Genomic DNA, 43,355 nt, shown 5'->3' with positions numbered 1-43,355 from the left:
AAGTTAAATAACATATGGGCGGGGGGGATATAGCCTTAGCTATGTTTGTTTTTCACTGAGATATAAAAAACATAGTTCAGGCTATATTTGTAAGTTATTGGTTTGAAATGAGAAGTTTATATATCTTCTCCAGGTCGTCTATATTTCGTACGCGGATAAGCAATCGTCTCTGCTCTAATTGCATCACCAGTACACCATCTTCTGATAAATTCATCTCTTTAATCCGGTTATATTCAATCCAGACATTGGCGAAGAAAAAACCTTTTTGTTTGAAAATAATTTTGGGCGTACGGATCCAGAACAGATACAACCCCATTAACACCAGTGCACATAATAACCATGTGGTGAATTGTGCTCCGTGGCTGGTGATGTTGTTGTAGATCAGAATAACAATCAAGCCTATGAAGATAACGCTGTCGACTCGACTGCGTGGAAGCAGGGCAACAGTAAGTAGAGTGGGGCCATTACGGCGGGGCATGATGAACTGATCGTAAATGGCATACGCCAGCAGCGATAAGATAAAAAGAACCAGCACCAGGTCCGTGATAGTCATGAATCCTCAGCCCTCTAAATAGAAAAACCGGGGGCAAGCCCCCGGTGATTTACAACAGTCTTACAGGCCGAGCAGGCCGACAGCGTAGCCCGCAATACCGATGATGAAGAAACCAACGATGATCCACAGCGGGTTTACTTTCTTACGCAGAAGCCACATACAGGCGAAGGTCAGCAGCAGAGGAACCAGGCCCGGCATCAGCTGGTCAAGGATTGTCTGCACGGTGGTCACACGCGTCTGGCCATCCTGACCGGTGATAGTGGAAACCACCAGTGGGATATTCACATGTGTCCACTTGTTAACCAAGGCCCCCATAACAAACAGACCGAGGATTGACGCCCCCTCAGTCAATTTCTGCAGGAAGCCGCCGCCCATATCTTTAACGATATCGACACCTTTACGGTAGCCATATGCTACACCGTAATAACGGGTTGCCAGACGTACCAGGTTAAACAGGATGAAGAACAGCAAAGGCCCAAGCAGACTACCGCTCATTGCGATGCCCGCGCCGAGCGCGGCGAATACCGGGCGCACTGTACCCCAGAAAATCGGGTCACCTACGCCTGCCAGTGGCCCCATCAGACCAACTTTGATACCGTTGATAGCACCATCATCAATCTCTGCGCCATTCGCACGCTGTTCTTCCATTGCCAGTGTAACGCCCAAAACCGGTGCCGCTACATAAGGATGGGTGTTAAAGAATTCCAGGTGACGCTTAATAGCCTGCTTACGTGCGTCGTTGTTTTCCGGGTACAAGCGGCGGATAGCCGGTACCATGGAGAAACAGAAGCCCAGCGCCTGCATACGTTCGAAGTTCCATGAACCCTGAAACAGGTTAGAACGAATGAACACGCCACGAATGTCACTCGGAGTGAGTTTTTTCTCGGTGGTAGTTTTAGTCATATCAACCATTTCGCTCACCTGCTAGTCCAGTTCGTTATCAAGATCGTTGTTACCCGCCGCCTGTACTGGCGCACCGGCTACGCGGTTATATTTCGGGCTCAGCTGAATGTAGAGGATGGCCATTACGGCACCAATCACACCCAGAGCAACCAGGTTGAAGTTAGTAAATGCCGCGGTGACGAAGCCAAGGTAGAAGAACGGCATCAGGTAGCCTGCGCGCATCATATTGATGACCATCGCATAACCGACCACGACGATCATGCCACCCGCAATATTCAGGCCGCCGGTAACGACTTCCGGAATCGCGTTCAGCATGCTCTGAACTTCACTGGTACCGACAGAAATCGCTACGATTACCGCCGGGATAGCGATACGCATAGCCTGCAGGAACAGGGAGGAAACGTGCAGCCAGGAGAGCGCCGTCAGGTTGCCGTTTTCGGCCGCCTTATCCGCCGCGTGCTGGAAGGCTACGGTGATGGTACGAACGATAATGGTCAGAACCTGGCCTGCTGCTGCCAGCGGGATAGCCAGCGCGATACCAGCACCGATACTTTGGTGACCGGCAATAACCAGAACGGTAGAGATAATGGAAGCCAGCGCGGCATCAGGCGCAACCGCAGCACCGATGTTCATCCAGCCCAGAGCGATCATTTCCAGGGTACCACCGATGATAATACCGGTTTTCATATCCCCGAGAACGGCACCAATCAGCGTACAGGCCACCAATGGACGGTGGAACTGAAATTCATCGAGTACCGACTCCATACCCGCGATACATGCGACGATGAACACCAGCACAATCTGAAGAGTGGTAATCTCCATTGTACTTCTCCTATTGCTATACAGACTTAAGTGTGAAAACTAAGTAAATGCCAGGTGGTTATTTCGCCTTGGCAATCAAATCCATCATTTTCAGTTTCTGATCGGTAGAAACCTTACGGGCTTCGAGCTCAATACCGCGTTCGTTGAGTTTCTTGAAGGCTTCGATGTCTTTTTCATCCACCGAAATCGCGTTGTTTACCTGCGTTTTACCCTGGCGGAATGCCATGCCGCCAATGTTAACAGAGGTAATTTTTACGCCACCTTCGACGATGCGTTCTACATCGGTAGGGTTGGTGAATAGCAGCATTACACGCTCACCAGCGTATTTCGGGTTGTTATAGACGCGGATCATTTTCGCGACATCAACCACGTGTGCTGTAACACCTGGCGGTGCGACCTGAGTCAGCAACGTCTTACGCACGGTATCAGCAGCGACTTCATCGCTGACGACAATAATGCGCGTTACGTTTGTTTCTTTGGTCCAGCGGGTTGCCACCTGACCGTGGATTAAACGGTCATCAATACGCGCGAGGCCGATCTGCATATAGTCGTTCGGGCCCATCGGTTTCGCGGGTGCCGCTGCTTTAGGTGCTGCGACGGGGGCAGGTGCGGCTTTTTCAACAGGTTTTGCTTTCAGCGCTTTTACGCCTTCGCTACCCGTTTCAACCGCCAGTGCGACTAATTCGTCGAAGCTGGGGTTGTCGTCACGCGCCATGAAGGTTTCTACCAGCATGGGAATGTTCACGCCTGCGATAACTTCGTAATGCTCTTTATCGACGACAATGCGGCTTGCAGCGTTAAACGGGCTGCCTCCCCATGTGTCAACGAGAAACAGCACGCCTTTACTGGTATCCAGTTTTGCTAACTGAGCGTTATACTTTTCAATCAGCGTTTCGGCATTTTCGCCTGGAACGAAATCGATCCAGCCGACGTTTTCCTGCTCGCCTAACAACATCTCTGCTGTTTTAAGTAACTGCTCTGCAGCCCAACCATGTGTGCCTATTACAATAGCAATGGTCACTTGCTACCTCCTTTATTATCGTTAACACATCAACGTGAAGATGCATTTTGAATCGCTCGTCCGCAATCGAATCGATTCAGATAAGGGTTACAAAGAAAAACCTATGATTTTCGTGAATTATTTTAGATATCGAAAAAAATATTTTATGTGATGAAGATCCGTAATTTAACTTCCGATCATAAGAAATTTCGAAGGGTGAAATATCTCCGAAACAACTTATTGCAAAGGAAGGTAAATCTTTGCTAAAAACCAGTTGTCTCTGTTATGTTTAGCATCTGTTTAATTACTCAGGAGTATAGGGCAGTAGCCCACCATATGGATCGTCACCGACGTCATTTCACCTTTAGGCTGTATCAAGCCTGTCAGTTTGGCACTTTTTGCCACAAACTTTATCTGCATATTGCTTTAACGCCTGAGATGTTCAGGGCGCAGTTTGATCATTCCTTAAGCAGGAGCTTGTCATGGAACTCTTAATGGACCCGCAGATTTGGGTGGGTTTGCTCACGCTTGTTGTTCTCGAAATTGTTCTGGGTATCGATAACCTGGTCTTCATTGCAATTCTTGCCGATAAGCTGCCACCGAAACAGCGAGATAAAGCGCGTCTCATTGGTTTGTCACTGGCGCTGATTATGCGTCTGGGCCTGCTGTCTGTTATTTCGTGGATGGTGACGCTGACAAAACCGCTGTTTACGGTAATGGACTATGCGTTCTCAGGGCGCGATCTGATTATGCTGCTGGGGGGTATCTTCCTCTTGTTCAAGGCTACGACAGAGCTGCATGAGCGGCTGGAAAACCGTGAACACGATACCGGGCAGTCAAAAGGCTATGCGAGTTTCTGGGTCGTGGTGACGCAGATTGTTATCCTGGATGCGGTGTTCTCACTGGATGCGGTCATTACTGCTGTCGGTATGGTCAACCATCTGCCGGTGATGATGGCGGCGGTGGTTATTGCGATGGCGGTGATGCTGCTGGCGTCGAAGCCGCTGACGCGATTTGTAAACCAACATCCGACGGTTGTGGTGCTGTGTCTGAGCTTCCTGCTGATGATCGGTTTGAGCCTGGTTGCCGAAGGGTTTGGCTTCCATATTCCGAAAGGTTATCTGTACGCGGCGATTGGCTTCTCAATTATTATCGAACTGTTTAACCAGATTGCCCGTCGTAACTTTATTCGCCACCAGTCGACACTGCCGCTTCGTGCGCGTACTGCGGATGCAATCTTGCGTCTGATGGGGGGTAAACGTCAGGCCAGCGTGCAGATGGAATCCGACAATCCGGTGCCCGTTCCGGTCCCGGAAGGCGCGTTTGTGGAAGAAGAACGCTATATGATCAACGGTGTTCTCTCACTGGCATCCCGTTCATTACGCGGCATCATGACACCTCGTGGTGAAATTAGTTGGGTCGACGCCGATCTGAGCGTAGCGGAAATTCGCGAACAGTTGCTTTCTTCTCCACACAGCCTGTTCCCGGTGTGTCGTGGCGAGCTTGATGAAATTATCGGTATCGTGCGTGCTAAAGAGCTGCTGGTGGCGCTGGAAGATGGTGTGGATGTTGCAGCGATTGCGTCTGCCTCGCCGGCAATTGTCGTCCCGGAAACGCTGGACCCGATTAATCTGCTAGGCGTGCTGCGTCGTGCCCGCGGTAGCTTTGTCATCGTTACTAACGAATTTGGTGTGGTGCAGGGGCTGGTAACACCGCTGGACGTATTAGAAGCGATCGCTGGTGAGTTCCCGGATGCTGATGAAACCCCTGAAATCATTGCTGACGCCGGTGGCTGGTTGGTGAAAGGGGGAACCGATCTGCACGCGCTACAACAGGCGCTGGATGTGGATACGCTGGTGGATGAGGACGAAGACATCGCCACCGTAGCTGGGCTGGTGATTGCGGCTAACGGTCACATCCCGCGTGTAGGCGATGTTATTGAGGTCGCACCGCTGAGCATTACGATTGTCGAAGCCAATGACTATCGTGTGGATTTAGTTCGCATTGTTAAAGAACAACCCGCTCACGACGAAGACGAGTAAGCGGGGTTAGCGAAACGGCATAATGGGCATGATATGGCGCCCGTTATGTCTGGCGGGTGGTGGTGTACTGCCCGCCAGCCATTTGGGAAAATCACGAAGCGGCATCGGTTTCGCATACAAAAAACCCTGCAAGATATGTACGCCATGACGGCGTAAATGCTGCGCCTGTGCCTGCGTTTCTACGCCTTCAGCCACCAGTTCGATATTCAGCCTTTTTCCCAGCGCGATAATGATGTCTGTGACGGTTGAATTCACGGCGTCGGTTCCGATCGCCGAAGTAAATGATTTATCAATTTTCAGCACATCCGGGCGCAATTTTTCCAGCCAGGAGAGCGAACTGTTTCCGGTACCAAAATCGTCAATCGCCAGCTTAACGCCGAGGCGATTCAACTCGCGCACGATCCGATAATCCACATCCAGTAAGGCATCGCGTTCGGTCAATTCAATAACCAGTTGCTGGATGGGATGCTGGCTGAACCAGTACTGATTGAGGTCTTTTAACAGCGTACCGTGGCGGAAATGGCTGGCGGCAACATTGATACCGATATGAAACTGACTACTCATCGGAAAAACGTGTCGTTGCTGAATGGTTTCTGCGATGACATGACGGGTAAGGGGGACGATCAGGTTGTGCTCTTCGGCGATAGGAATAAACACTTCCGGCGAAATCCAGCCTTGGCGCGGGTTGTTCCAGCGTAACAGAATTTCTACACCCATACATTGCTGGGTCTGTGCGTTCAGCAGTGGCTGACAAAACAACTCGAACTCGTGCGCCGCGAGAGCCAGATTAATCTCCCAGGAAAAACTCATCCTGCTGGCGGTTGCCAGCCAGGCAAGATATCCCACCAACAGGCTCAGGATCACTGCCAGCGGTAGTTGTGTCGGCAGATGTTTGATCGCCAATTCACTGGCACCTGGGCCGGTGACGCTGATCGTGAAGGGGAAATGTTGCGATGAAAGCTGATAACGTTTTTCATCGTTCAGTGCAGGCAAGGTCTCGACAACACCTTGTCCGTAGAGCAGGTGGCGGTTACCGACGGTTAAACTGGCGTTGGTGATTTGCGGTGGTTGGGGTTCCAGCAGCATGGTCGACAATAAATCAATATTGACGATTTCCACCACCCCATTTTCGCCATCCGCGGAGGCCGGATACCACTGCGTCAGAATAGGACTACCTTTAATCAGCGAATGGTCGGTGGACAACAGAAGTTGTGCCTCCCGGCTAGGTAATTCAGGTTGAATTTGGCGGATAGGCACATTGCGATAGCCAAAGATACTGGAGCAATAAAGAATCCCCCCCTGAATCAGACTGATGGAGCGCACTGTTTGTAGTCTGGCAGCATGCTTGCTCAAGGGTAAACGCGCCACAGAACAGGGAAGACCAATCAACGGGAGCAGCATATCGCGCCCGGCCTGCAGTGGGAGCAGCACATCATCCAGTGCTTCAACGGCATGATTAGCAAAAGTGACGGTGTAACGGTGATTTATATTACGCTCCGAAATAAATCGGACCGTTAATGTGAGAATGAGCGTCAGTAGTGCACATATTGTGCAGACGATTAAGCGATTACGGCGATAGTTTTGAATGATCCGTTGTGCTGTTTGCATGCGGGCCGCCCGATAAGCCGTTGGTCCCAGAAGCCAACAGCAACAGAGCAAGTGTAGTGGGGAAAATTACAGTAGACGAGCGAGAAGGGGTAAATTCGCCCATCCGTCGCAGATGGGCGAAAATTAAGTATTAGTCACACTGGACTTTGATTGCCAGGCCACCGCGTGATGTTTCGCGGTATTTGGCATTCATATCTTTGCCTGTTTCGTACATTGTTTCGATGACTTTATCCAGCGAGACGCGCGGTGCGCTGGTACGACGCATTGCCATACGTGCGGCGTTAATCGCCTTCACGGACGCAATAGCGTTACGTTCAATGCACGGAACCTGCACCTGTCCGGCAACCGGATCGCAGGTTAAGCCCAGGTTGTGCTCCATACCAATCTCGGCAGCCACACAAACTTGTTCCGGACTCGCGCCCAGTAGCTCAGCCAGACCAGCAGCAGCCATGGAACATGCCACACCGACTTCACCCTGACAGCCTACTTCGGCGCCAGAGATAGAGGCGTTCATCTTGTACAACGCACCAATTGCCCCCGCCGCCAGGAAATAACGGGTGTAGATATCCGGGCTGACAGATTCAATAAAGTGATCGTAGTAAGCCAGAACGGCAGGCACGATCCCGCAGGCACCGTTAGTGGGTGCTGTTACTACGCGGCCACCCGCAGCGTTTTCTTCGTTAACGGCCAGCGCAAACATGTTCACCCAGTCGATCACGTTCATCGGATCGTTGGAGAGCTTGTCGCTGGAGACCAACATACGACGCAGGGCGGATGCACGACGAGGAACGCGCAGCGGTCCAGGCAGAACGCCTTCGGTGTTCATCCCTCGATCGATACAGGCCTGCATGGTTTGCCAGACGTTGCCGAAGTAATCTTCAATCTCTTTCTTGCTGTGCAGTGCGAGTTCGTTCTGCATCACCATGCCAGAGAGAGACAGACCGGTGCTGTTGCAGTATTCCAGCATTTTGGTCGCGGATTTGAACGGATAAGGTACGCTGACCTCATTCGGTGCATCCTGGCCAAAATGTTCTTCATCAACGATGAACCCACCGCCAATGGAATAGTACGTTTTGCTGTAAATGACGGTTTCGCCGTTGTACGCATGGATCTGCATTCCGTTTTCATGCAACGGCAAATTGCCGTTGTGAAAACGCATGCCGTCATTCTGTGGGAAATCCACTTCGTGTTGACCCTGTGCAAGCAGCAGGCGTCCACGCGCTTCTACATCGCGGATAAATCCGGGGATGCTGTCAATGTCAACGGTAGCAGGCTCATTGCCCGCCAGACCCATAATAATGGCGATATCGGTGTGGTGACCTTTACCCGTGAGCGACAGTGAACCATACACGTCGACGGCAACACGGGTAACGCTGTCCAGTAATCCTTTTTCGACCAGGTCATCGACGAACTGTTTACCCGCCTTCATAGGCCCTACGGTATGGGAAGATGAGGGACCAATCCCCACCTTAAACATGTCGAATAGACTAATCACGATAATACTCCTACAGGGCGACTGGGCTTTCCAGTAACGATGTTATAACTGCGCATAGTGTAAGAGGGAACGCGGCGATCGGCTTAACTATTCACATGAATTAAACTAATAGATAACCGCGGTTTTACTAATGTTGTGACTTGAGTTTCAAGTTGTCTATGGTGTGCGTAAAGATAAGTATAGTCAGGGCTTCACGCCAATTTGCAGCGCCAGCTCACGAATTATTCCGGCGGTCATTCCCCAGACGAAATAGTGTTCATACCAGGAAAGCCACACACGATGTGAATCGCCACGACGGTAGATATCGAGGGGATGGTAACGACCTAAATGCAGGGCTTGCGCCAACGGCATTTCAAACACCGCTGAAACCTCATCTTCACTGGCTCGATACGGTAAATTGGGCGGGATGATACCCACCACCGGTGTGACCTGGAACCCGGTCACACTATCAACCGGCGGCAGTACGCCAATGACCTCAACGGATGAAGGCGGAATTGCGACTTCTTCCTCGGCCTCACGCAGTGCGGCGGCAACCAGCGAAGCATCGCTGCTGTCCACCGCGCCCCCGGGAAAAGCGACCTGCCCGGCATGTTTTCGCAAATGAACGGAGCGCTGAGTTAATAGCAACCCTGGCTGCGGGCGACGGACGATAGGGATCAGTACGGCGGCCTGGCGTTGGTTTAGCGCATCATGATTTACCTGCGGGCGCAGGAGTTGAAAACGCGATAAAAAATCATCAAGCGTCAGGCTGCTGTTTTCCACGTGTCAGTTCTCCAGTTGATGCAAAATACGATTCACTTTATCAAATGTTTCCTGATATTCCGCGTCTTCCTGACTGTCCGCTACAATGCCGCCGCCAGCTGAACAGTACAACTGCCCGCCGGTCGCTGTCAGGGTGCGAATGGTGATACTGGTATCCATATTGCCGCAAAAGCTCAGATAACCGATGCTGCCGCACCAGGCGTTACGACGTTGTGGCTCCAGCTCATCAATAATTTCCATTGCCCGCACTTTTGGTGCGCCCGTAATGGAGCCACCAGGGAAGGCTGCACGTAATAGATCGGTCGCGTGCAGCGTCTGTGGCAAACGTGCGGTGATGGTACTGACCAGATGATGTACGGCCGGGAAGGGTTCAACCACAAACAGTTCCGGAACCTTAACCGAGCCTGGAACGGCGACGCGTCCGATATCGTTACGCATCAAATCGACGATCATCAGGTTTTCCGCCCGATCCTTTGGTGAATTTGCCAGCTTGTCGGCTTGCTGGCGATCGGCATCAGGATCGTCCAGTCTGGGTAGCGTGCCTTTGATGGGGCGCGTCTGGATATGCTGATTTTCCAGTTGGATAAAGCGCTCCGGCGACAGGCTGAGGATCGCCCCGTCTTCCAGGCGTATAAACGCACTGAATGGTGCGCGGTTGGCGCGATTGAGCTGCACAAACGCTTGCCATTCATCGCCCTGATACTGTGCCTGAAAACGTTGGGCCAGGTTGACCTGATAGCAGTCGCCGCTGTGCAGATAGTGCTGCACCTGACGAAACTTTTCGCCGTATTGCGCACGGCTCATATTCGAGCGCCATACCGACGTTAATGTAAAGGGCTCGCGTACAGGCGGCAGTTGATCTTCGAGCCACGCCAGACGGGCATGCACATCGCTATGGCTAAGCAGTGATACAGTTTGTAGCTGGTGATCGACAATCAACGCCCAGTCATAGATACCGACGGCCATATCCGGCAGGGCGATATCGCATTCGGCGATATTCGGCAGCGATTCAAAGCGGCGGCCCAGATCGTAGCCAAACAGACCCAGTGCGCCGCCCTGGAACGGCAAGTCGGGATGATATTCAGGCTGAATAGCCAGGGCGGTTAGCGTTGAATGTAATACTGTCATCGGGTCATCAGGCGTGCGCAAAATGCCTTGCCTGTCCTTGACCACAGTCTCCTGAGCACGCGTGACCAGCGTCGCTAAGGGGTCGGCGACCAGAATATCAAAACGGTTATGCGGATGATCGGCATGACCTGAATGTAACAGCATCGCCCACGGATGCTGGCTTAAGGTCGAAAAATAGCGTTCAGCGGCGTCCTGACACCAGGGTAATGTGATTACTGCGGGAGATAACGTCTTCATCAGTCCTGACTCGTTGCTACTCTACTGGCTAACTGCCCGGTAGCATGAAATAATTAGCGCAGACAATTTAGCAGGAGTTAACAATGTTTGCAGGTTTACCTTCACTCAGTCATGAGCAGCAGCAAAAAGCAGTAGAGCGTATTCAGGAACTGATGTCGCAGGGGATGAGCAGCGGACAGGCGATTGCTCTGGTTGCTGAAGAGCTACGCGCCAGCCATACCGGTGAACGGATCGTGGCGCGTTTTGAAGATGAAGACGAGTAACGCTGCTTAAACCGCAGCGATAATCTTGATCTCGACTTTGTATTTCGGGTTCATCAACCCGGCCTGTACCGTACAACGTACCGGCGCGTGACCGGCAACGACCCACGCATCCCAGGCTTTATTCATTGCGGCAAAATCACTTTTGTCTGCCAGAAAAAGGGTGGCATCAAGGATTCGTGACTTGTTGCTACCCTGTTTTTCCAGCACTGCATCAATTTGTGCCAGCGTATTTGCAGTTTGTTCAAAGGCATCTGCATCCAGGTTCTCCGGTACGCCGGTGTAGTACAACGTGTTGTTATGGATAACCACGTCAGACCAACGTGCTTCGGCATCAATGCGCACAATCGTCATAAATCATTCCTTATTTACATTTTTCTTCATGGGCTTCAGATTGCGCCAAGACTGCCATAATGTTGCGCCCGCGTCACCTCTTCAACTGGCGAAAGACCCGCCGGCCTGACATAATCCCTGTTCAAATGAACAGGGGGCAGTGTGACGGACGATTTTGCAGCAGACGGTCAATTGGCTAAAGCGATACCGGGTTTTAAACCGCGTGAACCACAGCGACAGATGGCAATTGCTGTCAGCCATGCCATTGAAAAATCACAACCGCTTGTTGTAGAAGCCGGCACTGGCACAGGTAAAACATACGCTTATCTCGCCCCGGCGCTTCGCGCTGGAAAGAAAGTGATCGTGTCGACGGGATCGAAAGCGTTGCAGGATCAGCTCTACAGTCGCGATCTTCCCACCGTTGCCAAAGCACTGAAATTCACCGGTAAGCTGGCGTTGCTAAAAGGGCGCTCCAACTACCTGTGTCTGGAACGCCTCGAACAGCAGGCGCTGGCGGGGGGCGATCTGCCGGTACAAACGTTAAGCGATGTCATACTGCTGCGCTCATGGTCAAATCAAACGCTTGATGGGGATATCAGCACCTGTGTCAGCGTGGCGGAAGATTCACAGGCCTGGCCACTGGTGACCAGCACTAACGATAACTGCCTGGGTAGCGACTGCCCGCTGTATAAAGAGTGCTTCGTCGTCAAAGCCCGTAAAAAAGCAATGGATGCAGATGTGGTGGTGGTCAACCACCATCTGTTTCTCGCCGATATGGTGGTGAAAGAGAGTGGATTTGGTGAATTAATCCCCGAGGCAGATGTGATGATCTTCGATGAAGCCCATCAGCTACCGGATATCGCCAGCCAGTACTTTGGTCAATCACTTTCCAGCCGACAACTACTCGACCTGGCGAAAGACATTACGATTGCGTATCGCACAGAATTGAAAGACACACAACAGCTACAAAAATGCGCTGATCGTCTGGCACAAAGCGCGCAGGACTTTCGCTTACAGCTCGGCGAGCCCGGCTATCGCGGAAACCTCCGAGAGCTGTTGGCTGACCAACGTGTGCAACGGGCGTTTCTACTTCTTGATGACACCCTTGAGCTGTGCTACGACGTGGCGAAATTGTCCCTCGGGCGCTCTGCGCTGCTGGATGCCGCGTTTGAGCGCGCCACGCTGTACCGTGCCCGATTAAAACGCCTGAAAGAGATCAATCAGCCAGGATTCAGTTACTGGTATGAATGTACGTCCCGGCATTTTACGCTCGCATTGACGCCGCTTACTGTGGCCGACAAATTCAAAGAAGTGATGGAACAAAAGCCGGGGTGCTGGATATTCACCTCCGCGACATTGTCGGTAAACGACGATCTTCACCATTTTACGGCGCGGTTAGGCATTGATGAAGCAGAGTCGATGCTGCTGCCGAGCCCCTTTGATTACACGCGTCAGGCACTGCTGTGCGTACCACGCAATCTGCCGCAAACCAACCAGCCTGGCGCGGCGCGTCAACTGGCTGCTATGTTGCGCCCTATTATTGAAGCGAACAACGGGCGCTGCTTTATGCTGTGTACCTCGCATGCAATGATGCGCGATCTGGCAGAGCAATTCCGTGCCACCATGACGCTTCCCGTACTTTTACAGGGCGAAACCAGTAAAGGGCAACTGCTGCAACAGTTTGTCAGTGCAGGGAATGCCTTGCTGGTTGCCACCAGTAGTTTCTGGGAAGGGGTAGACGTGCGTGGTGATACGCTGTCGCTGGTGATTATCGATAAATTGCCATTTACTTCCCCGGACGATCCGCTGTTAAAAGCGCGGATGGAAGACTGCCGCCTGCGCGGTGGCGATCCTTTCGAAGAGGTTCAGCTCCCGGATGCGGTTATCACGCTGAAACAGGGGGTAGGGCGACTGATCCGTGATGCTGACGATCGCGGTGTGCTGGTGATTTGTGATAACCGCCTGGTGATGCGACCTTATGGCGCGACCTTCCTGGCAAGCCTTCCGCCTGCGCCACGCACGCGTGATATTGCGCGTGCAGTTCGCTTTCTTGCGATACCATCGGCTGAGTAATTTGTTACGGAGTGTGGTAAGATGCGCGCCAAATTTATTGATCTGATCACAAATACCCATGCGAATTCTGGCTATCGATACCGCCACAGAGGCGTGCTCTGTTGCCCTGTGGAATGACGGTACTATCAAGGCTCACTTCGAGCTTTGCCCACGAGAACATACCCAACGAATTTTGCCGATGGTCCAGGAGATCCTGGCTGCAGGCGATTTAACGCTCACCGATATTGATGCCCTGGCATTTGGTCGCGGCCCCGGCAGTTTCACTGGTGTACGCATCGGTATTGGTATCGCTCAGGGGCTGGCGCTAGGGGCGAATTTACCGATGATCGGGGTTTCTACTCTGATGACAATGGCACAGGGTGCCTGGCGTAAATCCGGTGCGACACGCGTGCTGGCAGCGATTGATGCTCGTATGGGTGAAGTTTACTGGGCTGAATACCAGCGTGATGATGATGGCATCTGGCACGGCGAAGAGACAGAAGCGGTGCTAACGCCGGAGCAGGTACACGATCGCCTGCTGCAGCTTTCTGGCGACTGGCTAACCGTTGGCACGGGCTGGCCAGCCTGGCCTGAACTCGGCAAAGACAGTGGTCTGACGCTGAACGATGGCGACGTATTGCTTCCAGCGGCAGAAGATATGCTGCCTGTCGCGACGCAAATGCTGGCATGTGGCAAGACCGTGGCTGTTGAACATGCTGAACCGGTTTATTTACGTAACACCGTGGCGTGGAAGAAACTTCCTGGTAAAGAATGAATCTTAGTAGTAAATCCCCCGGTTAATACGAACAGCCGCCGATGTGCTGTTGTCTGAACGTGCCGGGGCAGGCGCTAAGAAAAGGGAGTCGCAACATGGTGGTCCAAAAGCAGTTAATGAAAGGTGTACTGGCAGGCGTATTGGCGTTATCGCTAAGCGGCTGTGTCACCATCCCGGATGCGATTAAAGGTTCGAGCCCGACACCGCAGCAGGATCTGGTGCGGGTGATGAATGCGCCGCAGTTGTACGTCGGACAAGAAGCACGTTTTGGCGGTAAGGTGGTGGATATTCAAAACCAGCAGGGGAAATCCCGACTGGAGATCGCCACTATGCCGCTCGATAGCGGGGCACGACCGATTCTGGGCGAAGCGTCACGCGGGCGGATTTATGCCGATGTTAACGGCTTCCTCGACCCGGTAGATTTTCGTGGTCAACTGGTCACTGTAGTCGGACCCATTAGCGGAACAGTGGACGGAAAAATTGGTAGTACACCGTATAAGTTCATGCTGATGCAGGTAACTGGTTATAAACGCTGGCATATTACCCAGCAGATTGTGATGCCTCCGCAGCCGATTGACCCCTGGTTCTACGGTGCGCGTGGCTGGCCTTACGGTGGCTACGGCGGATGGGGATGGTACAATCCCGGCCCCGCACAGGTTCAGACGATAGTAACAGAGTAACTCTTTGTTTTAATGGTAAAAGAAACAGCGGCTCGTCCGCTGTTTCTGCATTAACGTGGATATAAGAAAAATAAATAGTGACGTGCTTCGCAACCTTGTCGTTGTGTAATAAACAAACTGGTACGCTGAGTTAATATTATGTTAACAGTTTGTTTATTGTCTGGGGTTGTGATGACGACGAATACGCATTTTAGAGGTGATGTATTGAAAAAGGTTTGGCTTAACCGTTATCCCGCAGGTGTTCCCGCGGAGATCAATCCTGACCGTTATCAATCCCTGGTGGAACTCTTCGAACACTCAGTAAGGCGCTATGCCGATCAGCCTGCGTTTATGAACATGGGGGAGGTGATGACCTTCCGCAAGCTCGAAGAGCGCAGTCGGGCATTTGCGGCTTATTTGCAACAAGGACTTGGACTGAAAAAGGGCGATCGCGTGGCACTGATGATGCCCAACCTGTTGCAATATCCTGTTGCACTGTTTGGGATTTTACGTGCCGGCATGATTGTGGTGAACGTTAACCCGCTGTACACGCCACGCGAGCTGGAGCATCAGCTCAACGATAGCGGTGCGTCGGCGATCGTCATCGTCTCTAACTTTGCTCACACGCTGGAGAAAGTGGTCGATAAGACCTCGGTTCAACACGTGATTCTGACGCGTATGGGCGATCAGTTGTCGACCGCGAAAGGGACGCTGGTTAACTTCGTCGTGAAGTATATCAAGCGTCTGGTGCCAAAATATCACCTGCCGGATGCCATCTCATTTCGCAGTGCGCTGCAAAACGGCTACCGCATGCAGTATGTAAAGCCGGAAGTCGTGTCTGAAGATTTGGCTTTTCTGCAGTATACCGGTGGTACCACCGGCGTGGCGAAAGGCGCAATGCTTACGCACCGTAACATGCTGGCTAACCTGGAGCAGGTTAACGCCACTTACGGACCATTGCTGCATCCGGGTAAAGAGCTGGTGGTGACGGCGCTACCGCTGTATCACATTTTCGCGCTCACCATGAACTGCCTGCTGTTTATTGAACTGGGTGGGCAAAACCTGCTGATCACTAACCCGCGTGATATTCCGGGGCTGGTGAAAGAACTGGCAAAATACCCGTTTACCGCGATGACCGGCGTCAATACGTTGTTTAACGCGTTGCTGAATAACAAAGAGTTCCAGCAACTGGACTTTTCGTCGTTGCACCTGTCTGCAGGGGGCGGAATGCCCGTTCAGCAGGCGGTGGCAGAACGCTGGGTGAAGCTGACCGGCCAATATCTGCTGGAAGGTTATGGTCTGACCGAATGTGCTCCACTGGTAAGCGTTAACCCGCACGATATCGACTATCATAGCGGCAGTATCGGGTTACCAGTTCCGTCTACCGAGGTCAAACTGGTGGATGATGACGACAATGAGGTTCCGCCGGGAGAGCCGGGCGAACTGTGTGTTAAAGGACCGCAGGTGATGTTGGGCTACTGGCAGCGCCCGGATGCGACCGATGAAATTGTCAAAAATGGCTGGTTGCACACGGGTGATATCGCAGTAATGGACGACGAAGGCTTCCTGCGTATTGTCGATCGTAAGAAAGATATGATTCTGGTGTCGGGTTTTAACGTTTATCCGAACGAAATTGAAGATGTCGTCATGCAGCACCCCGGCGTTCAGGAAGTGGCTGCCGTCGGCGTACCGTCGGGCAGTAGCGGTGAGGCGGTAAAAATCTTTGTGGTGAAGAAGGATGCTTCGTTAACCGATGAAGCGCTGGTTACTTTTTGCCGTCGTCATCTGACAGGCTACAAAGTTCCGAAACTGGTGGAATTCCGTGATGAGTTGCCGAAATCTAACGTCGGTAAAATTTTGCGACGAGAATTACGTGACGAAGCCCGCAGCAAAGTGGACAATAAAGGCTGAGCGTTAAGACAGCCAGCAGAAAACGCCGGATAATCCGGCGTTTTTTTTGGCGAAAACCTAAGAGAGCACGATTTGAATTATCAAATGATCACTACGGACGACGCGTTAGCCACGCTGTGCGAAGCCGTCCGTGAATTTCCGGCGATAGCCCTGGATACAGAATTTGTTCGCACGCGTACCTACTACCCGCAGTTGGGGCTGATCCAGCTGTTTGATGGCAAACACGTTGCTCTGATTGACCCGCTAGGGATCACCGACTGGTCGCCGCTGCGCGATATCCTGCGTGACACTGCGATCACTAAATTTCTGCATGCCGGAAGTGAAGACCTGGAAGTGTTTCTCAACACGTTCGGTGAACTCCCGCAACCACTGATCGATACACAGATTCTGGCCGCCTTTTGTGGACGCCCGCTGTCGTGGGGCTTTGCTGCGATGGTGGAAGAATTCACCGGGGTGGCGCTGGATAAAAGTGAATCACGCACCGACTGGCTGGCCAGACCGCTGACTGAGCGGCAGTGCGAGTATGCGGCGGCAGATGTCTGGTATTTATTACCGATCACCACAAAACTGATGGCAGAAACGGATGCGTCCGGCTGGTTGCCCGCTGCGCTGGACGAATGTCGTTTGATGCAACAGCGTCGTCAGGAAATTCTGGCACCTGAAGATGCGTGGCGAGAAATTACCAATGCCTGGCAGCTGCGTACCCGTCAGCTCGCTTGCCTGCAACTCCTGGCCGACTGGCGGTTACGCAAAGCGCGTGAGCGTGATCTGGCAGTGAACTTCGTGGTGCGCGAAGAACATCTGTGGGCGGTTGCCCGCTATATGCCGGGAAGTCTGGGAGAACTGGATAGCCTGGGCCTCTCAGGTAGTGAAATTCGCTTCCATGGCAAGACGCTGATTTCACTGGTCGAGAAAGCGCAGGCAATGCCGGAGGAAGCATTGCCGCAACCGTTGCTGAATCTGATGGATATGCCGGGTTATCGCAAGGCATTCAAAGCCATTAAAGCCCTGGTGGCCGACGTGAGTGCGGAGCAGAATCTTAGTGTGGAACTCCTTGCTTCGCGTCGTCAAATCAACCAGTTGCTAAACTGGCACTGGAAATTAAAGCCGCAGGCGTCCCTGCCGGAGCTGATTTCCGGTTGGCGTGGCGAACTGATGGCCGACCGCCTCAAGGCGCTGCTGCTGGACTATCCGCAGTAAGCGATCAGGCCGACCGGGTAGTCCATCGCTTATCCGGTCGGTAAAATTCTACAAATCTAGCACCAGGCGTTTGCCTTTGGCGCGTGAACAGCAGATAAGCATGCTCTGCTGGCTGGCTTTTTCGTCGTCGCTAAAGTAGTGATCGCGGTGATCCGCTTCCCCTTCAAGAATCGCCGTCTCGCAGGTACCGCACACGCCTTCACGGCACAGACACTCGACTCTGGCAGCTTTGTTATTTTCGATAACCTGCAGAATAGTCATCTCTTGCGGAACGACAAACTCACGTCCGGAACGTGCCAGCACGAGGGTGAACGCATCACCGCTCTTATCCTCTACCGCAAATTGCTCAAAATGCAGCGTATTGTTATCCAGACCGTGGCGTGCGGCCTCGCTTCTTACGGCATCGTTAAGCACGGCCGGGCCGCAGGTATAAATGTGGGTGCCGGGTTCTACATCGGCAAGCAGACGTGCCAGGTCGAGGCGTGTGCCTTCGCTCGAAAGATGCAGATGAATCCGATCGGCCTGGTGGTGCTGTTTCAGTTCATCATGAAACGCGCAGTTTTCCGGGCTGGGTGAACAGTAATGTAGCTGCCACTCTGCCTGGGCATTTTCGAGTTCCGGGATCTGCGACAGGAAGGGCGTAATACCAATGCCACCAGCAATTAACAGATGCTTTTGCGCCTGCGGTTCGAGGGCGAAAAGATTATTGGGCGTGGAAATCGTCAGCGTATCGCCGGGTTTGACCTGCTGATGCAGGTATCGTGAACCGCCTTTGGAATTCTCCTCCAGGCGCACAGCAATTTGCCAGGTGCGGGTATCCAACGGTGAGCTCATCAACGAGTACGCGTTGCTATAGAGATTTTCGCCATCGCGCATTTGCACGATAATATGGCTGCCTCCCTGGAACGCAGGCAACAGATCGCCTGAGGCAGCCGTTAAGGTGAAGCGCTTTACATGCGCGGTAATCGTTTCAATCTGACTGACCTGAACTTCTCGCATTTGATATTCAGACATTGCGGCACTCCCTAAAAAATCTGTCCGGCGCGGGTTACCCGCCACGCCGGAATCTGTCGTTACAGCCCCTGGCAGAGATATTTCATTTCCAGGTAATCTTCGATACCGTGTTCGGAACCTTCTCGCCCCAACCCTGACTGCTTCACACCACCGAAAGGGGCGACTTCATTCGAGATCAGTCCGGTGTTTATACCGACCATGCCATACTCCAGTTGCTCAGAAACACGCCAGATGCGCGCGGCATCATTGCTGTAGAAGTAGGATGCCAGTCCATAAATGGTGTCATTTGCCTGGCGGATCACATCCTGTTCATCTTCAAACTTCACCAGCGCGGCGACCGGTCCGAATATCTCTTCCTGGAGCAACTGCGTGCCCGGCTGCACGTTACCGATGACGGTGGGCGTAAAATAGTGTCCTCCCAGCGCATGGCGCTGACCTCCGGTTAACAACGTGGCGCCCCGCGTCAACGCGTCATCGAGAAGCGACTGCACTTTGTCTACGGCAGCGGTATTGATTAGCGGACCGATTTGTACGCCGGGTTGCTCACCGTTGCCGACTTTCAGAGCGGCGACCCGAGCCACGAATTTCTCACAAAACGCGTCATAAACAGCCTGATGAATGTAAAAACGGTTCACGCAAACGCAGGTTTGTCCGGCATTGCGGAATTTAGCCACCAGCGCGCCTTCAACGGCTTTGTCGAGATCCGCGTCCTCAAATACGATAAACGGCGCGTTGCCGCCCAGCTCCAGTGAGACCTTTTTGATAGAATCGGAACACTGACGCATCAGTACGCGCCCTACCTCGGTAGAGCCGGTAAACGACAGTTTGCGTACGCGATCGTCAGCGGTGAACACTGCACCAATTTCGCGAGACTTTCCGGTCACGACATTGATAACACCCGCCGGAATACCGGCCTGACGTGCAAGTTCTGCCAGCGCCAGAGCGGTAAACGGTGTTTCGTTGGCCGGTTTTACTACCATCGTACAACCTGCGGCCAGCGCGGGGCCGGCTTTGCGGGTGATCATTGCCGCAGGGAAGTTCCATGGCGTAATTGCCGCGCAGACTCCGATACCCTGATGGATCACCATCAACCGCTTATCCGCCGCAGGTGAGGGGATTATCTCGCCATTAGTACGTTTAGCCTGCTCGGCAAACCACTCAATAAACGACGCGGCATAGACAATCTCTCCTTCAGCCTCAGCCAGCGGCTTGCCCTGCTCGGCGGTCATGATTTGCGCCAGCGCCGTTTTGTTGTCGAGAATTAAATGATGCCAGGCTTTAAGCAACGTGGAACGTTGGGCTGCGGTCATTGCCCGCCAGGCCGGTAGTGCCTGAGATGCGGCATCAATGGCGCGTTGCGCCTCTGACGTTCCCATGTTGGGAATTTGCCCCAGAACGGCCCCTGTTGCCGGGTTGCTGACCGATAACGTGTTACTGTCATCGGCATCACACCAGTGTCCGGCGATAAACGCCTGCTGGCGAAAAAGTGAAGTCTGAAAAACGGTCATAACGAACTCCTTCGCGGATTAATCCTTAAACACCTGAGCGACCAGATTATGGAAATGGGCAATGCCATGTTCGGAGATTCCGCTACCGCTGGTATCCGCCATAATGCGTCCCTGTCCACGATAGCCACGTGATTTCAGACCTTTTTGTACGCTCTCAACCAGGCGTAAATCCTCAGGGCGAAAGACATTGCGATACCATTCGATCAGCGCTTTTTGCTCTTCGGTCAGCTCTTCATTAGTGAAATAGATGTCGTAGTTTTGCAGTGTGGTTTCTGCATCTACCGGGAATTCATAAATAACGGTCATCATGCCTTTGATTGGCGTGACGTTGAGCATGGTGCACGGCCACAACCAGAAGCCGTGGAACGCAGCATCAACACCTTCTTCGAACTTAAACGACTGCTCAGAGGGTTTGGCAAAACCGTATTGCAGCGTCCAGTTGCCGTGCATGGTATGCCAGTAACGGTCAACCTGTACTGAGTCGGAAAAACCTGGATGGGCCGGACCGCAGTGGTAGCACTCCAGATAGTTATCAACGATATTTTTCCAGTTGGCCGGCGTGCGGGTAGTGAAACGCGCGGCGAGCTTTAGATCGTGCACGTCAGGGCAGGCCTCGACGACTTTGGCTGCCAGCCCCGGAAGCTGATCTTCAACGCTACCGGCGTTCGGGTCCATATTGATGAAGACAAAACCGGCATATTCTTCGAGTCGTACTGGTGTCAGATGAGCCTTTTCACTGTCAAAGTTGGCGACGTTTTCACAGTTACGGGCATGCGCCAGATTGCCATCAAGTTTGAACGCCCACGCGTGGTAGGGGCAGGTAATCACGTTTTTGGCTTTCCCTTCGCCGCTCAGCAGTTGATGACCACGATGCGGGCAGACATTGTAGAAAGCGCGCAGTACATTATCGCGACCACGTACCAGCACGATGTTCTCACCAATCACTTCACGTGTGACATAGTCATTTGGCTTTGCCAGTTCGCTGCTGTGGGCAACACAAATCCAGCTTTTGGCAAACACGTTCTCTTGCTCGTGTTCAAAAGCCTGCTGGTCGGTATAGAACCGTGCCGGGATAGTCCAGGCGTCCTGCGGATTGGCACAAAAATTTTGCGGCAGAATAAACTCAGGGCTCAGATTGCTCATTGGATTACCTTTAATTTGTGAGTAAGAGGTTTTTTACTGGCGCTTAATTGCCGCCTTTGAGTAGTGTCCCGGCCGGTGGCGTGACAGGCGCGTCGACCGGTGCTTCGGGAAGATGACTTTCAATTTGGTGAGCAGGAACATGGGCATAGTCCTGCCGTACCCAGCGAAGAAAACCGCCGACCTTCACCAACAGGATGGCGAGGAAGGGAAGGGCGGTCAGAACCACCGTGGTCTTCATTGTTTCCAGAGACGCACCAGTGAATAAAATGGATAATGGAATCAATGTGATGACTACACACCAGAACAAACGTAAGCCACGTTCAGGATCTTCTCCTTCCTGTAGGTTACGTGTGCTGGTGGCTGCCATGGTGTAGGCCACAGCATCCATATGCGAGGCAAGGAAAATAATCATGATGGCCAGATATGCGACCAGGAACAGCTTCCCGGCTGGCAATGACATCAGTACCTGCTGCACCGCCGTTTCGCCGCCCTGCGTTGCCATGATCTGCGGGATATCAATCACGCCATTGACAAACTGGTGGATAGAGTAGCTCTCCATCACCCCGAAGAAGAACCAACAGCCGACGGTACTGCCAAGGATTAATGCCCAGATAACTTCTTTGATTTTGCGCCCGCGAGAAACGCGCGTCACAAACATAGCGACGCCTGGGGTGTAGGAGATCCACCACAGCCAGTAGAACACTGTCCAGTTGCGGGTAAATTCACCGTTACCGAGCGGGTCGGTAAACAGGCTCATTTGCAAAAAGTTTTGTGTCGTCAGGCCGATAGCGTTGATGATGTTATTGGTGATGAACTCGGTTGGGCCGACAATCAGTACGACCAATGGCAGTAAAAATGCCCCCCAGCCCACCATCTTGCTCAGACGTTGCAGACCATTGTTGATGCCAATCCAGGAGCTAAGGCAGAAGATGCCGCCAGAGAACAGAATCACAAAGGCTTGCACTGTAAAGTTATCCGGTAAACCGGTAAGCGCTGATAAACCACGGGTGAAGGTTGCAGCGGTAACGACCAGGGAGATGGTTAACGCGCCGACGGTGGCGATCAGGAACATCAAATCGACCAGTCTTCCCCATACGCCCTGTGGATGAACGCCGGTGATAGCAGCAATTATCCCGGACAGGCTCAACCCTTTGTTTTTACGCACATGGAAATGGTAGGCCATGGTTAACGAGGCCAGTGTGTAGGTCGCCCACGCGCTGATCCCCCAATGGAAAAAGGAATAGGGCAGACTGAATTCCAGCGCTTTTTGTGAGTGTGGGGCGATGTTCAGACCCGGTGTTTGGTAGTAATAGGCCCATTCAGCAACACCCCAGTAGAGCGTGGAGGAGCCTAATCCAGCGCAAATAAACATAAACAGCCAGGAAAGCGTACTGTATTCTGCTTTACCTTCACCGAGGCGAATATTGCCGTATTTGCTGGTGGCCAGCCAGACAACCAGCCCCATAGCCATGAGGACCAGGATCTGCACGGCGGAACCCAGCATGCGAGTGACACCGTTAAAAATGGTATTCGCTACTTGTGCAGACTGCTGAGGGAAGAGACTGAGTGTGGCGGCGATAAAAAGAATAGCCACCAGGCTGATGGCTATTAGTGGCACATCTTTTTTCTTTACGTTGCTCAACATGGATGATCTCCTGGGCATAGTCGCCCGCGTTTGGCATTAGCCTGTCGTTGTTATCATGCTGTAGGGTAAGATTCTGTCGCTTCGTATTTAACAATTTTATTATTTGTTCTTTACATGAATTAAACAATTGCTTGATGCGTGAAGCAATAAAACACGGAACGGAAATAATAAAAAGTGAATTCACGCAGGTTATTTGACGTACAGAACACATAAAAAAACCGCGTCAGTGACGCGGCTCATATTTCGTGGTTTGACCTCTAACGCAGTGCCCGGCAGATAGCGTCACCTACCTGTTGAGTGCTGGCATTGCCTTTCATATCCGGCGTTTTAGGGCCGCTGGCAATCACCTGTTCAATCGCGGCCAGAATGCCATCGTGGGCGGCCTGATAATTCGCATCGCCGTTGCCAAGGAAATCCAGCATCATCGCACCAGCCCAGATGGTGGCAATTGGGTTAGCAATATTCTTACCGTAGATATCCGGGGCCGAACCGTGGACCGGTTCGAACAACGATGGGAAGGTCCGTTCCGGATTTAAGTTTGCTGAGGGTGCAATGCCAATCGTGCCAGTACAGGCTGGACCTAAATCGGACAGGATGTCGCCAAACAGGTTAGAGGCGACCACCACGTCAAAACGCTCCGGTTGCATGACAAAACGGGCGCACAGAATGTCGATATGCTGTTTATCCCAGCGGATTTCAGGGTACTGGGCAGCCATTGCTTCAACACGCTCATCCCAGTAAGGCATGCTAATGGCAAGGCCGTTTGATTTAGTGGCCGAGGTCAGTGTCTTACGCGGACGGCTCTGTGCCAGTTCAAACGCGTAACGCAAAATGCGATCAACGCCACGACGCGTGAAGACCGACTCCTGAATGACCACTTCATGTTCGGTCCCCTCGCTTACGCGCCCCCCCAGTGAAGAATACTCGCCTTCGGTGTTTTCACGCACAACGTAGAAATCAATGTCGCCGGGTTTCTTACCCGCCAATGGGCAAGGAACACCAGGAAACAGGCGTACCGGACGCAGGTTGACGTATTGATCGAACTCCCGACGAAACTTGAGTAACGAGCCCCATAGTGAGATGTGATCCGGTACAGTGTCCGGCCAGCCGACGGCACCAAAGTAGATAGCATCGAAGGATTTCAACTGTTCATGCCAGTCATCCGGCATCATCTTGCCGTGATGCGTATAATACTCGCAACTGGCCCATTCTATTTGCTCAAAGCTGAGCGACAGGTCCCAGCGTTCGGCGGCTGCCTGTAACACATGAATGCCTTCAGGCAGGACTTCTTTACCAATGCCATCTCCGGGGATAGCGGCAATACGACAGGTTTTCTTCATAGCAGCTCTCACTTGTACGCCATCAAAATTGACTTTCCCCTTATCCTATAATTGACTGATTAATAGTTAATCCCTCCAACTGGTGAAACATAAAACACAGATCATGAATAATCTGCCGCTGTTAAATGATTTACGCGTCTTTATGCTGGTTGCCCGCCGCGCGGGTTTTGCCGCGGTTGCTGAGGAGCTAGGCGTTTCACCCGCTTTTATCAGTAAGCGTGTTGCGTTGCTGGAACAGACACTGAACGTGGTGTTGTTACACCGTACAACACGGCGTGTCACCATCACGGAGGAAGGGGAACGGATCTACGAATGGGCCCAGCGGATCCTGCAGGATGTGGATCAGATGATGGATGAGCTGTCTGATGTCCGGCAGATCCCGCAGGGGATGTTACGTATTATCAGCAGCTTTGGTTTTGGTCGCCGTGTCGTGGCTCCAGCGTTGTCAGCGCTGGCAAAAGAGTATCCGCAGTTGGAGTTGCGGTTTGACGTTGAGGATCGGTTAGTCGATCTGGTTAATGAAGGTGTCGATCTTGATATTCGTATCGGGGATGACATTGCACCCAATTTGATCGCACGTAAGCTGGCGACCAATTATCGAATATTGTGCGCATCACCTGAGTTTGTGGCGCAGCACGGTACACCGAAACAACTGAACGATCTGTCCACGTTGCCCTGCCTGGTGATTAAAGAGCGCGATCATCCATTTGGCATTTGGCAAATGCGTAACAAAGAGGGCGTGCACTCGATTAAGGTGACGGGGCCGCTCTCCTCCAATCATGGCGAAGTTGTTCACCAATGGTGTGTGGATGGTCAGGGGATTGCGCTACGTTCATGGTGGGATGTCTGCGATAACATCGCCAGTGGGCATCTGGTTCATATATTGCCTGACTATTATCAACCAGCAAATATTTGGGCTGTTTATGTGTCACGTCTGGCGACGTCGGCAAAAATCCGTATTACCGTGGAGTATTTACGTCGCTATTTTGCTGAGAACTACCCGAAGTTCAGTTTGGAATAAATGGGGGCAGTCCGGACTATGATCAGAAATAAAAAAGGCAGAATAATCTGCCTTTTTTCAACCATGACTTATTTACAAAAGACGTTATTTAGACTCTTCTGCTTCAGGTAAAGTCACGTTAAGTTCAAGGATAGAAATATCGCCGTCTTTTTGTTCAAGCTGTACGGTGACCATTTCAGGATCAATTTGTACATACTTACAGATAACGTCGAGAATATCTTTCCTCAACTGCGGTAAATAATGCGGCTCGGCGTCGCTACGACGACGTTCCGCAACAATAATCTGCAGTCGCTCTTTAGCGATGTTCGCTGTGCTCTTTTTCCGCGAGAGAAAAAAATCCAGTAATGCCATAACTTATCCTCCGAACAGGCGTTTGAGGAAACCTTTCTTCTCTTCTTCAATGAAGCGGAAAGGACGTTCTTCTCCCAACAGACGGTCTACGGTATCAGCATAGGCTTTGCCGGCATCAGCATTGATGTCGAGAATAACCGGCTCACCCTGGTTAGACGCGCGCAGGACTGACTGATCTTCAGGAATCACGCCAACCAGCTTGATTCGCAGAATTTCCAGTACGTCTTCCATGCTGAGCATGTCACCTTTATTTACGCGGCCAGGGTTATAGCGCGTAAGCAGCAGATGCTCTTTAATCGGATCTTCACCATTTTCAGCGCGACGAGATTTCGACGCCAGAATACCCAGAATACGGTCAGAGTCACGTACAGAAGACACTTCCGGGTTGGTGGTAATAATGGCTTCGTCGGCAAAATACAGGGCCATCAACGCACCGGTCTCAATACCTGCCGGAGAGTCGCAGACGATGAAGTCAAAATCCATCGCTTTCAGATCGTCCAGAACTTTCGCGACGCCTTCACGGGTCAGCGCGTCTTTATCACGAGTCTGTGAGGCCGGAAGAATAAAGAGATTTTCGGTACGTTTATCTTTGATCAACGCCTGATTTAACGACGCATCGCCCTGAATAACGTTGACGAAGTCATAAACGACGCGACGTTCACAACCCATAATTAAATCAAGGTTACGCAGGCCGATATCAAAATCAATAACGACAGTTTTCTTTCCCTTCTGGGCCAAACCTGTAGCGATGGCCGCGCTGGAGGTGGTTTTGCCAACGCCCCCTTTACCCGAAGTAACAACAATAATGCGTGCCATAGAAATTCCTTGTTAAAAAGGGATCAATTCAACGGTTGAACTGTCAAAGCGTTCTCTGCCAATTGCAGACGTGCCGCTTTGCCATAAAATTCTGCTGGGATTTTATCACTCAGCCAATAAACACCTGCGATAGACACCAGTTCTGCCGTCAGGTGGGTACAGAAAATTTGCGCTTCCCGATCGCCGCTTGCGCCCGCCAGAGCACGGCCTCTCATCATGCCATAAACGTGAATATTGCCATCAGCGATAAGCTCTGCGCCCGCACTGACGTGACTTGTAACAATCAGATCACATTGTGGAGCATAAATACGCTGACCGGAACGAACCGGTACATTTATTAATCGTGTTTTTGTGATGGGAGTAACGTTTTGTGGCGGTGCGGCAGGTGCCGGAGCTTCAACAGGTGCGGAACGAATGGCTTTTTCTTTACCTTCTGTCAGTAAAGGAAGCCCCATTTCGTCGATTTCTGCCTTAAGTTTTGCATCCTTGCATCCGCTAACACCAATAATGCGCAGACCCGTGGACGTAATGACTTTTTGCAGCGCCGACCAGTTCACCGGGCTTTCAAGGCCACTCACGTTGATCACCACGGGAGCATGTTTTAAAAATGCAGGTGCCTGCGCGATTTTGTCTTCCAACGCCTGACGAATAACCTCGGGTTCTGCTTCATGTAAGTGAACCACTGATAAGGTGAAGCTACTGCCTTTAAGCTCGATTGGCGTGTTTGACATCCTGGCCTTACTCAATTTGCTATTTATCATCCCCAGTGCGGGGTGATATTCCGAAGACTATAAGGCATGTTATAGTCAGTATTATATTGAGGCAAGCCACCATTCCGTGAATTCAGAGTAAAAGATATGTTTTGTGTGATCTACCGAAGCAGCAAACGTGACCAGACCTATTTATATGTCGAAAAAAAAGACGATTTCTCGCGTGTTCCTGAAGAACTGATGAAAGGATTTGGTCAGCCAAAGCTGGCAATGATTTTACCGCTTGATGGTCGTAAAAAACTGGTTAATGCCGATCTTGAAAAAGTAAAACAGGCACTAACCGAGCAGGGCTATTATTTACAAATACCACCGCCGCCTGAGGATTTACTTAAACAGCATTTATCTGCGGTAAAACAAAATACACCAGACGCTAAACGTTAAACTGCATCCTGCAGCAGCATGTCGCATCGATGCAGTACCTGAAATCTATGACTACGTTAGGGGAAAGTAATGTATCAACATCATAACTGGCATGGTGCTCTGCTGGATTACCCGGTGAGCAAAGTGGTTTGTGTAGGTAGCAATTATGCAAACCATATTAAAGAAATGGGGGGAACAACGCCGGAAGAGCCGGTGTTGTTTATTAAACCTGAAACTGCGCTGTGCGATTTGCGCCAACCGCTGGTCATTCCGGCGGATATGGGTTCCGTTCATCACGAAGTTGAACTGGCCGTGCTGATCGGCGCAAACCTGCGCCAGGCGACAGAAGAGCATGTACGCAAAGCCATCGCTGGCTATGGTGTGGCGCTGGACCTGACCCTGCGCGATATCCAGGGAAAAATGAAAAAAGCGGGTCAGCCGTGGGAAAAAGCGAAGGGTTTTGACAACTCTTGCCCGCTGTCTGGGTTTATTCCGGTCGCGGAATTTAACGGTGATCCGCAGGATACTCAGCTCGGATTAACGGTGAACGGCGAAGTGCGCCAGCAGGGCACTACGGCGGATATGATCCATCATATTGTTCCATTGATTGCTTACATGAGCCGATTCTTCACGCTTAGAGCCGGTGATGTGGTACTGACCGGGACGCCAGCAGGCGTTGGGCCGTTACACAGCGGTGATGAGCTGGCTATCAGTTTCCATGGACAAACGCTAACCACCCGGGTGCTGTAATCTCTGCTTGCCGCCTATTTCGGGCGGCAAAACTTGCATCAACGTGCCAGACTGGTTATAAGGTGCAGCTTTAGTGAAATAGCGGATATCCTGATGAGCGACATACCTTTCTGGCAAAGTAAAACCCTTGATGAAATGACCGATGCCGAGTGGGAGTCATTATGTGATGGGTGCGGTCAATGCTGTCTGCATAAGCTGATGGATGAAGACACTGACGAAATCTACTTTACCAACGTCGCGTGTAAGCAACTCAATATCAAAACCTGCCAGTGCCGTAATTATGAACGTCGATTCGAATACGAGCCCGATTGCATCAAACTAACGCGTGATAACCTGCCAACCTTTGAATGGTTGCCGATGACCTGCGCCTATCGTTTATTAGCGGAAGGGAAAGGGTTACCGGACTGGCACCCATTGCTGACGGGTTCAAAGGCGGCAATGCACGGTGAGCGCATTTCAGTACGCCATATCGCGGTGAAAGAATCAGAAGTGCGTGACTGGCAGGACCACATCCTGAACAAACCTTCATGGGCGGATTAATCCGCCCATCGATTAACAGGCGTAAAGGATTAAGACTTTTTCGCCTGATACATCTCATCACTATGGTTGTCATCTTCAACCCAGAAATTAATGTTGAACTGCGCATCGTCGCTTAATTCAACGCGATGCCAGTACTGTGGTGGGCTGGTCGCGAACTGCCCGGCATTAATGACCACTTTTACTTCAGGTTCTTTTGCGTCTTCATTGGCAAAACCGTAATACGTTACAGTGCCTTCCATCACGCAGAGTTGTCCAAAAACGCCCGCTGCAGTGTTGTGGTGAGAAAGCAGAGCGGCCGGGACATTGTCTTTCGTAAAGAAGGGAGTGGAGCGTTTAACTTTCCAGTTTGCCGGGATGCGTAAATGGGACATAAGACATCTCCTTTGTGGGGCATCTATAAGATGTATTTAATATACATCTTATAGATGCCCGCAGGCAATGACATTATGGCAAAAAAAAACGCTCCCGAAGGAGCGTTCTGTTAGCGACCGAAGAGGTCACGTTTTTTCGGTTTAAAGGGCTGGGCAATCAGCACCAACACAGCAACGACCAGATAGGCGGCAAAAATCCCCAACAGCCACTGCGGCATCTCCAGGGTTAAAAATGACCACTGACGCTCAGCGCAGTCACCGGAAGCCATAAATACCTGCGGCAGCCATTTATCCAGCGGTAACCAACTCGGGAAACGCGCGGCAAAATCACAGGTCATGAACGGTGACGGGTGAAGCTGAATCATTGTGTGTTCATACGCTAACTGAAGGCCGCGCCAGGCGCTGTAAATCCAGATAATCATCGCCACGTAGCGCAGCGGCGTTTTCGGGGCAATTGCGCCCACCAGACCAGCACCCATCACGCCAAATAATGCGCTACGTTCGTATATACACAACACGCAAGGTTTAAGCAGCATGACATGCTGGAACCACAAGGCAACAAGTTCCAACGCCAGGGCGGTGAGCGCCAGCAATAACCATGCTCCACGCCCACGGGAGCACTGGTTTAAAAATCGCAACATAATAATTTCCCTGCAACATGCGTAGAGACCGCAGTTTAAACCAATTCAATTTATGCGCCACTAGCGGCAATTGAAATATTGTGTAATCGGATAATTATCATGCAAAAAGTCAAACCGGGCAGTGATTTACCCAGTTTATTGTTATGAAAGTGTAGCTAACCAGCCTGTTTGCGTCATCCATTCGGTCACGGGGACCAGCGTGAACTCTACGCACAACAGACCTACCAGCGTCAGGACGATCGTATACGGCAATGCCATCCACACCATGCGGCCGTAGGAGAGACGAATCAGTGGTGCCAGTGCGGAGGTAAGCAGGAACAAGAATGCCGCCTGACCATTTGGTGTAGCCACGGAAGGCAGGTTGGTTCCGGTATTAATCGCCACCGCTAACAGTTCATATTGATTCAGGCTAATCGTCCCGTGCTCCAGCGCCGCTTTCGCTTCGTTGATGTAAATGGTGCCAACAAAGACGTTGTCTGAAATTGACGACAACAGGCCGTTGAAAAGATAGAACAGGGTCAGTTGTGCATGTTCAGAAGACTGCAAAACAAACTGAATAATCGGTGCAAAAAGCTGCTGATCGATAATCACCGCAACCACGGAGAAAAATACGGTAAGCAGCGCGGTGAAGGGCAGCGATTCGGTGAAGGCTTTACCAATAGCGTGTTCGTCAGTGACACCGGTTAACGAAGTCGCCAAAATAATCACCGACAAACCAATTAATCCGACTTCTGCCAGATGCAGCGCGAGGGCAACGACCAGCCATACGCCGATAACAGCCTGAATAATCAGCTTGATTTTATCCTGGCGGGTACGTTGTTGACGGCTTTCATCGTCAAACTGTTGCAGAACGCCACGGACAGCTTCCGGTAATGTTTCACCGTAGCCAAACCAACGTAACTTTTCAACCAGCAGGCAGGTGAGCAGACCGCAAATCAACACCGGAACGGTGACCGGCGACATGCGCAGGAAAAAATCACCAAAATGCCAGCCAGCCGCTTTGGCGATAATCAGGTTCTGCGGTTCGCCAACCATGGTCATCACACCGCCTAACGCGGTGCCGACTCCCGCGTGCATCATCAGGCTGCGCAGAAAACCACGGAACTGCTCAAGTACGGCTTTATTGTGCTGGTCGATATGGCTGTCATCCAGCAAATTGTTATCTTCCGGACGGGAAGAGGCGACGCGATGGTAGATGCCGTAAAAACCGACCGCCACGCTGATCACGACTGCGACCACGGTCAATGCGTCGAGGAACGCAGAAAGGAATGCAGCGGCAACACAAAAGGCCAGCGACAGCAGCATCTTGGAGCGAATACTGAGCAGCAGTCGGGTAAAAATAAACAGCAGCAGTTGCTTCATAAAGTAGATGCCCGCCACCATAAACATCAGCAGCAAGAGCACTTCAAGGTTGGCGGCAACTTCTTCACGAACATGAGTGGCGCTGGTCATGCCGATGACGACAGCCTCGATGGCTAACAGCCCGCCTGGCAGCAGTGGATAACACTTAAGCGCCATTGCCAGCGTAAAAATGAATTCGGCCACCAGCAACCAACCCGCGATAAAGGGATTGATGAAAAAAATAAGCGGGTTAATGATTAAGAAGACGAGCAGTGCAAGTTTATACCAGTCCGGCGACTGGCCTAAAAAATTGCGCCACATAGCGCGGCCCCATGATAGCTCCATGGCAGTTTCCCTTACCTGTAAAAATGAAATCATGTTTTTATGTTTGACCGCAAAGCTTAGCGGCACGAGTGAACGCAGGCAAGCTCTTCACGTGGCTTATCGTACCGACTGCGTATCAGCGTTATCTGGAAAATGAAGCCTTGATCCACTTTTTCTTCGTTGCGTCAGCTATCAGCTAAGAAACCCGTCTGGTATGATGTGTGTAACTATGTTTTGCTGTGTAATGGAATTATCACTATGGTCATTAAGGCGCAAAGCCCTGCTGGGTTCGCGGAAGAGTACATCATTGAGAGTATCTGGAATAACCGCTTCCCACCTGGCACTATTTTGCCCGCTGAACGTGAACTCTCCGAACTTATTGGAGTAACACGTACCACGTTACGCGAAGTATTGCAGCGTCTGGCGCGGGACGGCTGGTTGACCATTCAACACGGCAAACCGACGAAAGTGAATAACTTCTGGGAAACCTCCGGGCTGAATATCCTGGAAACGTTGGCGCGTCTCGATCACGAAAGCGTTCCGCAGTTGATTGATAATCTGCTGTCTGTGCGTACCAACATCTCGACGATCTTTATTCGCACCGCATTCCGCCAACATCCTGATAAAGCCCAGGACGTTTTGGCAACGGCGAATCAGGTTGCTGACCATGCTGACGCGTTTGCCGATCTGGACTACAACATTTTCCGCGGTCTGGCATTTGCGTCGGGCAATCCGATTTACGGTTTGATCCTCAACGGTATGAAAGGACTTTATACGCGTATTGGCCGTCATTACTTTGCTAACCCGGAAGCACGCGGCCTGGCGCTGAACTTCTACCGTAAGCTGTCAGAGCTGTGTGAGCAGGGCGCTCATGATTTGGTCTATGAAACGGTGCGCCGCTATGGTCACGACAGTGGTGAGATTTGGCACCGTATGCAGAAGAATTTGCCGGGCGATTTAGCTATTCAGGGACGTTAATCGCGCAATGCCGGATGGTGACGCCAAAGCGTCTTATCCGGCCTACAATGCGTCTACATCGTAGGCCGGATAAGGTGTATTACACCACCTCCGGCAATCAATTTTACAGGCCGTTCATCCTTGGCGGGCAACGCTCCAGCAGTTCAACGCTGCCATCTTCATTTTGCTGCTCCAGCATCACATCAAATCCCCATAGCCGATGAACATGCTTCAACACTTCTTTGCGTCCTTTATCCAACGGCGCGCGGTTATGTGGGATGTAACGCAAGGTCAGTGAACGGTCGCCGCGCAGATCGACATTCCAGATTTGAATATTCGGCTCCAGATTGCTCAGGTTATATTGCGATGACAGCCTGTTACGGATCTCGCGATAACCCTCCTCATTGTGAATCGCTGAAATTTCCAGATAATTATGGCGGTCATCATCCAGCACCGTGAACAGGCGGAAATCGCGCATCACTTTTGGTGACAGGAACTGGCTGATAAAGCTCTCATCTTTAAAATCACGCATCGCGAAATGCAGCGTTTCCAGCCAGTCGGAACCCGCAATATTTGGGAACCAGTATTTGTCCTCCTCGGTGGGCGACTGACAAATACGTTTGATATCCTGGAACATAGCAAAACCCAGCGCATAAGGGTTTATCCCGCTATACCATGGACTGTTATACGGTGGCTGGAATACCACGTTGGTATGGCTATGCAGAAACTCCAGCATAAAGCGCTCGGTGACTTTGCCTTCATCATAAAGGTGATTGAGGATGGTGTAGTGCCAGAAGGTTGCCCATCCCTCGTTCATAACCTGAGTCTGTTTCTGGGGATAAAAATACTGGCTTACCTTACGCACAATACGCAGGACCTCTCGCTGCCAGGACTCAAGCAGTGGGGCGTTTTTCTCCATAAAATACAGCAGGTTTTCCTGCGGCTCAGAAGGATAACGCCGTGCGGTAGAGATCGTCTTCTCTTCCTCTTTCTTCGGCAACGTACGCCACAGCATATTCACCTGGCTTTGCAGATACTCTTCACGGCTTTTCTGCCGGGCCTTCTCTTCCTGTAGTGAGATTTTTTGCGGGCGTTTATAACGGTCAACGCCGTAATTCATCAGCGCATGGCAGGAGTCGAGGAGTTTCTCAACTTCATCAACACCGTAACGCTCTTCACACTGGGTAATGTAGTTTCGCGCAAAGATCAGGTAATCGACGATGGAGCTGGCGTCTGTCCAACTGCGGAACAGGTAGTTATTCTTGAAGAAAGAGTTATGTCCATAGCAGGCATGCGCCATGACCAGTGCCTGCATGGTGATGGTGTTCTCTTCCATCAGGTACGCGATACACGGGTTGGAGTTAATAACAATCTCATAGGCCAGTCCTTGCTGACCATGTTTGTACAAGCGTTCGGTTTCAATAAACTTTTTACCAAACGACCAGTGCGGATAGTTGATTGGCATCCCTACGCTGGAATAGGCGTCCATCATTTGTTCAGAAGTGATCACCTCGATTTGGTGCGGGTAGGTATCCAGTTTGTAGAGTTTCGCCACGCGGTCTATCTCTGCCAGATAGACATCCAGCAGATCAAACGTCCAGTCGGGTCCATCGCTTAACCGTGTGCTGTCCTTGTTCATGGAATCAATCGTAGCCATTCGCGCACCCTCATTGTTGGCGGCACTCTCTGTCTGGAGTACCTCATTTCAAGCATAGATCATGGTGTTAAAAAGCGTGCTGCAGGAGAAATTTTTTCTTTGCGATTTCACGTTAGCGAAGCGTCGAAAAACGTCGAGGTAACAAAATTTTATGCTGGATAAAATTTACGCGCAGCAGGAGATGCCAAAGCAGAGACTTCCCTGCAATCACTGCTATGTGTGAGATACATCACCATAAAAAAGCCATATGTTGAATAATATTTTCAACTGAGTTATCAAGATGTAATTAGAAGATTGTTCTTTTACTGTTAACGGAGTGGCTATGCGAGTTGTCATACTGGGAAGTGGCGTCGTTGGCGTGACCAGCGCCTGGTATTTAAGTCAGGCTGGACACGATGTCACCGTCATCGATCGTGAGCCGGGTCCGGCACTGGAAACCAGTGCGGCGAATGCCGGGCAAATCTCTCCTGGTTATGCCGCGCCGTGGGCGGCGCCAGGCGTACCGCTAAAAGCGATAAAATGGATGTTTCAGCGCCACGCTCCGTTGGCTGTACGCCTCGACGGCACGCAGTTCCAACTGAAGTGGATGTGGCAAATGCTGCGCAACTGCGACACCAGTCACTACATGGAAAACAAAGGGCGCATGGTGCGGCTGGCGGAATACAGCCGTGATTGTCTGAAGGCGCTGCGAGCCACCACGGGGATCGAGTATGAAGGTCGTCAGGGCGGTACGTTACAACTGTTTAGAACCGCTCAACAGTATGAGAACGCCACGCGCGATATTGCCGTGCTGGAAGATGCCGGTGTGCCGTACCAACTTCTGGAGGCAAATCGTCTGGCGGAAGTCGAACCTGCGCTGGCAGAGGTCGCGCACAAACTAACAGGCGGGTTACGGTTACCGAATGACGAGACCGGTGACTGTCAGCTGTTTACCCAGCGTCTGGCGCAAATGGCCGAGCAGGCGGGGGTAAAATTCCGTTTTAACACTCCTGTCGATAAGCTACTCAGCGAAGGCGAGCAAATATATGGTGTCCAGTGTGGCGACGAAGTTATCAAAGCCGATGCCTATGTTATGGCCTTTGGCTCGTATTCCACGGCGATGCTCAAAGGGATCGTTGATATTCCGGTGTATCCGCTCAAAGGCTACTCATTAACCATACCGGTGGCAGAAGATGATGGTGCGCCGGTTTCCACTATTCTTGATGAAACCTACAAAATCGCTATTACCCGTTTTGATGAGCGAATTCGTGTTGGCGGTATGGCAGAAATTGTTGGTTTTAATACCGAGCTACTACAACCACGTCGTGAGACGCTGGAGATGGTGGTGCGCGATCTCTTTCCGCGCGGCGGTCATGTTGAACAAGCCACCTTCTGGACCGGGCTGCGTCCGATGACGCCAGACGGAACGCCAGTGGTGGGGCGTACCCGCTTTAAGAATCTGCTGCTCAATACGGGGCATGGCACACTGGGCTGGACGATGGCATGTGGATCGGGTCAGTTGCTGAGCGATATTCTCTCTGGTCGCACGCCAGCCATACCTTATGACGATCTGAGCGTGGCGCGTTACAGTCCGGGATTTACCCCGTCTCGCCCGCGGCATTTACATGGCGTACATAACTAATAAGGACGCGAGATGACCCGCCCGATACTGGCCAGCATTGACCTGCAGGCGTTGAAACAAAATCTGACCATTACGCGTCAGGCTGCGCCGGACTCCCGCGTCTGGTCGGTCGTAAAAGCCAATGCCTACGGACACGGTATAGAACGCGTCTGGACGGCACTGGGAACGACCGATGGTTTCGCTATGCTCAATCTCGAGGAGGCGATCACCCTGCGGGAGCGGGGATGGAAAGGACCGATTTTAATGCTGGAGGGGTTTTTCCATGCCGAAGACCTGACGGTGTATGACACATATCGTCTGACCACCTGTGTCCACAGTAACTGGCAGCTCAAAGCGTTGCAAAATGCCCGGCTGAACGCGCCGCTGGATATTTACCTGAAAGTGAATAGCGGCATGAACCGGCTGGGTTTCTTACCAGAGCGAGTAGCGACCGTCTGGCAACAGTTACGGGCAATGCCTAACGTGGGTGAAATGACGCTGATGTCGCATTTTGCTGATGCTGAACATCCGGATGGCATCAAGGACGCGATGGCGCGTATTTCGCAGGCAACGGAAGGGCTGGAGTGTAGACGTTCACTGTCGAATTCTGCTGCGACGCTGTGGCACCCACAAGCGCATTATGACTGGGTTCGTCCGGGCATTATTCTGTACGGCGCGTCGCCGTCGGGACAATGGCGGGATATTGCCAACACCGGACTTAAGCCAGTGATGACGCTGAGCAGTGAGATTATCGGTGTGCAAACGCTGAAAGCAGGCGACCGGGTTGGTTACGGTGGCCGTTACACTGCCCGCGGTGATCAGCGCATTGGAATTGTGGCAACAGGCTATGCCGATGGTTATCCGCGCCATGCTCCGAGTGGGACACCTGTCCTGGTGGACGGTGTACGTACCGGGACGGTCGGCACGGTATCCATGGATATGCTGGCGGTTGACCTGACACCATGTCCACAGGCGGGGATAGGAACGCCTGTGGAACTGTGGGGCAAAGAGATTAAAATCGACGATGTGGCGACAGCGGCGGGCACGGTGGGCTATGAATTAATGTGCTCTCTGGCGCTGCGCGTACCGGTAGTGACGATGTAACTTTTGTAGAGTTGCCTGACGGCGCGCAGCTTTCAGGCCTACAGAAGCAGTACATTTGTAGGCCGGGTAAGGCGCAGCCGCCACCCGGCCAAAACAACTGCGTTATTCATCCTCATCTTCTGCCACGCGGACACCCACTTTCAGCACGGCATTATCTTCTTTCTCGGCTACCGTCCAGATCATACCGGCAAATTCCACCTGGTCACCGACAACCGGTGCAGCACCCAACAGTTGCTGAACAATTTCACCCAGCGTTTGCTGCTTATCACGATACTCGGTGCCATCTTCCAGACCATAAATCAGTGCCACATCGGCATATTTCGCGCTGGCTTCGAGAATAAAATCACCAAAGAAACGCTGGTCTAACGACACCGGCGGTGACTGACTGAACAGCTTGCCTAAGGCGGGCAGGTCGCGTTCGCGACCAATGACGCACAGCACATCGCCTTCACGCAGGCGGGTACTGCCTGATGGGTGAAACAGCACGTTGTCACGAAACAGTGCGGCAATACGCGTTTCCTCTGGCATATGCAAGTCACGCAATGCGGCCCCTACGCACCATTTATCGGCACTCAACTGGTAAACGAACTGCTCCCAGGGATTATCCGGGTGAATATCGAGACCAATACGTGAAACTGGCCAGCCAACAGGAGGTACCACGACTTTGGCTTTTTTAGCGGCCCACGACAGCGACGTCCCCTGGAACAGCAGCGAGATCAGTACCACAAAGAATGCGACGTTAAAGAACAAACGCGCATTTTCCAGACCCGCCATCATCGGGAAGACGGCAAGGATGATGGGTACCGCACCGCGTAAGCCAACCCAGCTAATGAAAATGCGCTCACGCAGATTGAAACCACGAAATGGCAGCAATCCGGCGAACACCGACAACGGACGCGCGAAGAAAATCATCCAGGCAGACAAAATCAACGCCGGAATCGCGATCGGCAACAGGTCGGATGGCGTCACCAGCAATCCCAGCACCAGGAACATGGCAATTTGCGCCAGCCAGGCCAGACCGTCAAAGTTTTGCAGAATACCGAAGCGGTTGCGGATCGGGCGATTTCCCAGCAGGAAGCCACACAGATAAACCGCCAGAATGCCGCTGCCTTCAAGTGCGGTAGTCAGGGCAAAAATCAGGATCCCACCGCTTAAGGCCAGCAGCGGATACAGCCCGGCAGGCAGAGAAATACGGTTAATCATCTGCTGGAGCAGGTACCCACCGCCGAGACCGATAGCGATACCTAAGCCAAACTGCTGGATAATATGCACGGCGAACATCCAGCTTAAACCGGTCTCGTGGTTCTGGATCATTTCGATAAGCGTAATGGTCAGAAATACGGCCATTGGGTCATTACTACCTGACTCAATTTCCAGCGTCGAGCCCACACGTTCGTTAAGTCCTTTACCGCCGAGCAGGGAAAATACCGCCGCGGCATCGGTTGAGCCGACAATCGCGCCAATCAGCAGTCCTTCGATGAGATCCAGATGAAACAGCCATGCCGCCATCATGCCGGTTAAACCAGAGGTAATCAGCACGCCCACGGTCGCCAACGATAATGCCGGGCCTAGCGCAACACGAAAGGAGCTGGCCTGAGTGCGCATCCCGCCGTCAAGCAGGATCACGGCCAACGCCAGGTTACTGACCATGTAGGCAAAAGGGTAGTTATCAAAAGGAATGCCGCCAACACCGTCCACGCCCGCTAACATGCCAATAGCGAGGAAAATCACCAGAATCGGGATACCAAGACGTGATGAGAATGAACTAAGCAAGATACTGCAGGTGACGAGAACGGAACCCAAAATAAAAAGGCTAATGATTGCTGCGGCATCCAACGTTCGGTTACTCCTGAATTACGCTGTTTCGTATTAATAAACCCTAACATAATAACGACAGAAACAGCGTTTTACTTAGCCCTGAGGCAGGCTTTTTTTACGATTTAAGCACCGGATGACCGGAGATTGTGAGTTGACTGCCGTTTTTATCATTTTTCAGCACGGCTTTGGCCCCTAAAGGTAAGGTGACGGTGCGTTGTTCATGGCCAAAATCGAGGCCGCTTAACAGTGGAACCGATAATTTGGCACGCAAAAACGCGCAGACTGAATCAAGACTGTAACCGGCATCATAATCATTAGGCGCACTGCCGCTAAAACTGCCGAGAATGATGGCGTTCTGGTGGGCGAGGATCCCAGCATGATAAAGTTGTAGCAGCATGCGCTCGATGCGAAACGGGTGCTCGTTGATGTCTTCCAGCACCAGAATACCGTTCTCAATGGCGGGCATCCACGGCGTCCCCATCAGCGAAATGAGCATCGCCAGATTTCCGCCCCACAGCGTGCCTTCGGTAGCGCAATCCGGGCCATGGCCTTGCCAGTCGAGGGTAAATTCGGCATTGCGCAAAGCCTGCCAAAAATGGTGCTCGGTAAAGGCGTTCATTTCCTCGGCACCGAAGTTAGCTGCCAGCATCGGGCCACTAAACGAGATGACATGACTCTTCGCCAGCAGCCCGCATTGAATAGCCGTGAAATCGCTGTGACCACACAGCAGGAGTGGGCTCTGTTGCTGGCGAACGGCCAGCGCCTGCCAGTCAATCTCTGCCAGCAAACGGCTCGCACCGTAGCCGCCGCGCACCGCCATCACAATAGTATCAGGCGTTTTTAGCTCAACGAGTGAATTCACATCCGCCAGACGCTCGGCTTCGGTACCGGCAAAACGCTGACAGCGGCGGGCGATGACGGCAGTGTTATCGACCTGATGACCGGCCTCAGTAAGACGCGCAAGCCCACGTAATGCAGCCTGCTGGTTGATACAGTAGCCCGACGGGGCAATTAAGTGAAACCGGGACATGGCATTTCCTTGCTACAACTAAAACCAAATGTATATCATGCCGCGTAGGTATGTCGTTGTCACCTCAGCGACAGGTTCCGGCTATAAGGATAGATGACGTGAAATTGAGATGGTTTGCTTTTTTGGTTGTAATACTTGCGGGCTGTAGTTCAAAACAGGATTACAAAAACCCGCCATGGAACGCAGAAGTTCCGGTTAAACGCGCGATGCAATGGATGCCTATCAGTGAAAAAGCCGGCGCGGCCTGGGGCGTTAGCCCACAATTGATTACGGCGATTATCGCTATTGAATCAGGGGGGAACCCCAATGCAGTCAGTAAATCTAATGCCATCGGTCTGATGCAGCTTAAAGCCTCCACCTCCGGGCGGGACGTTTATCGCCGCATGGGATGGAGCGGAGAGCCGTCGACCAGTGAGCTGAAAAATCCAGAGCGCAATATCTCCATGGGGGCGGCGTATCTGAGCATTCTTGAAACCGGTCCGCTGGCGGGAATTGAAGACCCACAGGTGATGCAATATGCGCTGGTGGTGTCATACGCGAACGGTGCCGGGGCGCTGCTGCGGACGTTCTCCTCTGACAGGAAAAAAGCCATCAGCAAAATCAACGATCTGAGCGCGGATGAGTTTTTTGAACATGTTGTCGATAACCATCCTGCGCCGCAGGCTCCACGTTATATCTGGAAGCTTCAGCGAGCGCTGGATGCGATGTAACGCGCGTGATATTACTCGCGTACTTTATTCGACTTTTCCCGAGCCTCGCGCTCAAGCGAAAAAATAATCCGCTGTAAATTCCGCTCCACCGCCGGGCCGACGTTGAGAAAACGAAAGCTCAGGCGGGGAGTGGTGATGGTCTCATTTTTCCCGTCGATCACTTTTCGCTCGGTAATCGAGATGAGCTGGGCATCAACGTGGTACACACCCCATTGTTCCATATTCAGTTCAACCTGCGAGAAGCGCATACCTTCAACCAGCCCCTCCGGTGTAGCCCCTTCTAATAGCGCGCCCATGCCGCCAAGAGACAAATCGAATAAGCGAAAATGCAGGATACTGTTGTCCGGCATTTTCGCCTTGCAGTGATAGGGCGGGTGTAACGGTGCACCGATGCGGAAGTATTCCCGGCGCTGGACGAACCACAGCGAAGGTGGCAACGATGAGATAAAGGCTGGCAATCGTTGATACTCGCCTTTTGTCAGTTGCGGGAGGGTAAACTCCACCTTGGCACCCTGCGTTTCGGCGATAATTGAGATCTGGCTGGCGCGTTGCACGGCCTGGTTTTCATATTCCTGACTGCCAAAATCCATGATCAATTCGTCCGGGCTGACAGCTAGAATTTTGCTGATGAACTGACCTCCTGACCAGGAGATACGCAGTGGAACCTGCTGTGAATTTAAGTCCCGGAGTACCCCTAATACTGCGAGCGGGTTTTGCTTCAGGAACTGCTCATTGTAGTTACTCACACCTAATGACTCCTGGATACCTGGCTTATCGTTGGGTTATCGGCATCGCGAGACGGAACTTAATACAAATGGATGAAATTTTTTACCCAAGCCAATGAATTAAGTCTGAGTGCAAACAGCAGGTAGCGATGGCTTGCCTATACTTAACGTGCTGGCGCAGGAGTGTCTTGCGTGTGCGTTCACTGGAAAGAGGGCCTGAAAATGGGAATTATTGCCTGGATTATTTTTGGTCTGATTGCGGGGGTTATCGCCAAGCTGATTATGCCGGGGCGTGATGGCGGCGGGTTTATTCTGACCTGCATTCTCGGTATTGTCGGTGCTGTGGTCGGTGGGTGGCTGGCAACGATGTTTGGTATCGGCGGCGATGTCAGTGGGTTTAATCTCCACAGCTTCCTGGTGGCCGTGGTCGGCGCGATTGTAGTACTGGGTGTTTTCCGACTGGTACGACGAGATTAATCAAACGGCCCCCGAGCAGTAATGCCGTTCAGTTAAGCATGTCTGGTGAACATGTGATTCTTGCTCAGAGTTCCGTTCACCTTAGTTGTGTCATTTCTCTGAAGCGCAGATACCCGTGAACGTGCAAGGGAGGCTCACCGCCGCCTCCCTTGCACGTTCACAGGAGCCGGCGTTTCAGAGAAGCGATGAACATGAGGTGAACGGAACCCTTTCTCTGAGAGTGCATATTCATAACTTCTACCCTCACAGGCGATACTTTCTGAAACTGAGGCGTTAACTGAACAGCATTACCCTGAACGGGGCCGTTTCTCTGTATCGCTAAGTCAGAACTGATACTCAACCCCGGCCCAGTAATTTCGACCTTCTTCGATAAACCCTTCGCTGTAGACGTACTGTGTATCAAACAGGTTGTTGACCGAAGCGTTAACGCTAAAGCCATGTCCGAGGGTGTAATCTGCCCGGAGGTGGGTAATGGCGAACCCAGCCGCTTTTTGTGAGCCATCAGAATTGCTATAGCTTGAAGAGCGGGCTTCTTCGGACAGCGTAATGCTGAGTGGGTCCCACGGCTTCAGCGTCATCCAGGCGGTTAGCGTTTGTGTTGGCAGATCGGTAATTTTACCGATGTCGCTGCGTTTAACGTCAGCATGGATAAGGCCGTAGCTCAGCCCCACATCCAGCATGTCAAAGACCTTACCTTTGACGCCTGCATCCAGGCCGGTGTAATCCACCCGACCACTGTTTTGGTTCTGAATCGTGTCGGCATCAATATTGTGGGACAGAATCGCATCGGTAATGCGGTTGTAATACACGCTGGCTTCGAATCCCCAGTTCTGGGTGAACGAACCGTTCCACGTGAGATCGACGCTACGGGCGCGTTCCGGTTTTAGCTGCGGGTTGACCAGCGCTATCTGGTTATAAGCCGGTTTTGACGTGGTGTAGCGTTCTTTCAGTGTGGGGAAGCGCGTTCTGTCAGAGTAGGAGAGCGCTAATGTGTCAGAATTTTCAAAGTGGTATTTGGTCATTACCTGCCAGTTAAAGGCGGACTGGTTGTTGTCATCATAATGGGTAACACTGCCGTTTTTCTCGTGCTTCATCCCCTCTACGCTGTCACGCCAGTCGTAGCTGATACCTGCCACCACATCGACATTATCCGCAGCCGCCCATTGATATTCACTGGCGACAGACCAGGTGCGATCTTCGTAGCGGTCATAAGCGGCATTCGGAGCCCCTTTTTCGCGATGAACATCGTCTTTCCAGTTCACGGCGAAAGAGAGCAGGTCGTTTTCCCGCATATCAGCGGAAAGCTGCAAACCTGCGCCGTCGCTATAGTCAGAATAATGGCTGTAGCTGCCTTTCTTATTTTTCAGATCGGCAAGGGAATTGTACATCATCAGCGTATTTTCAAAGGTGTCGCGATACAGGCGGCTTTTCAATGTAAAGCGATCGCCCAAATGCGTGGTGCCCTGATAGTAATAACTTTCTTTATCATATTGCGGCCATTGCCAATAACGCGATTTCTGGCTGCTGGTTCCGGCATACGGCGGGTTATCTTTTTCGCCGTCCTGATTAATGTAGGTCAGAACATACTCATCATCGCCGCGT

Annotated in this window: 42 protein-coding genes and 1 pseudogene (1 of these 43 cut by a window edge); 18 read left to right on the top strand and 25 right to left on the bottom strand. The window is 51.9% G+C overall.

All coding sequences use genetic code 11. From position 1 onward, the window contains the following. Positions 1 to 94: 94 nt before the first annotated feature. From NNO08_RS05925 to manX, 4 genes are read right to left on the bottom strand one after another with little or no spacing between them, the layout of a single operon-like run. On the bottom strand, positions 95 to 553 hold the full coding sequence (locus NNO08_RS05925; protein WP_137381631.1) for a DUF986 family protein: 459 nt from the start codon (positions 551 to 553) through the stop codon (positions 95 to 97). Positions 554 to 613: 60 nt separating this feature from the next. Further along, positions 614 to 1,465 (bottom strand): PTS mannose transporter subunit IID, encoded by an 852-nt coding sequence (locus tag NNO08_RS05920; protein ID WP_006684184.1) that lies wholly within the window; start codon positions 1,463 to 1,465, stop codon positions 614 to 616. A 12-nt stretch (positions 1,466 to 1,477) separates the two neighbouring features. Beyond that, positions 1,478 to 2,278: a PTS mannose/fructose/sorbose transporter subunit IIC gene (locus NNO08_RS05915; RefSeq protein ID WP_005122174.1), complete on the bottom strand. Its 801-nt coding sequence runs from the start codon at positions 2,276 to 2,278 to the stop codon at positions 1,478 to 1,480. Positions 2,279 to 2,336: 58 nt separating this feature from the next. Further along, a complete protein-coding gene (manX, locus tag NNO08_RS05910) occupies positions 2,337 to 3,299 on the bottom strand; it encodes a PTS mannose transporter subunit IIAB (protein ID WP_005122176.1) in 963 nt (320 codons plus the stop codon). A 264-nt stretch (positions 3,300 to 3,563) separates the two neighbouring features. On the opposite strand from manX, the gene NNO08_RS23160 reads away from it, so the two are divergent. Continuing rightward, entirely contained in the window at positions 3,564 to 3,773 is a 210-nt protein-coding gene (locus NNO08_RS23160; protein ID WP_442870703.1) for a protein YoaL, read from the top strand. Then, a complete protein-coding gene (gene yoaE / locus NNO08_RS05905; RefSeq protein ID WP_048211405.1) occupies positions 3,761 to 5,320 on the top strand; it encodes a CNNM family cation transport protein YoaE in 1,560 nt (519 codons plus the stop codon). Before NNO08_RS23160 ends, yoaE begins: the two co-directional genes overlap by 13 nt. A 6-nt stretch (positions 5,321 to 5,326) precedes the next feature. On the opposite strand, the gene NNO08_RS05900 is transcribed toward yoaE, so the two are convergent. The 4 genes from NNO08_RS05900 to pabB all read right to left on the bottom strand — a co-directional run bounded on the left by NNO08_RS05900 (position 5,327) and on the right by pabB (position 10,550). Further along, the gene (locus NNO08_RS05900; protein WP_271441526.1) at positions 5,327 to 6,928 is read right to left on the bottom strand and encodes an EAL domain-containing protein; all 1,602 of its coding nucleotides are present in this window, start codon (positions 6,926 to 6,928) and stop codon (positions 5,327 to 5,329) included. A 130-nt stretch (positions 6,929 to 7,058) separates the two neighbouring features. Then, on the bottom strand, positions 7,059 to 8,423 hold the full coding sequence (gene sdaA, locus NNO08_RS05895; RefSeq protein ID WP_271456340.1) for an L-serine ammonia-lyase: 1,365 nt from the start codon (positions 8,421 to 8,423) through the stop codon (positions 7,059 to 7,061). 183 nt (positions 8,424 to 8,606) lie between these two features. Then, positions 8,607 to 9,185, bottom strand: a complete 579-nt coding sequence (locus NNO08_RS05890) for a CoA pyrophosphatase (protein WP_271456339.1) — start codon at positions 9,183 to 9,185, stop codon at positions 8,607 to 8,609. 3 nt (positions 9,186 to 9,188) lie between these two features. Continuing rightward, positions 9,189 to 10,550: an aminodeoxychorismate synthase component 1 gene (gene pabB, locus NNO08_RS05885; protein ID WP_271456338.1), complete on the bottom strand. Its 1,362-nt coding sequence runs from the start codon at positions 10,548 to 10,550 to the stop codon at positions 9,189 to 9,191. Between the two features lie 83 nt (positions 10,551 to 10,633). Between pabB and NNO08_RS05880 the strand changes: the two genes are divergently transcribed. Continuing rightward, entirely contained in the window at positions 10,634 to 10,813 is a 180-nt protein-coding gene (locus NNO08_RS05880) for a YoaH family protein (protein WP_003020986.1), read from the top strand. A gap of 6 nt (positions 10,814 to 10,819) precedes the next feature. Here the strand turns inward: NNO08_RS05880 and NNO08_RS05875 are convergent, their stop codons facing one another. After that, positions 10,820 to 11,164, bottom strand: coding sequence for a RidA family protein (locus NNO08_RS05875; protein ID WP_042307863.1), 345 nt, complete (start codon positions 11,162 to 11,164; stop codon positions 10,820 to 10,822). Positions 11,165 to 11,305: 141 nt separating this feature from the next. Here NNO08_RS05875 and NNO08_RS05870 point away from each other — a divergent pair, with 141 nt between their 5' ends. From NNO08_RS05870 to rnd, 5 genes are all read left to right on the top strand, one after another. After that, a complete protein-coding gene (locus tag NNO08_RS05870) occupies positions 11,306 to 13,216 on the top strand; it encodes an ATP-dependent DNA helicase (RefSeq protein WP_202038440.1) in 1,911 nt (636 codons plus the stop codon). A 58-nt stretch (positions 13,217 to 13,274) separates the two neighbouring features. Further along, positions 13,275 to 13,970, top strand: a complete 696-nt coding sequence (gene tsaB, locus NNO08_RS05865; RefSeq protein WP_271456337.1) for a tRNA (adenosine(37)-N6)-threonylcarbamoyltransferase complex dimerization subunit type 1 TsaB — start codon at positions 13,275 to 13,277, stop codon at positions 13,968 to 13,970. Between the two features lie 95 nt (positions 13,971 to 14,065). Beyond that, the gene (locus NNO08_RS05860; protein WP_137381866.1) at positions 14,066 to 14,650 is read left to right on the top strand and encodes a Slp family lipoprotein; all 585 of its coding nucleotides are present in this window, start codon (positions 14,066 to 14,068) and stop codon (positions 14,648 to 14,650) included. 204 nt (positions 14,651 to 14,854) lie between these two features. Then, positions 14,855 to 16,540, top strand: a complete 1,686-nt coding sequence (fadD, locus tag NNO08_RS05855; protein ID WP_271441529.1) for a long-chain-fatty-acid--CoA ligase FadD — start codon at positions 14,855 to 14,857, stop codon at positions 16,538 to 16,540. 84 nt (positions 16,541 to 16,624) lie between these two features. Beyond that, positions 16,625 to 17,740 carry a ribonuclease D gene (gene rnd, locus NNO08_RS05850; protein WP_137381639.1) on the top strand — a complete coding sequence of 372 codons (1,116 nt, stop codon included), beginning with the start codon at positions 16,625 to 16,627 and terminating at the stop codon, positions 17,738 to 17,740. 48 nt (positions 17,741 to 17,788) lie between these two features. Here the strand turns inward: rnd and NNO08_RS05845 are convergent, their stop codons facing one another. From NNO08_RS05845 to NNO08_RS05825, 5 genes are all read right to left on the bottom strand, one after another. Beyond that, on the bottom strand, positions 17,789 to 18,754 hold the full coding sequence (locus NNO08_RS05845) for a PDR/VanB family oxidoreductase (protein WP_271456336.1): 966 nt from the start codon (positions 18,752 to 18,754) through the stop codon (positions 17,789 to 17,791). A gap of 59 nt (positions 18,755 to 18,813) precedes the next feature. Continuing rightward, a complete protein-coding gene (locus NNO08_RS05840; protein ID WP_271456335.1) occupies positions 18,814 to 20,262 on the bottom strand; it encodes an NAD-dependent succinate-semialdehyde dehydrogenase in 1,449 nt (482 codons plus the stop codon). A gap of 18 nt (positions 20,263 to 20,280) precedes the next feature. Next, the gene (gene yeaW / locus NNO08_RS05835) at positions 20,281 to 21,405 is read right to left on the bottom strand and encodes a carnitine monooxygenase, oxygenase subunit YeaW (RefSeq protein ID WP_271441520.1); all 1,125 of its coding nucleotides are present in this window, start codon (positions 21,403 to 21,405) and stop codon (positions 20,281 to 20,283) included. Between the two features lie 43 nt (positions 21,406 to 21,448). Further along, entirely contained in the window at positions 21,449 to 23,050 is a 1,602-nt protein-coding gene (locus NNO08_RS05830) for a BCCT family transporter (protein ID WP_137381643.1), read from the bottom strand. A gap of 257 nt (positions 23,051 to 23,307) precedes the next feature. Continuing rightward, entirely contained in the window at positions 23,308 to 24,390 is a 1,083-nt protein-coding gene (locus tag NNO08_RS05825) for a tartrate dehydrogenase (RefSeq protein WP_271455111.1), read from the bottom strand. A 103-nt stretch (positions 24,391 to 24,493) separates the two neighbouring features. On the opposite strand from NNO08_RS05825, the gene NNO08_RS05820 reads away from it, so the two are divergent. Next, complete coding sequence (locus tag NNO08_RS05820; protein ID WP_137345949.1) at positions 24,494 to 25,411, top strand: LysR family transcriptional regulator; 918 nt, start codon at positions 24,494 to 24,496, stop codon at positions 25,409 to 25,411. 84 nt (positions 25,412 to 25,495) lie between these two features. On the opposite strand, the gene minE is transcribed toward NNO08_RS05820, so the two are convergent. Genes minE through minC form a run of 3 tightly spaced genes read right to left on the bottom strand, consistent with a single transcriptional unit; the run spans position 25,496 to position 27,309 of the window. Continuing rightward, positions 25,496 to 25,762 carry a cell division topological specificity factor MinE gene (minE, locus tag NNO08_RS05815; RefSeq protein WP_003833739.1) on the bottom strand — a complete coding sequence of 89 codons (267 nt, stop codon included), beginning with the start codon at positions 25,760 to 25,762 and terminating at the stop codon, positions 25,496 to 25,498. Positions 25,763 to 25,765: 3 nt separating this feature from the next. Further along, positions 25,766 to 26,578: a septum site-determining protein MinD gene (minD, locus tag NNO08_RS05810; protein WP_005122235.1), complete on the bottom strand. Its 813-nt coding sequence runs from the start codon at positions 26,576 to 26,578 to the stop codon at positions 25,766 to 25,768. A gap of 23 nt (positions 26,579 to 26,601) precedes the next feature. Further along, positions 26,602 to 27,309: a septum site-determining protein MinC gene (gene minC / locus NNO08_RS05805; RefSeq protein ID WP_202039692.1), complete on the bottom strand. Its 708-nt coding sequence runs from the start codon at positions 27,307 to 27,309 to the stop codon at positions 26,602 to 26,604. 126 nt (positions 27,310 to 27,435) lie between these two features. Here minC and NNO08_RS05800 point away from each other — a divergent pair, with 126 nt between their 5' ends. The 3 genes from NNO08_RS05800 to NNO08_RS05790 all read left to right on the top strand — a co-directional run bounded on the left by NNO08_RS05800 (position 27,436) and on the right by NNO08_RS05790 (position 28,998). Then, entirely contained in the window at positions 27,436 to 27,729 is a 294-nt protein-coding gene (locus NNO08_RS05800; protein ID WP_137381645.1) for a YcgL domain-containing protein, read from the top strand. A 69-nt stretch (positions 27,730 to 27,798) separates the two neighbouring features. Further along, a complete protein-coding gene (locus tag NNO08_RS05795; RefSeq protein WP_271456334.1) occupies positions 27,799 to 28,458 on the top strand; it encodes a fumarylacetoacetate hydrolase family protein in 660 nt (219 codons plus the stop codon). A gap of 93 nt (positions 28,459 to 28,551) precedes the next feature. Further along, the gene (locus NNO08_RS05790; protein WP_005122244.1) at positions 28,552 to 28,998 is read left to right on the top strand and encodes a YcgN family cysteine cluster protein; all 447 of its coding nucleotides are present in this window, start codon (positions 28,552 to 28,554) and stop codon (positions 28,996 to 28,998) included. A 29-nt stretch (positions 28,999 to 29,027) separates the two neighbouring features. On the opposite strand, the gene NNO08_RS05785 is transcribed toward NNO08_RS05790, so the two are convergent. The 3 genes from NNO08_RS05785 to nhaB all read right to left on the bottom strand — a co-directional run bounded on the left by NNO08_RS05785 (position 29,028) and on the right by nhaB (position 31,696). After that, positions 29,028 to 29,369, bottom strand: coding sequence for a DUF1971 domain-containing protein (locus NNO08_RS05785; protein WP_016153372.1), 342 nt, complete (start codon positions 29,367 to 29,369; stop codon positions 29,028 to 29,030). A gap of 110 nt (positions 29,370 to 29,479) precedes the next feature. Next, the gene (dsbB, locus tag NNO08_RS05780) at positions 29,480 to 30,010 is read right to left on the bottom strand and encodes a disulfide bond formation protein DsbB (protein WP_271441516.1); all 531 of its coding nucleotides are present in this window, start codon (positions 30,008 to 30,010) and stop codon (positions 29,480 to 29,482) included. A gap of 141 nt (positions 30,011 to 30,151) precedes the next feature. Continuing rightward, positions 30,152 to 31,696 (bottom strand): Na(+)/H(+) antiporter NhaB, encoded by a 1,545-nt coding sequence (gene nhaB, locus NNO08_RS05775; RefSeq protein ID WP_271455575.1) that lies wholly within the window; start codon positions 31,694 to 31,696, stop codon positions 30,152 to 30,154. Between the two features lie 237 nt (positions 31,697 to 31,933). On the opposite strand from nhaB, the gene fadR reads away from it, so the two are divergent. Continuing rightward, positions 31,934 to 32,653 (top strand): fatty acid metabolism transcriptional regulator FadR, encoded by a 720-nt coding sequence (gene fadR / locus NNO08_RS05770; protein ID WP_005122254.1) that lies wholly within the window; start codon positions 31,934 to 31,936, stop codon positions 32,651 to 32,653. A 103-nt stretch (positions 32,654 to 32,756) separates the two neighbouring features. On the opposite strand, the gene NNO08_RS05765 is transcribed toward fadR, so the two are convergent. Continuing rightward, positions 32,757 to 34,289 (bottom strand): SpoVR family protein, encoded by a 1,533-nt coding sequence (locus NNO08_RS05765; RefSeq protein WP_271441514.1) that lies wholly within the window; start codon positions 34,287 to 34,289, stop codon positions 32,757 to 32,759. A 322-nt stretch (positions 34,290 to 34,611) separates the two neighbouring features. Here NNO08_RS05765 and NNO08_RS05760 point away from each other — a divergent pair, with 322 nt between their 5' ends. From NNO08_RS05760 to NNO08_RS23155, 3 genes and pseudogenes are all read left to right on the top strand, one after another. After that, a complete protein-coding gene (locus tag NNO08_RS05760) occupies positions 34,612 to 35,910 on the top strand; it encodes a D-amino acid dehydrogenase (RefSeq protein ID WP_005122256.1) in 1,299 nt (432 codons plus the stop codon). A 12-nt stretch (positions 35,911 to 35,922) separates the two neighbouring features. Next, positions 35,923 to 36,993 (top strand): catabolic alanine racemase DadX, encoded by a 1,071-nt coding sequence (gene dadX, locus NNO08_RS05755; protein ID WP_271456333.1) that lies wholly within the window; start codon positions 35,923 to 35,925, stop codon positions 36,991 to 36,993. Between the two features lie 15 nt (positions 36,994 to 37,008). Further along, positions 37,009 to 37,161 (top strand): annotated as a pseudogene (locus NNO08_RS23155) (hypothetical protein); the annotation flags it as partial. Here the strand turns inward: NNO08_RS23155 and NNO08_RS05750 are convergent. Then, a complete protein-coding gene (locus NNO08_RS05750; protein WP_271441511.1) occupies positions 37,096 to 38,829 on the bottom strand; it encodes a potassium/proton antiporter in 1,734 nt (577 codons plus the stop codon). The pseudogene NNO08_RS23155 and the gene NNO08_RS05750 overlap by 66 nt on opposite strands. A 97-nt stretch (positions 38,830 to 38,926) precedes the next feature. Further along, positions 38,927 to 39,841 (bottom strand): muramoyltetrapeptide carboxypeptidase, encoded by a 915-nt coding sequence (gene ldcA / locus NNO08_RS05745; RefSeq protein WP_271456332.1) that lies wholly within the window; start codon positions 39,839 to 39,841, stop codon positions 38,927 to 38,929. Positions 39,842 to 39,939: 98 nt separating this feature from the next. Between ldcA and emtA the strand changes: the two genes are divergently transcribed. Then, positions 39,940 to 40,551: a membrane-bound lytic murein transglycosylase EmtA gene (gene emtA, locus NNO08_RS05740; RefSeq protein WP_040232326.1), complete on the top strand. Its 612-nt coding sequence runs from the start codon at positions 39,940 to 39,942 to the stop codon at positions 40,549 to 40,551. Positions 40,552 to 40,562: 11 nt separating this feature from the next. Here the strand turns inward: emtA and ycgR are convergent, their stop codons facing one another. Beyond that, on the bottom strand, positions 40,563 to 41,297 hold the full coding sequence (ycgR, locus tag NNO08_RS05735; RefSeq protein WP_271441509.1) for a flagellar brake protein YcgR: 735 nt from the start codon (positions 41,295 to 41,297) through the stop codon (positions 40,563 to 40,565). A 201-nt stretch (positions 41,298 to 41,498) separates the two neighbouring features. On the opposite strand from ycgR, the gene NNO08_RS05730 reads away from it, so the two are divergent. Continuing rightward, positions 41,499 to 41,753: a GlsB/YeaQ/YmgE family stress response membrane protein gene (locus NNO08_RS05730; protein ID WP_048212573.1), complete on the top strand. Its 255-nt coding sequence runs from the start codon at positions 41,499 to 41,501 to the stop codon at positions 41,751 to 41,753. 323 nt (positions 41,754 to 42,076) lie between these two features. On the opposite strand, the gene NNO08_RS05725 is transcribed toward NNO08_RS05730, so the two are convergent. Next, positions 42,077 to 43,355 carry the 3' portion of a TonB-dependent receptor plug domain-containing protein gene (locus NNO08_RS05725; protein ID WP_271456331.1) on the bottom strand. Its footprint extends 692 nt past the window's final position, so the window shows 1,279 of its 1,971 coding nt (coding positions 693-1,971); the start codon falls outside the window, past its right edge — the gene reads right to left on this strand; it ends in the stop codon at positions 42,077 to 42,079.

It is taken from the genome of Citrobacter sp. Igbk 17 (assembly GCF_028069775.1).
Taxonomy (GTDB): Bacteria; Pseudomonadota; Gammaproteobacteria; order Enterobacterales; family Enterobacteriaceae; genus Citrobacter.
This window is presented reverse-complemented; position numbering and strand designations above follow the sequence as displayed.

Excerpts from the sequence above, each read along its gene's own strand:
- minD (WP_005122235.1), bottom strand. The coding sequence starts at position 26,578 with ATGGCACGCATTATTGTTGTTACTTCGGGTAAAGGGGGCGTTGGCAAA.
- ldcA (WP_271456332.1), bottom strand. The coding sequence starts at position 39,841 with ATGTCCCGGTTTCACTTAATTGCCCCGTCGGGCTACTGTATCAACCAG.
- pabB (WP_271456338.1), bottom strand. The coding sequence starts at position 10,550 with ATGAAGACGTTATCTCCCGCAGTAATCACATTACCCTGGTGTCAGGAC.
- NNO08_RS05840 (WP_271456335.1), bottom strand. The coding sequence starts at position 20,262 with ATGACCGTTTTTCAGACTTCACTTTTTCGCCAGCAGGCGTTTATCGCC.
- minC (WP_202039692.1), bottom strand. The coding sequence starts at position 27,309 with ATGTCAAACACGCCAATCGAGCTTAAAGGCAGTAGCTTCACCTTATCA.
- NNO08_RS05765 (WP_271441514.1), bottom strand. The coding sequence starts at position 34,289 with ATGGCTACGATTGATTCCATGAACAAGGACAGCACACGGTTAAGCGAT.
- dadX (WP_271456333.1), top strand. The coding sequence starts at position 35,923 with ATGACCCGCCCGATACTGGCCAGCATTGACCTGCAGGCGTTGAAACAA.
- NNO08_RS05875 (WP_042307863.1), bottom strand. The coding sequence starts at position 11,164 with ATGACGATTGTGCGCATTGATGCCGAAGCACGTTGGTCTGACGTGGTT.
- tsaB (WP_271456337.1), top strand. The coding sequence starts at position 13,275 with ATGCGAATTCTGGCTATCGATACCGCCACAGAGGCGTGCTCTGTTGCC.
- NNO08_RS05880 (WP_003020986.1), top strand. The coding sequence starts at position 10,634 with ATGTTTGCAGGTTTACCTTCACTCAGTCATGAGCAGCAGCAAAAAGCA.
- NNO08_RS05845 (WP_271456336.1), bottom strand. The coding sequence starts at position 18,754 with ATGTCTGAATATCAAATGCGAGAAGTTCAGGTCAGTCAGATTGAAACG.
- NNO08_RS05920 (WP_006684184.1), bottom strand. The coding sequence starts at position 1,465 with ATGGTTGATATGACTAAAACTACCACCGAGAAAAAACTCACTCCGAGT.
- NNO08_RS05825 (WP_271455111.1), bottom strand. The coding sequence starts at position 24,390 with ATGAAGAAAACCTGTCGTATTGCCGCTATCCCCGGAGATGGCATTGGT.
- NNO08_RS05730 (WP_048212573.1), top strand. The coding sequence starts at position 41,499 with ATGGGAATTATTGCCTGGATTATTTTTGGTCTGATTGCGGGGGTTATC.
- yeaW (WP_271441520.1), bottom strand. The coding sequence starts at position 21,405 with ATGAGCAATCTGAGCCCTGAGTTTATTCTGCCGCAAAATTTTTGTGCC.
- yoaE (WP_048211405.1), top strand. The coding sequence starts at position 3,761 with ATGGAACTCTTAATGGACCCGCAGATTTGGGTGGGTTTGCTCACGCTT.
- NNO08_RS05915 (WP_005122174.1), bottom strand. The coding sequence starts at position 2,278 with ATGGAGATTACCACTCTTCAGATTGTGCTGGTGTTCATCGTCGCATGT.
- NNO08_RS05900 (WP_271441526.1), bottom strand. The coding sequence starts at position 6,928 with ATGCAAACAGCACAACGGATCATTCAAAACTATCGCCGTAATCGCTTA.
- rnd (WP_137381639.1), top strand. The coding sequence starts at position 16,625 with ATGATCACTACGGACGACGCGTTAGCCACGCTGTGCGAAGCCGTCCGT.
- NNO08_RS05925 (WP_137381631.1), bottom strand. The coding sequence starts at position 553 with ATGACTATCACGGACCTGGTGCTGGTTCTTTTTATCTTATCGCTGCTG.
- NNO08_RS05820 (WP_137345949.1), top strand. The coding sequence starts at position 24,494 with ATGAATAATCTGCCGCTGTTAAATGATTTACGCGTCTTTATGCTGGTT.
- NNO08_RS05790 (WP_005122244.1), top strand. The coding sequence starts at position 28,552 with ATGAGCGACATACCTTTCTGGCAAAGTAAAACCCTTGATGAAATGACC.
- NNO08_RS05760 (WP_005122256.1), top strand. The coding sequence starts at position 34,612 with ATGCGAGTTGTCATACTGGGAAGTGGCGTCGTTGGCGTGACCAGCGCC.
- NNO08_RS23160 (WP_442870703.1), top strand. The coding sequence starts at position 3,564 with ATGTTTAGCATCTGTTTAATTACTCAGGAGTATAGGGCAGTAGCCCAC.
- fadR (WP_005122254.1), top strand. The coding sequence starts at position 31,934 with ATGGTCATTAAGGCGCAAAGCCCTGCTGGGTTCGCGGAAGAGTACATC.
- nhaB (WP_271455575.1), bottom strand. The coding sequence starts at position 31,696 with ATGGAGCTATCATGGGGCCGCGCTATGTGGCGCAATTTTTTAGGCCAG.
- NNO08_RS05785 (WP_016153372.1), bottom strand. The coding sequence starts at position 29,369 with ATGTCCCATTTACGCATCCCGGCAAACTGGAAAGTTAAACGCTCCACT.
- NNO08_RS05830 (WP_137381643.1), bottom strand. The coding sequence starts at position 23,050 with ATGTTGAGCAACGTAAAGAAAAAAGATGTGCCACTAATAGCCATCAGC.
- NNO08_RS05795 (WP_271456334.1), top strand. The coding sequence starts at position 27,799 with ATGTATCAACATCATAACTGGCATGGTGCTCTGCTGGATTACCCGGTG.
- dsbB (WP_271441516.1), bottom strand. The coding sequence starts at position 30,010 with ATGTTGCGATTTTTAAACCAGTGCTCCCGTGGGCGTGGAGCATGGTTA.
- NNO08_RS05800 (WP_137381645.1), top strand. The coding sequence starts at position 27,436 with ATGTTTTGTGTGATCTACCGAAGCAGCAAACGTGACCAGACCTATTTA.
- minE (WP_003833739.1), bottom strand. The coding sequence starts at position 25,762 with ATGGCATTACTGGATTTTTTTCTCTCGCGGAAAAAGAGCACAGCGAAC.
- NNO08_RS05860 (WP_137381866.1), top strand. The coding sequence starts at position 14,066 with ATGGTGGTCCAAAAGCAGTTAATGAAAGGTGTACTGGCAGGCGTATTG.